48 protein-coding genes and 1 other RNA gene (2 of these 49 cut by a window edge) are annotated in these 57671 nt (G+C 33.8%); 30 read left to right on the top strand and 19 right to left on the bottom strand.

The genetic code is table 11. The features are described 5' to 3' along the window. The 7 genes from ACQH1W_RS03450 to ACQH1W_RS03420 all read left to right on the top strand — a co-directional run. Positions 1 to 384, top strand: partial view of a glycosyltransferase gene (locus tag ACQH1W_RS03450; protein WP_425361187.1) — the 3' end only. 1998 nt of this gene lie to the left of the window's left edge; the window shows 384 of its 2382 coding nt (coding positions 1999-2382); its start codon lies off the left edge, out of view; it ends in the stop codon at positions 382 to 384. Between the two features lie 356 nt (positions 385 to 740). Beyond that, positions 741 to 1652, top strand: coding sequence for an Rpn family recombination-promoting nuclease/putative transposase (locus tag ACQH1W_RS03445; RefSeq protein WP_375333020.1), 912 nt, complete (start codon positions 741 to 743; stop codon positions 1650 to 1652). 125 nt (positions 1653 to 1777) lie between these two features. Further along, positions 1778 to 3751 carry a UvrD-helicase domain-containing protein gene (locus ACQH1W_RS03440; protein WP_342278449.1) on the top strand — a complete coding sequence of 658 codons (1974 nt, stop codon included), beginning with the start codon at positions 1778 to 1780 and terminating at the stop codon, positions 3749 to 3751. Positions 3752 to 3882: 131 nt separating this feature from the next. Then, the gene (gene aspS, locus ACQH1W_RS03435; RefSeq protein WP_375333021.1) at positions 3883 to 5697 is read left to right on the top strand and encodes an aspartate--tRNA ligase; all 1815 of its coding nucleotides are present in this window, start codon (positions 3883 to 3885) and stop codon (positions 5695 to 5697) included. A gap of 235 nt (positions 5698 to 5932) precedes the next feature. After that, positions 5933 to 7207 carry an MFS transporter gene (locus tag ACQH1W_RS03430; protein WP_375333207.1) on the top strand — a complete coding sequence of 425 codons (1275 nt, stop codon included), beginning with the start codon at positions 5933 to 5935 and terminating at the stop codon, positions 7205 to 7207. Between the two features lie 381 nt (positions 7208 to 7588). Beyond that, the gene (gene ccmE / locus ACQH1W_RS03425) at positions 7589 to 7981 is read left to right on the top strand and encodes a cytochrome c maturation protein CcmE (protein ID WP_425361186.1); all 393 of its coding nucleotides are present in this window, start codon (positions 7589 to 7591) and stop codon (positions 7979 to 7981) included. Between the two features lie 198 nt (positions 7982 to 8179). Next, entirely contained in the window at positions 8180 to 9601 is a 1422-nt protein-coding gene (locus ACQH1W_RS03420) for an FAD-binding oxidoreductase (RefSeq protein WP_425361185.1), read from the top strand. Between the two features lie 10 nt (positions 9602 to 9611). Here the strand turns inward: ACQH1W_RS03420 and uvrC are convergent, their stop codons facing one another. From uvrC to ACQH1W_RS03390, 6 genes are all read right to left on the bottom strand, one after another. Continuing rightward, entirely contained in the window at positions 9612 to 11585 is a 1974-nt protein-coding gene (uvrC, locus tag ACQH1W_RS03415; protein ID WP_375333025.1) for an excinuclease ABC subunit UvrC, read from the bottom strand. Positions 11586 to 11656: 71 nt separating this feature from the next. After that, positions 11657 to 13066, bottom strand: a complete 1410-nt coding sequence (locus tag ACQH1W_RS03410; RefSeq protein WP_375333208.1) for a sodium:solute symporter family protein — start codon at positions 13064 to 13066, stop codon at positions 11657 to 11659. A gap of 59 nt (positions 13067 to 13125) precedes the next feature. Next, positions 13126 to 13560 (bottom strand): type II toxin-antitoxin system RelE family toxin, encoded by a 435-nt coding sequence (locus ACQH1W_RS03405; RefSeq protein WP_341762286.1) that lies wholly within the window; start codon positions 13558 to 13560, stop codon positions 13126 to 13128. Next, positions 13523 to 13744: a DUF6290 family protein gene (locus ACQH1W_RS03400; RefSeq protein ID WP_342278454.1), complete on the bottom strand. Its 222-nt coding sequence runs from the start codon at positions 13742 to 13744 to the stop codon at positions 13523 to 13525. Before ACQH1W_RS03400 ends, ACQH1W_RS03405 begins: the two co-directional genes overlap by 38 nt. A 69-nt stretch (positions 13745 to 13813) precedes the next feature. Further along, complete coding sequence (tsaE, locus tag ACQH1W_RS03395) at positions 13814 to 14245, bottom strand: tRNA (adenosine(37)-N6)-threonylcarbamoyltransferase complex ATPase subunit type 1 TsaE (RefSeq protein ID WP_342278455.1); 432 nt, start codon at positions 14243 to 14245, stop codon at positions 13814 to 13816. Positions 14246 to 14279: 34 nt separating this feature from the next. Next, complete coding sequence (locus tag ACQH1W_RS03390) at positions 14280 to 14966, bottom strand: hypothetical protein (RefSeq protein ID WP_341762283.1); 687 nt, start codon at positions 14964 to 14966, stop codon at positions 14280 to 14282. A gap of 372 nt (positions 14967 to 15338) precedes the next feature. On the opposite strand from ACQH1W_RS03390, the gene ACQH1W_RS03385 reads away from it, so the two are divergent. The 10 genes from ACQH1W_RS03385 to ACQH1W_RS03340 all read left to right on the top strand — a co-directional run bounded on the left by ACQH1W_RS03385 (position 15339) and on the right by ACQH1W_RS03340 (position 23606). Then, positions 15339 to 16505 (top strand): phage portal protein, encoded by a 1167-nt coding sequence (locus ACQH1W_RS03385; protein ID WP_341762282.1) that lies wholly within the window; start codon positions 15339 to 15341, stop codon positions 16503 to 16505. Continuing rightward, complete coding sequence (locus ACQH1W_RS03380) at positions 16502 to 16765, top strand: hypothetical protein (protein ID WP_342278458.1); 264 nt, start codon at positions 16502 to 16504, stop codon at positions 16763 to 16765. Before ACQH1W_RS03385 ends, ACQH1W_RS03380 begins: the two co-directional genes overlap by 4 nt. Next, positions 16762 to 18165 carry a phage terminase large subunit gene (gene terL / locus ACQH1W_RS03375; RefSeq protein WP_375333026.1) on the top strand — a complete coding sequence of 468 codons (1404 nt, stop codon included), beginning with the start codon at positions 16762 to 16764 and terminating at the stop codon, positions 18163 to 18165. Before ACQH1W_RS03380 ends, terL begins: the two co-directional genes overlap by 4 nt. A gap of 369 nt (positions 18166 to 18534) precedes the next feature. Further along, positions 18535 to 20070, top strand: a complete 1536-nt coding sequence (locus ACQH1W_RS03370; RefSeq protein WP_425361184.1) for a phage major capsid protein — start codon at positions 18535 to 18537, stop codon at positions 20068 to 20070. Between the two features lie 178 nt (positions 20071 to 20248). Continuing rightward, a complete protein-coding gene (locus ACQH1W_RS03365; RefSeq protein ID WP_375333028.1) occupies positions 20249 to 20788 on the top strand; it encodes a head-tail connector protein in 540 nt (179 codons plus the stop codon). A gap of 6 nt (positions 20789 to 20794) precedes the next feature. Then, positions 20795 to 21133 (top strand): phage head closure protein, encoded by a 339-nt coding sequence (locus tag ACQH1W_RS03360; RefSeq protein WP_342278464.1) that lies wholly within the window; start codon positions 20795 to 20797, stop codon positions 21131 to 21133. Beyond that, positions 21123 to 21530 carry a tail completion protein gp17 gene (gene gp17 / locus ACQH1W_RS03355; RefSeq protein WP_375333029.1) on the top strand — a complete coding sequence of 136 codons (408 nt, stop codon included), beginning with the start codon at positions 21123 to 21125 and terminating at the stop codon, positions 21528 to 21530. The genes ACQH1W_RS03360 and gp17 overlap by 11 nt, the downstream gene beginning before the upstream one ends. Continuing rightward, the gene (locus tag ACQH1W_RS03350) at positions 21530 to 21913 is read left to right on the top strand and encodes a hypothetical protein (RefSeq protein ID WP_375333030.1); all 384 of its coding nucleotides are present in this window, start codon (positions 21530 to 21532) and stop codon (positions 21911 to 21913) included. Before gp17 ends, ACQH1W_RS03350 begins: the two co-directional genes overlap by 1 nt. Positions 21914 to 22215: 302 nt before the next feature. Beyond that, entirely contained in the window at positions 22216 to 22806 is a 591-nt protein-coding gene (locus ACQH1W_RS03345; protein ID WP_375333031.1) for a phage distal tail protein, Rcc01695 family, read from the top strand. Continuing rightward, on the top strand, positions 22803 to 23606 hold the full coding sequence (locus ACQH1W_RS03340; RefSeq protein WP_375333032.1) for a DUF2163 domain-containing protein: 804 nt from the start codon (positions 22803 to 22805) through the stop codon (positions 23604 to 23606). The genes ACQH1W_RS03345 and ACQH1W_RS03340 overlap by 4 nt, the downstream gene beginning before the upstream one ends. Before the next feature lie 272 nt (positions 23607 to 23878). On the opposite strand, the gene ACQH1W_RS03335 is transcribed toward ACQH1W_RS03340, so the two are convergent. Continuing rightward, positions 23879 to 24688, bottom strand: coding sequence for an enoyl-ACP reductase FabI (locus ACQH1W_RS03335; protein WP_341762271.1), 810 nt, complete (start codon positions 24686 to 24688; stop codon positions 23879 to 23881). A gap of 85 nt (positions 24689 to 24773) precedes the next feature. Between ACQH1W_RS03335 and lnt the strand changes: the two genes are divergently transcribed. Next, positions 24774 to 26282 (top strand): apolipoprotein N-acyltransferase, encoded by a 1509-nt coding sequence (gene lnt, locus ACQH1W_RS03330; protein ID WP_425361183.1) that lies wholly within the window; start codon positions 24774 to 24776, stop codon positions 26280 to 26282. A 60-nt stretch (positions 26283 to 26342) separates the two neighbouring features. Beyond that, entirely contained in the window at positions 26343 to 26807 is a 465-nt protein-coding gene (locus ACQH1W_RS03325) for a helix-turn-helix domain-containing protein (protein ID WP_375333034.1), read from the top strand. A 92-nt stretch (positions 26808 to 26899) separates the two neighbouring features. Here ACQH1W_RS03325 and ACQH1W_RS03320 read toward each other — a convergent pair whose 3' ends face one another. The 4 genes from ACQH1W_RS03320 to clpB form a co-directional block, all read right to left on the bottom strand. After that, entirely contained in the window at positions 26900 to 28141 is a 1242-nt protein-coding gene (locus ACQH1W_RS03320; RefSeq protein ID WP_425361182.1) for an FAD-dependent oxidoreductase, read from the bottom strand. A 123-nt stretch (positions 28142 to 28264) separates the two neighbouring features. After that, on the bottom strand, positions 28265 to 29047 hold the full coding sequence (locus tag ACQH1W_RS03315) for a TatD family hydrolase (protein ID WP_375333209.1): 783 nt from the start codon (positions 29045 to 29047) through the stop codon (positions 28265 to 28267). Beyond that, entirely contained in the window at positions 29047 to 30087 is a 1041-nt protein-coding gene (locus ACQH1W_RS03310) for a mitochondrial fission ELM1 family protein (RefSeq protein ID WP_375333036.1), read from the bottom strand. Before ACQH1W_RS03310 ends, ACQH1W_RS03315 begins: the two co-directional genes overlap by 1 nt. Positions 30088 to 30118: 31 nt before the next feature. Beyond that, complete coding sequence (clpB, locus tag ACQH1W_RS03305) at positions 30119 to 32692, bottom strand: ATP-dependent chaperone ClpB (protein ID WP_375333037.1); 2574 nt, start codon at positions 32690 to 32692, stop codon at positions 30119 to 30121. A gap of 584 nt (positions 32693 to 33276) precedes the next feature. On the opposite strand from clpB, the gene ACQH1W_RS03300 reads away from it, so the two are divergent. Together ACQH1W_RS03300 and glyA are read left to right on the top strand one after the other, a co-directional pair. Beyond that, positions 33277 to 33816, top strand: a complete 540-nt coding sequence (locus ACQH1W_RS03300) for an invasion associated locus B family protein (RefSeq protein ID WP_341762265.1) — start codon at positions 33277 to 33279, stop codon at positions 33814 to 33816. Between the two features lie 221 nt (positions 33817 to 34037). Then, positions 34038 to 35300 carry a serine hydroxymethyltransferase gene (gene glyA, locus ACQH1W_RS03295; RefSeq protein ID WP_425361181.1) on the top strand — a complete coding sequence of 421 codons (1263 nt, stop codon included), beginning with the start codon at positions 34038 to 34040 and terminating at the stop codon, positions 35298 to 35300. A 132-nt stretch (positions 35301 to 35432) separates the two neighbouring features. On the opposite strand, the gene tkt is transcribed toward glyA, so the two are convergent. Then, positions 35433 to 37457, bottom strand: coding sequence for a transketolase (gene tkt, locus ACQH1W_RS03290; protein ID WP_375333038.1), 2025 nt, complete (start codon positions 37455 to 37457; stop codon positions 35433 to 35435). Positions 37458 to 37562: 105 nt separating this feature from the next. On the opposite strand from tkt, the gene ACQH1W_RS03285 reads away from it, so the two are divergent. Both ACQH1W_RS03285 and ACQH1W_RS03280 read left to right on the top strand, forming a co-directional pair. After that, on the top strand, positions 37563 to 38423 hold the full coding sequence (locus ACQH1W_RS03285; protein ID WP_375333039.1) for a DUF1189 family protein: 861 nt from the start codon (positions 37563 to 37565) through the stop codon (positions 38421 to 38423). A gap of 231 nt (positions 38424 to 38654) precedes the next feature. Further along, a complete protein-coding gene (locus ACQH1W_RS03280) occupies positions 38655 to 38924 on the top strand; it encodes an AbrB/MazE/SpoVT family DNA-binding domain-containing protein (RefSeq protein ID WP_425361180.1) in 270 nt (89 codons plus the stop codon). Positions 38925 to 38966: 42 nt separating this feature from the next. Here the strand turns inward: ACQH1W_RS03280 and queA are convergent, their stop codons facing one another. Continuing rightward, the gene (gene queA, locus ACQH1W_RS03275; RefSeq protein WP_425361179.1) at positions 38967 to 40001 is read right to left on the bottom strand and encodes a tRNA preQ1(34) S-adenosylmethionine ribosyltransferase-isomerase QueA; all 1035 of its coding nucleotides are present in this window, start codon (positions 39999 to 40001) and stop codon (positions 38967 to 38969) included. 690 nt (positions 40002 to 40691) lie between these two features. Next, complete coding sequence (locus ACQH1W_RS03270; protein ID WP_425361178.1) at positions 40692 to 41603, bottom strand: hypothetical protein; 912 nt, start codon at positions 41601 to 41603, stop codon at positions 40692 to 40694. A gap of 35 nt (positions 41604 to 41638) precedes the next feature. Here ACQH1W_RS03270 and ACQH1W_RS03265 point away from each other — a divergent pair, with 35 nt between their 5' ends. Continuing rightward, the gene (locus tag ACQH1W_RS03265; protein ID WP_425361177.1) at positions 41639 to 42691 is read left to right on the top strand and encodes an autotransporter outer membrane beta-barrel domain-containing protein; all 1053 of its coding nucleotides are present in this window, start codon (positions 41639 to 41641) and stop codon (positions 42689 to 42691) included. A gap of 35 nt (positions 42692 to 42726) precedes the next feature. On the opposite strand, the gene gyrA is transcribed toward ACQH1W_RS03265, so the two are convergent. The 3 genes from gyrA to rnpB form a co-directional block, all read right to left on the bottom strand. Beyond that, the gene (gene gyrA, locus ACQH1W_RS03260; protein ID WP_425361197.1) at positions 42727 to 45366 is read right to left on the bottom strand and encodes a DNA topoisomerase (ATP-hydrolyzing) subunit A; all 2640 of its coding nucleotides are present in this window, start codon (positions 45364 to 45366) and stop codon (positions 42727 to 42729) included. Between the two features lie 358 nt (positions 45367 to 45724). Beyond that, positions 45725 to 46987, bottom strand: a complete 1263-nt coding sequence (locus tag ACQH1W_RS03255) for a hypothetical protein (RefSeq protein WP_425361176.1) — start codon at positions 46985 to 46987, stop codon at positions 45725 to 45727. Positions 46988 to 47119: 132 nt separating this feature from the next. Continuing rightward, positions 47120 to 47521, bottom strand: an RNA gene (gene rnpB, locus ACQH1W_RS03250) — RNase P RNA component class A. Positions 47522 to 47640: 119 nt separating this feature from the next. On the opposite strand from rnpB, the gene ACQH1W_RS03245 reads away from it, so the two are divergent. The 3 genes from ACQH1W_RS03245 (at position 47641) to dnaJ (ending at position 51749) form a co-directional block, all read left to right on the top strand. After that, positions 47641 to 48264, top strand: coding sequence for a hypothetical protein (locus ACQH1W_RS03245; RefSeq protein WP_375333046.1), 624 nt, complete (start codon positions 47641 to 47643; stop codon positions 48262 to 48264). Positions 48265 to 48362: 98 nt separating this feature from the next. Beyond that, positions 48363 to 50249 (top strand): molecular chaperone DnaK, encoded by a 1887-nt coding sequence (gene dnaK / locus ACQH1W_RS03240; RefSeq protein WP_375333047.1) that lies wholly within the window; start codon positions 48363 to 48365, stop codon positions 50247 to 50249. A gap of 372 nt (positions 50250 to 50621) precedes the next feature. Further along, entirely contained in the window at positions 50622 to 51749 is a 1128-nt protein-coding gene (dnaJ, locus tag ACQH1W_RS03235) for a molecular chaperone DnaJ (RefSeq protein ID WP_375333048.1), read from the top strand. Between the two features lie 43 nt (positions 51750 to 51792). Here the strand turns inward: dnaJ and ACQH1W_RS03230 are convergent, their stop codons facing one another. Together ACQH1W_RS03230 and nusB are read right to left on the bottom strand one after the other, a co-directional pair. Further along, entirely contained in the window at positions 51793 to 52485 is a 693-nt protein-coding gene (locus ACQH1W_RS03230; RefSeq protein ID WP_425361175.1) for an RlmE family RNA methyltransferase, read from the bottom strand. Continuing rightward, a complete protein-coding gene (nusB, locus tag ACQH1W_RS03225) occupies positions 52475 to 52972 on the bottom strand; it encodes a transcription antitermination factor NusB (protein WP_375333050.1) in 498 nt (165 codons plus the stop codon). The genes ACQH1W_RS03230 and nusB overlap by 11 nt, the downstream gene beginning before the upstream one ends. A 289-nt stretch (positions 52973 to 53261) precedes the next feature. Between nusB and rseP the strand changes: the two genes are divergently transcribed. From rseP to ACQH1W_RS03210, 3 genes are all read left to right on the top strand, one after another. Further along, a complete protein-coding gene (gene rseP / locus ACQH1W_RS03220; RefSeq protein WP_425361174.1) occupies positions 53262 to 54329 on the top strand; it encodes an RIP metalloprotease RseP in 1068 nt (355 codons plus the stop codon). Between the two features lie 193 nt (positions 54330 to 54522). After that, positions 54523 to 56835, top strand: coding sequence for an outer membrane protein assembly factor BamA (gene bamA, locus ACQH1W_RS03215; protein WP_425361173.1), 2313 nt, complete (start codon positions 54523 to 54525; stop codon positions 56833 to 56835). Positions 56836 to 57059: 224 nt separating this feature from the next. Continuing rightward, positions 57060 to 57671, top strand: the 5' portion of a protein-coding gene (locus tag ACQH1W_RS03210) for an outer membrane protein assembly factor BamD (protein WP_375333052.1). The gene runs 168 nt beyond the window's last position; 612 of the gene's 780 nt are visible here — the first part of the coding sequence; its start codon is at positions 57060 to 57062; the stop codon falls past the right edge of the window.

The following is a 57671-nucleotide window of genomic DNA, read 5'->3' as shown; positions in this document are numbered from 1 at the left end:
GAAGATGTAGAACTTAAAGTTTTTCCTGAGAATTTAACACATAAAGAATTAATAAAATTGATAGCAAATACTAATTTAACTTTATACATTACTAATTCGGAATGTTCCCCTATGATAGTTTTAGAAAGCCTAGGTTTAGGAGTGCCTTGCTTAGTTGGTCCTACAGCGGATGTTTATGATGATGAATTTTTACGTGATATGTTAACGGTTAACCGTGTTGACTGTCCGTTAACTATATTTAATGCCGTAGAAAAGGTTCAACAAAATATTGATATAATTTGTTCTAAGCTACCTGACTTCATTAAAAAATATAATGAAAAAGCTCTTGTTTTAAAAAACTCTTTGCTGACAGTTATAAAAGATAATCACAATACTACAGTGTAGATTTATAGATCTTACTATAGTCAATTGATGAGAATTTGGTGATGTCGTCTTCGATCGCTCGCCTATTATCTATAGGCTTCGCTCCATCGTTCCTAGCATCAAATTTTCCTGAATTTACTATACTTAACTTCAATCACACTGGTTAATTTAATAATGAAGCTAGTAGTACTATTGATTTTATGCTATATTATCTTTAATATTAATATACTCTTCTGCTCCTACGAAGTTTTTTGAAAATATCATGGATTCGCAACTATACTATATGTACGCTACGCCTTTTCACTATTCATTTTCAAATCCAATTCGTAGGATCATTTTAGTATAACTGAGTACTACTAATAACATAAATAATTATTATGAGTAACGATAAACCGTTAATTTCCTTTGACTATGCTATTAAGTACCTTCTGAAAGATAAAGGCGATTATGCTATAGTAGAAGGTTTTATCTCAGCTCTTCTTAAGACCAAGGGTTATAAGGACGTTAAAATAGTAGCCTTACTTGAGGCCGAGAGTAACAAAGAAGATAGTAAAAGCAAAAGAAGTCTAGCTGATGTAATTGTAGAAGACGAAGATCATCATAAATACATTATTGAAATCGAGCGTAATGTTAAAGATTCTTTTATTCATAAGGCCTGCTTTAACACCTCAAGACTCATCGTTGATAACCTTGCTCAAAGAGAAGATTATACCCAAATAATAAAGATATTTCATATATCCCTACTCTATTTTCCTATAGGAAATGGTAATGGAGTTATTTACCATGGTAAAACTATTATTCATGAGATAGAAACTAATGAAAGATTAAATGTGCATATTAAGAATATGGAGACTTTTGAGGTTTTTGATGCTACTGACATCCTACCAGAGTATTTTTATATATCAGTGCCTTTGTTTAATGATCGTTTAGAGAAAGAGATTGATGACTGGCTACATGTCATGAAATATGATAAAGTACCACCAAACTATCATTCGCCTTATATGAGCCAAGTAGCGGATAAGCTTAACATTCTCAAAATGACCAAAGAAGAGAGGGCAAACTACTCCTATTACCAAAAAAAACTTTATAACGATAGAGATGAATTGCAAGCTGCTGAAGCTAGAGGTGCAGCTAGAGGAGAAGCTAGAGGTGCAGCTAGAGAAAAAATTGTTATAGCTAAAAACTTACTTCAAGCTGGATTATCAATTGACGTCATTGCTGAGTCTACTGGTTTGAGTATAGAGGAAATCCAAAAATTAACTCTTGTAGCTAATGAACCTCAAGTTTAGCTTATGGAAATTTTAAAAAATTGAGAATTGGCATGATAAGTTTTTGATGTTTCCGGCATCATTATAAATAAAATATCAAACTATCTGACTATAACTCCACTAATCTACAATTGTAGTACTAGATCATGACCCAACAAAGTTTCCTAAACTCATTAAATCCTCAACAACTGCTAGCAGTGTCCCATGTACATGGTCCTATTCTTGTGCTTGCTGGAGCAGGGACTGGTAAAACTAAAGTGTTAACGACTAGAATAGCCAACATAATCCAGCAAGGGTTAACTCTACCTCAAAATATTCTAGCAGTTACTTTTACTAATAAAGCTGCTAGAGAAATGCAAGATCGAATCAACAAAATGATTGATTGTTATGGGCTAAATATAGGTACATTTCATTCTATAGCAGCAAGAATTTTGCGTCAGCAAGCAGAACATTTGAATTTTAGCTTGAATAGTAGGTTTACTATTATTAGCCCTGATGATCAGCTTAAATTGGTTAAAGATATAGTTAAGCAGAAAAATATAGATACCAAAAAATATGTTCCCAAACTTTTACATATTATTATTTCGTGTTGGAAAGATCAGGGGTTATTGCCGTATAAACTTTCTGAATCTGATATTAAGCTACCAATTCATAAAGTGGCTCAATTTGTCTATGACGAATATCAGCAAAATTTACTAGCATCTAATGTAGTAGATTTTGGGGATTTACTACTTTACAATAATGAATTGTTTATAAAAAACCCTATAATATTAAAGTATTATCAGGAACAATATAAATATATTCTGATTGATGAGTATCAAGATACTAACGCTGTGCAGTATCTTTGGGCGAGGATGTTGGCAAGTAGCTCAAAAAATATCTGCTGTGTTGGTGATGATGATCAATCTATATATAGTTGGCGGGGTGCAGAAGTTGGTAATATATTACGTTTTGAAAAGGATTTTCCAAATGCTACAATAATAAAATTAGAACAAAATTATAGATCTAGCTCAAAAATCTTATTAGCTGCATCAAGTGTAATTGACCATAATAAGAATCGTCACGGTAAAACATTATGGACTGATAAAAATGATGGAGAAAAAATTAAAATTATATCTTGTTGGAATGATAAAGAAGAAGCAAGATTCGTTGTATCTGAAATTAGCAAGTTAGTTACAGAGGGAAAGTATAATGCAGGATTAGTTGCGATATTAGTTAGAGCAGGTTTCCAAACTAGAGCATTTGAAGAAGTGTTTATTAGTAATGCATTACCATACAAAATTATTGGTGGTCTTAAGTTTTATGAACGAATGGAGATACGTGACTTACTTGCCTATATACGTATCACTTTAAATCATAGTGACAATCTTGCTCTTGAACGCATAATAAATGTTCCAAGGAGAGCTATTGGTAATACCACATTAAAACAAATAAAAGATTATGCGGTTGAACATAATATACCTATTATTGCTGCCATTCGTCAGATGTTACAAGCAGAAACTTTTAAAAATAAAGTCAAAGATAGTCTAAACAAATTTATTAGTAATATCGATAATTGGAGTTTTCGATATAAAAATGACCCGGCTGTTAATGTCACTAAATCTTTACTAGAAGAATCAGGTTATCTTGAGATGCTACAAGAAGAAAAAACAGATGAAGCAACTGGCAGAATTGAAAATATTAACGAAATGCTTAGAGCAATCGCAGAATTTGATAATATTCAAGATTTTATAGAACATTCTAGTTTGGTAATGGAAAATGAGGAATTAGAATCAAATTTTGGTGGTTCTGTTAGCATTATGACGCTCCATGCTGCTAAAGGTCTTGAATTTGATCTAGTTTTTCTACCAGGTTGGGAAGAGGGGGTGTTTCCACATCAGCGATCACTAAAAGAGGGTGAGAAAGGTCTAGAAGAAGAGAGGAGAATCGCCTATGTGGGTATTACTAGAGCTAAGAAAGACCTATATATTACTTATGCAGAAAGTCGTTTTATGTTTTATGAAATAATAAGATCCTCTCCTTCTAGGTTTCTTGGAGAAATACCAGATAATGTTTGTGTTAGAACTTCTTCAACTAAACAACTTAATTATTTAGGTACAAAACACAAAGTTTCTTTTTAATCTTTATAAAATTATTTCATAAATGGTATTAGTGTAGTTAATTTTTATGATATGCTGTCCTTTAGGTAAAAGATAATTGCTTGCTTAATAGAGATATTTTTATATAATCTTTTCATTTTAAGAGATATAGAATGCATAAATATAGGACGCATAATTGTAATGAATTGCGATTAAAGGATGCTGGACAAAGGGTAAAATTATCGGGCTGGGTACATAGAAGAAGGGATCACGGTAATTTAGTCTTTATTGATCTTAGGGATCATTTTGGTATAAGCCAGTTGGTGTTTACTGATCAAAATCCAAGTTTAATGGATGATGCTAGTCGGTTAAGGTATGAATCAGTTATAACTGTTGTAGGTAGAGTGGTAGCAAGGAGTGATGAAACAATAAACGACTCGTTAATGACTGGTAAAATTGAAATATTGGTAAGTGAGTTTATAGTTGAGTCTAATGCTGAAAGTTTACCATTGTTAGTCAATTCTGAGCAACTCGCTCCCGAAGAGACTAGACTAAAATATCGCTTCTTAGATCTTAGACGCGAGAAATTACATAATAACATTATGTTAAGATCGCAAGTTATTGCTCACGTGCGCCATCTGATGATGCAAAAAGGGTTTACGGAGTTTCAAACACCGATTCTAACGGCTAGTTCACCAGAAGGAGCTAGGGACTTTTTGGTGCCAAGTAGATTGCATCTTGGTAAATTTTATGCACTACCACAAGCCCCGCAGCAATTTAAACAATTGCTTATGGTGTCAGGATTTGATCGTTATTTTCAAATAGCCCCTTGTTTTAGAGATGAAGATGCTAGGGCTGATAGGTCACCAGGTGAGTTTTATCAGTTGGATGTGGAGATGTCTTTTGTTACGCAGGAAGAGGTATTTAATACCATTGAGCCGGTAATGTATGAGATATTCAGCAAATTTTCTGATAAAGAAGTATCAAATACACCTTTTATACAAATTCCATATGAACAAGCAATGTTAAAATATGGTTCTGATAAGCCGGATCTTAGGAATCCACTGATCATTGCAGATGTTACAGAATTATTTAGAGATTCTAACTTTGCTATTTTTAAAGAAAATATAAAAAATGGCTCTGTTGTTAGAGCCGTGCCAGCTCCTAAAGCTTCTGCTTTACCTAGAAGCTTCTTTGACAAAATGGCAGAGTTTGCGACTTACGAGGGGGCAAGTGGGCTTGGTTACATCCAGTTCCTAGAAGATGGGCAAGCTAAAGGACCTATTGTTAAATTTCTAACAGATGAGCAATTATTGAATTTAAAGTCTTTAGCGAATCTACAAAATGGTGATGCTGTCTTCTTCTCTAGTGATAAAGTTGATAAAGCATCTAAACTTGCCGGCAAGCTACGAACTAAATTAGGGGAAGAATTAGATATACTTAAAAAAGATTGTTTTGAGTTTTGTTGGATAACAGATTTCCCATTTTATGAATTAAATGAGCAAACCAAAAAAATAGATTTTAGCCATAACCCATTTTCTATGCCACAAGGTGGTATGGCAAGCTTAGAATCAGCCAAAACAGTAGATGATCTACTAGCCATTAAAGCTTATCAATATGATATTGTTTGTAATGGTATCGAGTTATCTAGTGGTGCAATTAGAAATCATAAACCGGAAATAATGTATAAAGCTTTTGAGATTGCTGGATACTCCCCGGAAGTTGTTGATAAAAAATTTGGTGGTATGATCAGGGCTTTTAAATTTGGAGCCCCTCCACATGGCGGGATAGCCCCTGGAATAGATAGGATGGTTATGTTATTAACTGATTCAACTAATGTTAGAGAGGTAATAGCTTTCCCACTAAATCAGCAAGCGGAAGATTTATTGATGAATGCTCCTGATTATATTGATGAAAAAGCTTTAAAAGAGCTTAATATTAACTTAGCACCTTCAGTCAGAAATAAATTGTTAACTGAAGGTTCTTAAACAGAGTACCCTAGATTTTTATGTCACTACTGTTAGGAGTCCTTCCGAGCGTCATTGCGAGGAGTCGCGAAAAAGCGGCGACGCGGCAATCTAGGATACACGAAGCGTTACTCTAAAAAAACAGCTTAGCTTTTTACCTGGATCGCCACGGCATCTAAAGAGCCTTGCTATGACGATTATAGAAAAATGTAGGGTACTATGGTTCTTAATCAGAGTACTAAATTATGAGCAGTATATAGTGAAAAAAAAAACAAGAAATAGAATTATCGGAGCATTTCTAGGTACAATAGTTGAATATTATGATTATGGTTTGTATGGTTTTTCTGCTGGTATTATGGCAGCAAAATTCTTTCCAAACACTGATTATCTAACTAATCTAATAAATGTTTTTGCTATTTATGCGATAGCATATTTATCAAAACCTATGGGATCAGTGATTTTTGGCCGTATCGGAGATTTGTATGGGCGTAAAACTGCATTAAGTATAACCATCATAGGTATTGGAATACCTACGATGGTTATAGGCTTCCTACCAGAATACTCATCTATTGGTGTGTGGGGTGCAATAATTTTGGCTTTGTGTCGCTTTATGCAAGGTTTTTTTATAGGTGGAGAATATGATGGAGCGGCTATTTATGTTATCGAACATTTAGGGGAGAAATACCGATATACAGCTTCAGCAATAACTCGTTGTACTGGGGTTGTAGGTTTATTACTAGGGAATGGGGCGACCAATTTTTTTAATGCCCATATTTTTCCAGATTGGAGTTGGCGTATTCCTTTTTTCTTTAGTTTACCTTTAGCTTTAATCGTTTTATATTTTCGCCGAACATTTGATGAAACACCGGAATTTAAAAAGAATCAAGACAGTAAAGCGAAGACGCAAAGCTTGGCTAGTTTAATTAAGAAGCAGTGGCGAGTTATTTTGATGGCAGTGTTCCTTGCTGGTGGATTTGGTGCAACTTACCAAATATCCGTTATGTTTATGAAACAATATTTGCCTATGGTTCTACCGCAAACTAGTTTCATTATTAGTACATTTTCAGTTTTAATAACCATATGTTTTGCCATTCCTATGCCTATTGCTGGCTTGTTAGCAGATCGGCTTAGTCAAATGTTAGTATTTAAGTTTAGCTTATTTGGTACTATTGTATCTAGTCTATTATTTATTATATCCGTTAACTATCAGATGGTTAATTTAGCTTTGGGTTCTTGTTTAATGTTAGCATGTTTTGTTGCTCCTTTCAATGCTCTTTCTCATGGTATCATGACAAAAGCTTTTGCTGTCAATGATCGTTATCGTGCAGTAAGTCTTGGTCATAATATTGGGTCAATGTTGATGTCTGGTACAGCTAATTCTGTTTGTTTAATATTAATGAGATACCTAAATTTTCAATTATTGCCAATCATATATCTTATGTTCTTTGCAATATTAGCATATTTTATGGCAAAATGTTTTGAGAAAGATTATAAAAACAAAATTAAGTTGCAAATTGATATCAATTTATAAAATTTATCTTCTATACTACTACAGTTGTGGTACTAGCATCAAAACAATGTCATCCCACAACTGTTAAAAGTTAGTAAATACAGCTTCTTTATACGTCATGAGCTACGGAGGCTGTAAAGCCGACGAAGCAATCCAATAATATCATTTATCTATATATTGTTTCCTAGATTGCTTCGCTTACGCTCGCTAATAGACGCTATGGTATAGGTATTTGTAAACTTTCAACAGTTGTGGGGGTTATGCGTAAGGAGGTGAGTTAAATATCTTATACCAAATTGAGATTATAATAATCATAAAATTAAAAGGATATAATGCAAGAGAGATGTCAGACTAAGAAATGTCAGGCTAATATTATTATAAAATTAAAGTTATATCTAAGTAATGCAAAAAAAGGTAAAAAATAGATTAAAGTTTATATTATTTTACCTTTTATGCAGTGCTGGGGGAATATATATGGTATTATACAACCTTGAAGATAGTATAGTATTTTTTTACCCTCCGTCAAAAATTAACGAGTCAAAACTTGGCAAAGAATTGAGAGTAGGGGGCTTAGTTAAAGTAGGTTCAATCAGAAAAATTACTGCTGATAAAGTGCATTTTGTCATTACAGATGACATTAAAGACCTAGAAATATCTTACCAAGGGGTTTTACCCGCTTTATTTCGTGAGAATCAAGGGATAGTAGCTGTAGGTAAATTATCAGGTAATATATTCATAGCTCGTGAGTTATTAACTAAGCATGATGAGAATTATTCTCCAGCCTTACCTACATAGTACCCTACATTTTTTATATAACCACTATTAATATGGCTTTCAACCGTCATTGCGAGGAGGCGATGGAATCGCCGACGTGGCAATCTTATAAAGTATTACTCCTCACTTCACGAGATCGCCACGGCACCTAACGGTGCCTCGCGATGACGGTTATACAAAAAATGTAGGGTACTATGAAAAATATGCTATGAGACAATAATGATTATTCGAATCATCTTACCAATCATCTTAATTTTAACATGTTTTTTTGTAGTTAAAGTACAAGCTTTACCTGTTACTCGTGATACAGGTAGCTTACATGATACTGAAATCTTTGGGTACGAAGTTATTCCCAGAGAGGATAGTATTGAGTATATAAAAAAAATAATTAACAAAGCACAGGATAAAAAGATTCATATTACTGTAAAAGGAACGCAGCATAGCCAAGGAGGACACAGCTATAGCCGGGGTGGTATAGTTCTAGACTTATCTAATCTTAATAATATAGAACTTTTAGGAAAGAACTTAGTGAGGATACAAGCTGGAGCAACATGGCAACAAGTGATTGAATTCCTAAATCCTCTAGGTTTATCTATTGCTGTTATGCAATCAGATTATGATTTTAGCGTAGGGGGTACAGTCTCAACTAATGTTCATGGTTGGCAAGCTAATAAACCGCCAATGGTTTCTACCATTCATGGTTTTCATATTTTAACTTCTGAAGGGAAGGTAATTTACTGTAATCGAAACAAGAATTATGATTTGTTTAAAGCTGCAATAGGTGGTTATGGAATGTTTGGAGTGATCATAGATGTTGATCTTAAAATAGTTCCAAATAGATTATATCGGTTGAAACAAGAAGTTTTTAATATAGGTGAATTTCCTAGCTATTTTCAGAGAGAGGTTAAAGATAATTCAAAAGCCAATATGTTCTTCGGTAGGTTTTCTATTAGCAAAAGATACTTTTTAAAGAGGCTTATTGTAAAGATATATGAAGATTATGATTTACCAATTACTAATTCTTCTCTTTCCGTTTTAAACGGAAGCGATGAATTTGTTAGCTTATTATTTGCCTCCACTTATAATAACCAATTTTTTAAGAAGATTCGTTGGTATATTGAGACAAGTAAAGCGGTTAACAAAGTTTTTAAAACAGCATCACGTAATCAATTATTATACCAGTCTACAAAAGTCTATACTACTAAAGATCCAAAAAAAATAGATCTGTTACAAGAATATTTTATTCCTATAAACCGTTTTAATGAATTCGTCAGTTTCTTGCAGACTCTTCAAAAGGATATTAGCCCTTATCTTATGAATCTTACCTTGAGACATATTGAGGGAGATTCTGAAACTTTGCTAAATTATGCAAAAGAAGATATGTTATGCTTTGTGATGTTATTACGCGGTCCTAAAACTGAGAAATTTGATCAAGATATAGGCAGAGTGGCAATTAAGATAACTAATAAAGCTTTACAGTTAAATGGCAGTTATTATCTTCCTTATAGACCTTATCAAACAAGGTTGCAGTTTATGCAATCTTACCCAAAATTTCATCGATTTAAAACAATAAAGAATAAATATGATCCAAAGATGATTTTTGTTAATGAATTTTATAAAAACTACATAGAAGAGTTATAATCAAATTAGGTTATTTGTTATGTAATGATGTAAAAATATGCTTTGCAAGAGTTTTGCTTATACCTTTTACCTTAGATAATTCCTCAATAGTAGCATCGCATATTGTTTTATATGAGCCAAAATAATGTAACAAGGCTTTTTTCCGGATAAGACCAACTGAATTTATGTCATCTAAACTAGAGACTTTAATAGCTTTAGAACGACGTAGCCTATGATTTTTTATAGCAAAATTATGTGCTTCATCACGCAGAATCTGTAAATATTTCATGACTGGCAGATTTTTATCGATTGTAAAAGCTTCTTTACCAGGCATATGAAATTGTTCGCATCCAGCATTTCTGTCAGGTCCTTTTGACATACAAACAAATGGAATTGCAAGACCGAATTCTGCCATTATTTTTTGTACTACTGATAGATGTCCTTTACCTCCATCAATAATCATTAAACTAACTATACTCTTCTGCTTTGAAGAATTGGTTTCGCAAAACTGCGGGGTATTCGCGTACTCACGTACTTCATGTACGCTCCGTTCGCTCACCCCTTGTTTTACGTTCCAATTCTCCAAATCATTTGAGTATATACTTTTTGGATGTTCTTTTTTTAATCTTGTAAATCTTCTTGTTAGGACTGTTCTTAGCATTTCGTAATCATCACCTCCTTTGGCATCTCCCTTGGCAACAGGTATATTAAATATCCTATATTCTTTTTTATCGAATCCGGATTTAGTTGCAACGATCATACTACCTACAGCAAATGTTCCCATAATGTGACTATTATCGTAAACTTCGATTCTATCGGGTAGTAGTGGTAGGTTGAATAATTGTTGTATTTGTTGGAAGATCATTTGATTTTTAGCAAATTGTTTTAAATGCTGATCAAGTGCTAGCTGGCCATTCAATTCAGCATTTTCTAATAATTTTACTTTATTACCACGGATAGGGTGTATTATAGACAATTTATTATTACCACTAAGTTGTTTAATAGCTTTAGTTACTAATTCTAGATCAATGATTGGATGATTTATAATTATCTCATCTGGAACTGGATTAGTTTGATAAAACTGATTGATAAATTGTGTTAGAATTTCAGCTTTATTGCTTTCATCCGTTTGAAACGGAAAATATGCTATATTTCCATAAGATTGACCAAACCTGTATACAAACAGTTGAATACAATAACAATTATTCTTTTCAACAATGGCTATAATGTCAGCATTTTTTATAGAACTACTAGATAAGGTTGATTTTAGTTGGATATAACTCAGTGCCTTTATCCGGTCTCGTATTTCGGCAGCAGCTTCAAAACGTAATTGTAGACTTAATTGTTCCATTTTGTCAGACAGAGTTTTTTGTAGTTCCTTAGTTTTGCCAGTTAAGAAATCTCTTACTTGGCTAACCAGTTCACTATAATCTGCTTTACTAATTTTGCCAACGCATGGGGCAGAGCATCTACCAATTTGGTATTGTAAACAAGGACGCTTGCGGTTTTTAAAATAATTATCACTACAAGAACGTAGTTTAAAAATTTTTTGTAATTCTTTTAGGGTAGTATCTACTTGCTCTGAAGAAACAAATGGACCAAAGAATTCACCACTAGATAAATTTTTTCCTCTATATTTAATTAATTGTGGGTAATCAGTATCCAAACGTAATTTGACATAGGGAAAAGATTTGTCATCTTTAAGTAATATGTTAAATTTTGGCTGAAACTTTTTGATTAATTGTGCTTCAAGTAATAAAGCTTCAATTTCGGAGTTAGTAACATTATATTCTAAATGATGTGTTAGAGATACCATGCGTATTGTTTTATTGTCAAGATCAGTTTTAATATAGTTAGTAAGGCGTTTTTTTAGATTCTTAGCTTTCCCCACATAGATAACTTGCTGATCAGCACCAAGCATTTTATAAACCCCAGGAAGATTAGGAGCATTCTCTAGATGAGATTTTATTAATTCACTACCTATAAGTTTAGATTTTTGTAACATAATTTACCAAACAACCAGAGTTCGACATAACATTAACTGTACGTACGACTTTACTCCTTATTTATCAAGGCTTATAGCTCAACTTTCAAATTACCCAGCTTTTTGGTAATTAATCCTATGCAGAAGACTAACAAACTGCACATAGTTCCAATAAATACCCCCTTTAGACGAGAATTATGAGTGAAAAAATATGACCAAATGAGAAAAGATGTGATCCCGCTTAATCCACATAAAACCATCATGCTTTGTGTTATAGTAATGTTGAAAAGAGCAAATACTAAAGGGACTAATATTAGTGGTCCCCAAAATCCAGTAATAAACATTACTAAATCAATTACATTATTAAATTTTAAGGCAACAATTATTGCAAAACTGCCGATTATGACATTAGTAATTCTAGCAATTAACAATAATTTCTTTTGATTTTGTATTTTAAAAATAGGATTTAATAAGTCCTTCACTAAGGCTATTGAGGTAACATTTAAATCAGAATCAGCGGTAGACATAACTGCTGCAAGTAAACCAACTATCACAAAGCCTTGTAACCCTGAGGGTACTATTTGATCAATTAGGTGTGGTAATGCAAGATTAGAAGAATAGTCGGGATAAAGATTATAGGCAATCAGACCATTTAAGGTGATAAATATTAAGAATATAGCATATATAACTGATTTTATATATATAGCGGTACTAGTCTTTTTTGCATTATTATTAATTAGAGCCCTCTGAATAAAATTAGGATATAAGTTCATTACACAAAAACTTAGCATGACAGTTATCGTATTAATAAATATCTCACTGGCAAAATTATTATTATAGATAAAATACACTTTTTCACTAGCTAGTTGTTGGATAAATTCACTGATGCCAACTTTATTGAGACCACATATGGCAATAACTGGAATAGCCATTATCATTGCAAAAAATTGTAATAAATTAGTAAACATAATCGATTGTAATCCTCCAATAGTTGTGTAGATGATAACAATTCCATAACTTAATATTACTCCTTCTAAATAATTAATCTTTAAAATATATTGAAAAATATAACCACTAACACTAATTTGGGCAGCAACAAAGCCTATAGATACCATAACAGACGCAGTGCCAGCAATAAAACGACCTGATATACTATAATATTTTACCATTATATCGCCGACACTTTCTGCTCCATAATGTTTAGTTATTTGGGGTACAAGATAAATAGCTATGAGTATATCGATTGGTAGAGTGAGTATTAGTCCGTAGCTATACGATAAATCACCGGAAAAGGCTTTTTCAGCAATACCAAAAGTAGCACCTCCACCAACAGATGAAGCAAAAATAGTTGCAACCAACAATAGTTTACTATTGCTAGTCTTGCCTTGAACGGTAGCATAATCTGTAAAACTTATAACTCTAGATCTGTAGTATGTACCAACAACAAGTATTGATAGCAAGTATACCAATACAATAATATTATCAAGGGTCATTCTAATTATTTTTATTGAAAGTGGCAGAGTATAATATAAAAAAACTTTTTTGTATTACTTAAACTACGCTAACTGCAATCATCTTTATATATATCTTTTCTATGTTTTATAGCGACTATGAAAATTGTTTTAATTTTCGGCTCAATTCTATAGACAATACGATAATCGCTAACCCGGAGGCGTCTATGACCTTTCAGGCTGTAACGTAAAGGTTTTCCAAAACCAATAGGGTCGATCATCAAACGCTCTTCAATAACTTTTTTAATAAGTGCCTTAGCTTTTGTAGAGAGAGAAGGAATGTGTTTGTTTATTACTTCTTCTAAATAACATATACTCGAATGATTTGGAGAATTGGATTTGAAAATGAAGGGCGAGCGAACGGAGTGTACATTTAGTACATGAGTACGCGAGTTCCTGATATTTTCAAAAAACAATTCTTCAAAGCAGAAGAGTATACTTGATATTTTACTTCCATGCATCATCATGGCTATAAGTTTTAACATCGTCCTTATCAAGTTTCTCCGCTACTTTAGATAAATAGAAGTCCTCTCGCATTTCTAAAGCTTCAAGAGCTAATTCACGCACTAAACTCGCAACAGACTTATGCTCCTGATGGGCTAAATGTGAAAGTAAGCCAGCAGTTGTTTCTTCAAAAGTTACATTGATTCTTGGGTTTTTTGTTGCCATGATGTATAGCTTTATTAATGTTTAGCATAAGTGCAATGTAACACTTTTACATCACTTTGTCAAGGGATGTCAGAAATAAGAAATACTACAAGATCGTTTGTTACCTTCGAGTATTTGTAAGTGAATTTTGGTTATAGGTCTAGGTAATATTTTTTCAATTAGCTCTGGCCATTCAATTAAACAAAGATTACCCTGAAAGGCTTCTTCTATACCTAGTTCATAAATTTCTTCTAAGTAGTTTAAACGATAAAGATCAAAATGATAAATCGTGAATTTTGATGTTGTATAAATTTGTAGCAAATTAAAAGTAGGACTGATGATATGAGTAGCAGAGCCACAAAAATATTTTATAATCTCTCGACATATAAATGTTTTTCCGCAACCTAAATCACCGGAAAAAGTTATAATTTCACTCGATTCTAAATTTTTAGCAATAGTTTGTGCAAACGATATAGAGTCTTGTTCATTGTTTAAAATAATAGACTCTTGTTGAAACTTCATTGGATCTTCAAATTTGGGGGTGAATCAATAGAAGCTAGGAAACTGGCTGTTTCTCTTCTTCTAGGCGATCAACCTTAGTTAAGAACCAATCTGTATTTTTAGAGATAAGGCTTCTAGAAAACGTCCATTCTTCTTGCATATATTTTATACTACTAGTTATTTTTTCACCTGTGAATAATACTTTTATGAAAATATTATTAGCGAATGTATAAGCTTCAGAAATTTTAGCATCTAGTACACTGCCATTGACAAATTCTCCATAGGTTTCAGAAAAAATATGAAATTCTTGTATATATCTTTTATCCACCAATGTAAGTAAATCTTCAATATCATCATCATTAGAGGCTTCAATGATCAGTTCCAAGGCTGCTTTTGCACTATGTAAAAATTTTCTTGCTTTAAATGATGGAAGTTTAGCCGATATAGCTTCAAGACCAGCTATTATAGCAGTGGAATTCTCTTCAACTATTAAGCCATCAAGCTCCATAGGGTTAATAGGAGGGGTTTTTACCATGCTATGAGGCAAATTATTCTTTAAAATATTGCCAGCAGCAGTGTTTGCTGTATAAGTAACGTCTTTGATTCCTGTTTCCCCGAAAAAGGAAGATTTGCGTTTAGCTGGATCATCCTCTGATGTAGAGCCAAGAGTAGCAATTAGCCTATTTATAATAAAAAAAGCGACTCCAGCAAAAATTAACAACTCTATTATTTGAGCAGACATTAATATAACTCTATTAGTTTGAATTCTTTATACTATTCAACAGTTGTGGCGTCATTGCGAGGAAGCCGCGAAAAAGCGGCGACGCGGCAATCCAAGATACGCGAAGCGTTACTCTAAAAAAACAGCTTCGCTGTTTATCTGGATCGCCACGGCGTCTGTCGACGCCTCGCGATGACGATTTTTTAACTTTCAACAGTTGTGATCCTAATTACACCAGTTTCAACAGATTCTGAAATAAATTCAGGATGACATTTCATGGTAATAGTATTCTATTGTAAAATTTAAAGATTTGGAAGTTATTTATGCACCAAAACACTTAGTGCAAATACAAAATATGTTATAAGTGATATTTATTATTTATTTTAGGTGAATATGATAACAAAATATTTTAAAAAAATCTTTAAAGCTAAGTCCTGTAAATCACATACATTTATTGATTTTACTGCTTTAGGGAATTCGGAATTTAGGGATGTAAAAGTTGGTATAGAGGCATATCGTAAAAATGTTATAGTTTATCGATGTGTGAATTTAATAGCACAGTCAGCAAGCCATGTGCCTTGGATAGTTAGTAAAAATAATCGAGGATCTTTTACAAGAATAGCAAATCATCCTGTTTATAATTTATTGAAAAGACCTAATCCAGAGAAAGCAGGGGCAGATTTTTTCGGTGAAGTGATAGCAAGTAAGCTGTTATATGGTAATGCCTATATTTTAGCTACATTAATGAATAATCGCCCCCGGGAGATTTACTTACTGCCTAGCAATGCAACTGAGTTAGTATTAGATAAGAACTATCCAGTAGCGTATAGATATATGAGTAGTAGTGGAGAGAAAATTTATCCTATCTCAGCAATTAATCGAATGAGTAAGGTGTTACATTTAAAAAATTATCATCCTACTAATTCGTGTTATGGATTATCTTGCCTTGATGCTGCTTCTTTACCAATTGATTTGCATTCACAAGCTACTAGTTGGAATAGCTCTTTACTAAGGAATGGAGCCCGTCCAAGCGGAGCGTTGATAGTCAAAGAGAGTAATGGTTATCTTAGTGACGAACAGTTTGATAGGCTACACGAGCAGCTTACGGAGAAATTTACCAGTAGTAATAATTCTGGTAAGCCTCTTCTTTTGGAAGGGGGGCTTGATTGGCAAGAAATGAGCATTAATCCAAAAGATATGGATTTTATTGAAGCAAAAAATTCGGCAGCTAGGGAAATAGCTTTAGCTTTTGGTATTCCTCCTCAATTGCTAGGTATTAATGGCGATAATACCTATAGTAATATGCAAGAAGCTAGATTAGCTCTTTGGGAAGAGACGTTAATTCCTTTACTTGATAAATTATCAGATGCCTTAAGTAACTGGTTGTCACACTGGTATCAAGAGGAAATTATTATCGATTTTGATCGTGATAGTATTTCAGCATTAACAGAAAAACGCGAAAATTTATGGGCTAAAATCTCGAATGCTAGTTTTATGACTTTGAACGAGAAAAGGTCTCTTGTCGGTCTTAAACCAATAGATGGTGGGGATAGATTATGACAAAAGACACAATTACTACGTTATATAGTTTTATTGCTAGAATTGTTTCCCTCCTTGAAGATGAACTAGATGAACTAGGATCAAAAAAATCCAAGGGTGAGATAATAATTAAGAAAAATATTACGGAAACGTTGAATAAATTAGTCAATTTAATTATTCAGCTAAATAAGCTCAGCAAAGATGAGGATTTAAATGAAAACACTATAGTGAAAGAAGAGGATGAAGCAATCATATCCGAGTTTTTGAGTAAATATCAATGACTTATCCAAAGAAGTTATTACATGCAATATTGAGACAAGACTTTAATAGTTTCATAAATAAAGTGTTTAATACAATTAATCCTGGGATAGAATATCAAGCCAATTGGCATATTGAGCTTATTGCCGAATATTTACAAGCAGTACAAAAGGGCGATATTAAAAGGTTAATAATCAATATGCCGCCTAGATCTCTAAAATCTGTGTGTATTGGAGTGGCATGGCCAGCTTGGATATTAGGACATGATCCAACAAAAAGGATCATGTCTGCCAGCTATTCTCAAGTGTTAAGTGTAAAACACTCTTTAGATTGTCGTTTTGTACTTACTTCCGACTGGTACAGCCAAGTTTTTCCGAAGACGGTTTTAAGTAAAAAACATAATCAAAAAAGTAAGTTTATGACAAAGGATAATGGTTTTAGATTTGCTACGTCAGTTGGAGGTTCAGCAACAGGCGAGGGGGGTGATATACTTATTATAGATGATCCTCATAACCCGAGTCAAATCAACTCACCAAAAATGCGAAAGCGAGTAGTTGAATGGTTTGAACAAACTTTTGTCACTAGACTTAACAATAAGAATACAGGAGCAATAGTATTAGTTATGCAGAGATTACACGAAGAAGATTTAAGTGGGCATTTGCTTCTTAATTCCAATTCTTGGCATCACTTAAAAATTCCAGCTATGGCTAAACGAGATCAAGTATATTCTATTAATAATTATAAATATCAATATGTTAAAGGCGATATCTTACATGGATTTCGAGATAATCCTGAATATCTTATAAAATTAGAACAGGAAATTGGTATACATAATTATGCTGCCCAATATTTGCAAGAACCAATAGCTAATAATTGCATATTATTGAATATGGAGGATATTAGCTTTTATGAGAGCTTGCCGGGAAACTTTGATTATTTCGTGCAAAGCTGGGATACTGCCATTAAAATTTCAGAAAATGCTGATTATAGTGTTTGTACCTCTTGGGGCATTTTAGATAAGAGATATTATCTTGTATCAATGTTCAGGCAAAAACTTACTTATCCAGAGTTAAAGAGTCAAGTAGAGAAATTAGCCAAGAAATATTGTCCTAGATATATATTAATTGAAGATAAAGCAAGTGGTCAGCAAGTTATACAAGATATAAGATTAGATGGGGTTGTTAACATAGTTGCCATAAAACCAAAACTTGATAAAATCACTAGATTTTCCTCAGTGTTAACTTTATTCCAATCTTCAGCCGTAGCTTTGCCAAAACAATCGGCTTTTAATACTACACTACTTAATGAATTGTTAAGTTTTCCACATTGCAAAAATGATGACATAGTTGATTCAGTTAGTCAATTTTTGAATTTTATAAAGAAACAATCTAACAAAGCAACAGTGAGGATACGGGGGTTTTAGTTGGTTACATTTATAAGTCATCCCCTGTTTGCTTTTTGTCATAGTACCCTAAATTTTTTGTATGACCACTATTAATATGCCTTCCAACCGTCATTGCGAGGAGGCGATGAAATCGCCGACGTGGCAATCTTGTGAAGTATTACTCCTCACTTCACGAGATCGCCACGGCACCTAACGGTGCCTCGCGATGACGATTATACAAAAAATGTAAGGTACTATGGAATTAATATACCCGTACCGCCAACAATTATTAGTAGTTTGTCTCTTTTACTAATCTCATTTTATTTTTTTATAAATTTTTTCATAAAACACTTAGTGCTAGAGATTTATAATATATATTACCATTAGTCGTTGCAATTATAAGGTAATATGTATACTCAAAACTTACAGCAGAATCAAGTGATTCAAAATTTAATCATAAAATCTAGTACAGACAATGGCGTAGTTATTTCAGGTTATGCTAGTGTTTATAATATTTCTGACCAGCATAATGACCTAATTGTTAAAGGAGCTTTTGCCTCAGCTAATCATTCGCATATCAAGTTTCTTTGGCAACATGATTGGCAAAAACCAATAGGTGTAATTAAGTCTTTGATAGAGGATGATTACGGCTTAAAAGTTGAAGCTGTAATTAATAATAAAATTGAAAAAGGCAAAGAGGCTATAGAACTTGTCCGTCAAGGGGCAGTTGATAGTCTTTCTGTTGGTTTTAATATAAAAATAGCAAACTACAACAGTTTAAACCAAAGAGTTATCACTGAAGCTGAGTTAATTGAAGTTAGTATAGTAACTTTTCCAGCCAATTATTGTGCTAAGATTTCGCATATCACAAAACAAATATATTCAAATGATACAATTTTAATGGAGAATAACATGGATACAGAATTAATGACCAAACAAAACAATAATGAGATGAAAATCAATGAGTTACAGGAGAAAATATATAATCTAGAAAATTTTTTGTCTCGTCCAGAAATAGGGGGGATGCAAGATATTGAGTATAAAACAGCTTTTAATAATTATATTCGTAAAGGTAGCCAAAGTGAATTAATCCAAAAATCTTTAAATAGTGGGGAGCAGGAAGGTGGGGTATTATTAGTACCAGCTTTATATAATAGTATAATCACTGAGATTAACGCTAGATCACCTATGAGGCAATTAGCATCAATTGAAATAATTTCTAGTAATGCCCTTGATATAGTAATTGAAGATGGCAATTTTGCTAGTGGTTGGGTTGGCGATCTAGAGGCAAGAGATGAAACAACTGCTCCTAAATTAAAGCAACAGAGAATTTTTGTACATGAGCTTTACGCTCAGCCAAAAGCCAGCCAAACTTTGATAGATGATTCAGCTATTAGGATAGAGAACTGGCTGATAGAACGTTTAAGAGATAGTTTTGTAAAAGCCGAAAATGATGCGTTTATTAATGGAGATGGTAAGACGAGACCGAAAGGTATTTTATCTGGATATCATGATAAAATAGAACATTTTGATATGGGTGAGCAAGTTACCGCAGAAAAATTACTGGATTTTATCAATTTGCTTGATGAAGAATATTTGGCAAATGCTAGTTTTTTAATGAACCGTACTACCTTGTCATTCATTCAAAAACTGCAAGATAATAATGGTCGTTTTATTTGGCAGCAGTCGCTCTCGGACTCTTTAAAGCAAACAATTTTTGGAGTGCCTGTGGTTTGTTGTTCTGAAATGCCCTCGATAAAGAAAGATAATATTGCAATTGCCATAGGTGATTTTAAATCAGCATATAAAATTATAGATCGTGGTGGTATTAATATCATGAGAGACCCTTATACCGATAAGCCATTTGTAAAATTTTATGCAGTCAAAAGAGTAGGGGGCGATGTAGTAAATCAGAGTGCTATTAAATTGGCGATGTTTGGCTGAATCAGAAATAAAAGGTCTATTAGCGAAGTGCTGCTGTAAGGCTTAAACCGTCTATTAGCGAGCGAACGTATGTGAGCATGGCAATCCATGAAGCTACGCTCTTAAGTTGACACCTATGCGCAATGACGTGTAGAGAAGGTGTATTTACTAACTTTCAACAGTTTTTACTAGGTATTATATGCATAAAGAAAATATATTTAAAGTTATTGAATTAATTCCTCAGACTATTTGGACTTTAGTAGAAGTTAAAAACTATATGAGGATAGAAGGTAATTATGATGATGATTTAATTAATAGTCTAATAAATGCGGCAATTATGGCCGCTGAGAATTTTACTAAACTTACGATAATAACAAGGAGGATAGAATTTGTTTGCAATATTAAAAATCAGCAAAATTTTCAGTTAAAATATCAACCGATAAAGGAGCTAATAAAAATTATTCTAACAAATAGTGATGGATCAGCGATTGAGTTGCAACCTAGGCAATATCACCTAGATATGGCTAGATCATTATTATATTTAAATAAAAAATTAGAAAATTGTCAGCTAATGGTTGAATATTTTGCTGGTTATGATAGAATTAGTATTCCAGCATCAATCAGACATGGCATATTAATGCATATAGCAGAAATGTATGACAGAGAAAGGCAAAATGCTACTTCTTTGTCAACGGAAGTTAAAAATTTATATTTAGCATATAGACAATTAAAAATATAGTTAAAAATGAAAAAATCAGTAGCACGTAGTTTGCAGCATCAGGTAAAAATTTTAGAAAATTTTTCTACAAGTGAAATAGAGCAAGAAAAATGGCAAGAGAAATTATCTGTTTATGCTGAAATAAAACCTATTTGTGATAATCGATTTATATCGATAGAACCTGTGAATTTTGGTCATATTATGACGGAAGGGTTTTATCTGTTTAAAATAAGATTTATCAAAGGCGTTACCACCAAGATGCGTATATCATTTAGAGATAGGCAATTTGAGATTAAGCGGATTATTAACGTGGCAGAACAAAGTAAATTCTTGAATATCGTAGGGCTAGAGATATATGTCTGTTAATTTTATTCATGATTTTCACATGACAATATATAAATTATTATCTAATGACCAAGATATTAGACTTAGCGTTGATCGAATTTACATATCGGTAGTCCAAGATGCAAAATATCCGTTCTTACTAATAAATATTTTGAAAGTTGAAAATATATCAAGATTAGATCAAAATATTTACCAGGTGGAATTTGAGATAAGTGCTTTTGCTAGGGATAAAAACCAAGGGCTGTTGACTTTACTTGCTGAAAAAATTACTAATAAATTAACAGCTAATGTATGTATTCTTCAAGATTATATGGTTGCTAGTATGAAAGCATGTAATATAAATTTTCAGCGTAGTTCTGACCTTATAACTACTAAGCTTACGATAGATTATAAAGCTTTATTGAAGGGGAATAGTTGATGAAAATAAACTATTCCATATTTATAGAGCTTGGAAAATTTAAAAAAACACAATTAACCAGTGTTGCTGATGAGTGGTTACATCTATTCAAATGTGCAACACAAGAGACAGAACCACCTAAAGATATTAAGAGCAGTAAGGTATTAGATGCTTACCATATGATTGAACGGTATAAGCTTACCCCAGCAGAATACGACTTATATATTAGGACTAAATTGCAGGAAGATGCAGAAGAAATTGCTCTAGAAGAAAATTTTAATAAAGGTAAAGCTGAAGAAAAAATAGCAATGGCAAAAAAAATGCTAGCTAATAATGAGTCGATAGAAAAAATAGTTAAATATACAGAACTATCAATAGAAGAAATAGAACAGCTAAAGAAATAAGCTTTGTATACTTAAACCTTTCTAAAGCTAAAAACATGATTTTAAAAAATTAAAATCATGTTTTTAGCAAAATATTAATTTAACAATCAGATGCAGAGCCGTCTCAAATTTGATTGTTTCGATATGACAAGCTTCATGGATTGCCACGCTCACGTACGTTCGCTCGCTAATAGACATATACGTCTATAAAACGTCTATTAGCGAGGAGACCGTAGGTCGACGAAGCAATCTATAATTTTACCGAATTTGGGATAAGAATTTGTCAATTCTTATCCCGAATTCGCGTATTTATAGGAGAAATTATGAATTTTCATGATATACGTATGCCAAAATTTATTGAAACTTTTGCTGTTGGCAGACCAGAATTTGCTACTTCTTGTGCTATGACATTATCGGGCAGGGAAGTGAGAAATTTAGATAGAGAATATGCTAAACAAAAATATTTGATTAAAAATTGTCGTCTGAGTAGTCTCGAATTTGAACAGTTTAGTTCTTTCTTTAGAGCAAGAAGGGGAGGGAATTTTGCCTTCCGCTTTAGAGATAATGTCGATTATCAAGTATCAAGGCAAATTATTGGCAAAGGTGATGGGGAATTAACCCAATTCCAACTGGTTAAACTATATGAAGACCCAATTTTGCCCTACGCTAGGATAATTAGTAAACCGGTATTTGCTAGTGGAGAATTCTATGTTAATGATATCAATACAGAGGTGCAAGTTGATTATAATACTGGAGTAGTAACCTTGCCAAAACCATTAGATAAAGATCAAATTTTGACAGGTAATTTTATTTTTGATGTAGCTGTGCGATTTGCTAGTGATAGTTTTGAGTATTTTTATTCTTCTGATGGGTCAATAGAATTATCTCCCATAGAATTATTGGAGGTTATATGACAGTAGCTTTAGCAGAAAATATTGATAATCCCATAGCTGAATTACAGGGGTTTACTTATTGTTTCCATATAAAACTACAAGATAGTCTTGATCTGTATCTTACCGAATCTGATAGATCTTTATCAATTGATGATGTAATATTTGTTCCGAATTCTGGAATGACTTTAAAGGAAGGAGGATTTAATGATTCTGCTCAGAATTACATTATCTTAGAAGGAGTTTTTGAGAATGAGGGAGTAAAGCAACATTATGATTTAGCCCAGGCTATGGTCAAGATATATGTTTGTTTTGCTAACTCTTGTAGGCATTTTGTTACTTATCGCTGCATCACTTATACTAAAAGAGATTTGGATTTTACTTTACGTTTAGAGCCAAATATAGATGTATATAATCAGTCGTTACTGCAATCTTTTAGTAAGAATTGTCGTGCTAATTTTGGTGATTTGAAATGCAAAATAGATAAAACAGTTTATAGTCAGATATATAATATTAAGGAAATGTTTGGTAGAATTATGGTTATCTCAAACCTTGATAAAGAAAATGGTTATTTCAATTACGGGGATGCTATTTTAGCTAATAGTCAAGCTGATGTTCAATTTTATAGTAAAATCCTTAGTCATTCTGAGAATTTAATTACATTGGATAAAACAATTCCCGATAGTATGAAGCATAATAAAACTGTTTTACTTACTGTAGGTTGTGATAAAAAATTTACAACTTGTTGCAATAAGTTCAACAATGCAGTAAATTTCAGAGGAGAGCCATTGATTCCTGATGATAACTTTATCAAAGTGATTTAGGAAACCGAATACACCATCTCTACACGTCTATTAGCGAGGAGAGCGTAAGGTCATAATTGTTAAAAGTTAAAAAACCGTCATAGCAAGGCTCGTTAGATGCCGTGGCGATCTAGGTAAACAGCGAAGCTGTTTTTTTAGAGTAACGCTTCCCGTATCTTGGATTGCCGCGTCGCCGCTTTCAGCGGCTTCTCGCAATGACGCTCGGAAGATTCCTTAACAGTAGTGAAATAAAAATGTAGAGTACTATGGTCTAAATATCAAATTCAGTATAGTTAATGGCAATTACTAGAACCTTTACCCATCCCTACTGTAGTGTTATAGCCACAATCTACATAATGTATTTCACCAGTAACTCCTTCTGCTAAGTTACTCAGCAAATATAATGTAGCCCCTGCAACATCACGCTGAGAAGTGTTTCTGCGTAACGGCGATGCAGCTTCATGGAGAGCTAACATAGTTTTGAAATCACTAATACCACTAGATGCTAGAGTTTTTATAGGACCAGCTGATATGGCATTTACTCGGATGTTATTTGATCCCATATCAGTTGCAAGATATTTTACACTAGATTCTAACGCAGCTTTAGCAGGTCCCATGACATTATAATTAGGAACTACTTTTTGTGAGCCATAATAAGTTAGGGTAAGGATACTACCACCGTCTTTCATCAAAGGTTCTGCACGTTTTGCCAAGGCAATTAGAGAATAACATGATATATTCATGGTATTAAGAAAGTTAGACAATGAGGTATCTATATATCTGCCTTTTAATTCATTCCTGTCAGAGAAACCTATAGAATGAACCAAAAAATCGAGTTTGCCCCACTTCTGCTCAATAATTTTAAACAAATTATCAAGTGATTCTTCATCTGTTACATCACATGGAACAACGAAATCACACTTAATTTCTTCAGCAAGTGGTATAACGCGTTTCTCAAGCACTTCTCCTTGATAGGTAAGGGCTAAGTTTGCACCATGTTCTTTGGCAATTTGAGCAATAGCCCAAGATATTGATAAATTATTAGCGACACCTGTAATTAATCCTTTCTTACCATCAAGCAAAGCAGTGACTTTAACTTGCATATATATTCCTTATTTTTATTAAAACCTTGCCCAAACAATAGCATGATGTATATTTTTGTAAACAATTTTTATCAAAGTAACATTAATGTTCTCATCCAAAATATTCACCCTGATTTCAGGTATGATTAGTGCTTTAGTTTTTGCTCCAATTTTCTTTATACCTGGATTATTTGCCTTGGCACTGCTATGTTATCAAGTACAAATTGCTAATAGCTGGAAAGAAGCTTCTATATTAGGTTTTATATTTGGCTATGGGCATTTTTTAGTCAGTATGTACTGGATTAGTATAGGGGTTACTGTTTATATTGATGAATTTTGGTGGGCAGTGCCACTGGCATTATTTGGCCTACCAATTATTTTGGCTTGTTTCATTGCTACAACCTGTGGTTTCGGATTCCTAGCCAAGAGTCATCATTTTTATCAGTTTATCTTTTGCCTTTATTGGGTATTTTTTGAATGGGTAAGATCATGGATATTTACCGGGTTACCATGGAATTTGCTTGGATATGCTTTTTCATTTTCTGATATTCTAATTCAGTCTTCTAGTATCATAGGAATATATGGGTTAAGTTTTATTGTAATATATATATCAACTAGTTTTTATCATATCTTTACTAAACAATATAATCTATTAAAAATATTATTAGCAAATTCATTGGTAATAATCGCTCTAATAACTTCCTACGGTTTATTAAAGCTACACAACAATCCTACCAGCTTCTCAAATATAAAAGTTCGACTAGTTCAGCCAAGTATTCCACAAATTGCTAAGTGGGACGTTGAAGAATTTTGGAAAAATTTTAATCTTCATATCGCATTGTCTAAAGAGCCGGGCAACGTAGACCTAATTATATGGTCGGAAGCTGCTATGGTAGTACCGCATGATTACCAACCAATCAAAATAAAAATATTAAAGATGCTAAAAATTAAAAAGGCAATTTTAATTACTGGTGGTATAACAAATAATGGTAAGAACGGGGAGGATTTTGAAATTTATACGAGTTTATACGCTTTAACAGAAGTGGGAAATAAATTATTTGAGTATCATAAATCTCATTTAGTACCATTTGGTGAGTATATGCCTCTCAAATGGCTATTACCATTTAAGAAATTAACCGCTGGGTTGTTAGATTATACCGCAGGAGATAGACAGCTCGTTAGTCTTGATAAACCTAATATAACCATAAAACCACTTATTTGCTATGAATCAATTTTTCCAAATTTTGTCCGAACGAGTAATAAACTCTCAGATGTGATCATTAATGTCACTAATGATGCATGGTATGGAAACTCCACTGGTTCATACCAACATTTACAGATTAGTCGTATGCGTAGTGTAGAAAACGGTCTTCCTATGCTTAGAACGGCTAATAATGGTATATCGGCTGTAATAGATCCCGTAGGCAGAATTATTCAACAACGTCACATCAATGAAGTAGGTTATATAGATAACTTACTTCCTAACAAGCTAAAATTTGAAACTTTATATTCACAATTTGGAGATATATGTGCCTTGTTAGCAATAATAACTACCCTTATTAGTTACATTTTAATAAAAAATATTATTAATATCAATAAAAAATTACTTGATTAAGCTAGAATATTATACTATCATTAGTTGCAATAGGTAGAGAAATATTAAATTATTATAACAATGAATAAATATAATGAATCAAAAGAAAGAATAAATATAATTGTAGGTATGCGTTTAAAAAAGCGTCGTATAATGCTCGGCATGAGCCAACAAGAATTGAGTGAAGCTATTAATCTTAGTGTAAAACAGATACAAAAATATGAAAATGCTACTACCCCCATAGCTGGCAGTATATTGTATTTTTTTGCAAAAATATTAAATGTATCTATTGAATATTTTCTTGATATGACTAAAACTACTGAGGTATCAGAGGATTACCTATTTGGTAAGCAAGACAACAATAGTCTTGTAAATAATATTATTGCTGAAGATAAAGCAGAGTATTTAGTACCTTTAAAATACGATACAGAAAAAGAAGTATCTTATCTTGTGGAAGGATTTACCGAGATTCAAAATCCACATATTAGGCAGAAAATAGTTGAACTGATTAAGTCAATAGTAGCATCTCAAGGTAATCAAATATAAACCGTAGTAATTAACTAGCTTTACAAGTTGGTCAACTATCGAATTTGGGATAAGAATTGACTAATTCTTATCCCGAATTCGCGTAGCTAGGGTTATTTTTTTGCTTTACTAGCATCAATATCATAAAAACTCCTTGCTCTTTCAACTATCAGATCAAACTGTTCTTCATTGGGAGTTTGTGGTGTAGCTCCTTCAATAAATGTTCCACCAATAACCCCTACATCATCAGCACTACTGCTAGGTAAATGCTTTGGATGCATGTAAAAATACCAATTTACTGCTTGCCCAGAACTAGTTTTACCATTACCTAAATTAACTGAAATTAAATATTTCACATCTTCAGGATCTTGGTTTTTTAACATAATTAAATGTCCTTGGCCAGGAGTCATTGCATTATCATTATCAAGCTCTTTAGCACCAAGACCGGTACAATCTACTATATATTTAGTTTTAATTTCTGCAAAATTTTGAATTTTCTTTTTAATAAAAGGTACTTTCTTATTTTTTAAATAAGTTGTCAAACTTATCATCATTTTTGGTACATTGATCAGAATTCCGTCATCGTAAGCTACCATAACTCTTGTTGTACCATTACCAAAATCAAGTACTACATCTTTGGCTGGTTGCATTACCCCGGCAGTTACATAAGGTTCTAGATCTGATTCTTCCCTAGTTGGAAAGTAAGCTGGCATTATAACAGCTCCATCTATAAAATTACTCTGTTGTTTTTTAGCAATAGCAGAATAAACTTTATAAGCATTAACAGCTATTTTATTCATCATGGGTCTTGCATTTGGTGGATAATCCATGAAAGAAGGCTTAAGCAATCCACCAGCATTATTAGAAGCCAGTCCATCAAATTGGTCAGCAATAATAGTGATGTTACTATACCCCTTTTCAATCAGATCATAAGCACTCCATAACCCCATAACACCAGCTCCGATAATAGTAATGGGAGTATCAGGTTTTAAATCAGTAGCATATTCTGATTTTTGCAATAATTCATTAACATAAGCAATAGCTCCTGGTGCTAATGTCCAACCGCTACCACTATGACCATAATTATGGGCAATAACTTTATCACCTAGCTTAGTAACAGTCATATTTGGTATACCATGCCTTGTAGGGCGATAACATATAATTCTTTGACCAAGATTAACAGCTTCTAGTTTTAGTGGGACAATTTTTCGTATTTCAGGTTGAGCTTGTGGTTGAGCGTACACCGTTGGTAACATAAATATTAGAACCATAGCAAAAGATTTAACAGAATTAACCAATATGTTCCAATATTGATATAGAGTAGGAGGTAGTAACTTCAATAAGGTGGTAAACATATTTAACTCATTAATTAAAGTTGATTATTAACTATTAGCAACATCATACGCATTAGTCTATTATGTAAATAAATCTGATCTAAAGATATATTATTTTTATTAGCAATATGTGATAATTTCCTTTCAAACAGTAGTTGAATATATAAGATGTGTTTTAGTAAATAAAGACATAAAATTTTTGGAAGTGGCACTTGCTACTATTTCTAGGTTTGTTTCCTTTATTTCAGCTATTTTTTCTGCTACATATTTAACAAAGGCTGGCTCATTTTGTTTTCCACGCATTGGAACAGGAGCTAGGTAAGGAGAATCTGTTTCAATTAATAATCTATCTAGTGGAATATAACGTACTATATCCTGTAAACTAGCTGCATTTTTAAAAGTTACAATTCCAGCAACCGATATATACATACCAAGATCAAGCATTTTTTTTGCCAAATGTTCTGAGGAGGTAAAGCAATGAATAAGACCGGTAAATGGTGCATTTTGCATTTCACTGCTTAAAATATCAATGGTGTCTTCTTCTGCTTCTCTTGTATGTACTATAATTGGTAACCCGGTACTTTGAGATGCTTGTATATGCTGTTCAAAAGACCCAATCTGTTTATTTTTGTCGGATGTTTGGTAATAATAATCAAGACCAGTTTCACCAATACCAATAATTTTGGGGTGATTACAATATTCCATAATAGTTTCGTACGAGACAATTTCCTTGACTTCATTGGGATGAACACCGCATGAGGCAAATATATTGCCGTATTTTACGGTTATTTCTAAAATAACTGGTAATTCCTCAAGGGTAGTACAGATAGTCTGCATGTACTGAACACCATTATCCTTAGCCCGAGCTATTATTGCCGATAAATCTTCTTTTAACATGTTAAGGTGACAATGAGAGTCAATTAATATCATGAGCGTATCCAATTTTTTGAGACTATTCTATTAGCAATTATATTAGCAATTTTTTCTACTTCATTAAGTGGGACATAATTATACTGTTCAAGCTGAGTTACAGATTCGTCTAATATTCTCGCTATTCCTAATTCTACCAATTTTTGTATAAACGATAGATGTTTAGGTAATTTAAAATTATTAGGGCAAAATATGTAAAGAGGCTTGCCAGTGGAGGCTGCCTCACTACACATTGAAATCGAATCAGCAGTGGAAATTATGTAATCTGCCTGTGATAACATACCAAAATAAGGGTTAGGTTTAGTGTTTTCCTCTGTTGGATCGTAAATAATAGCAGAGGAAGATACATTGTTTTTAATAATTTCTTTTGCTGAATTGGGGGTGCGTCTACTAAAACTAATAAACAAGCTATATTCTTTGCTTTTTTGTATAAGATTAGATAATATTGTTACAATTTGACAAGCATTATCATCGGTAAAAGTATAATTTTTACTATTACCACCGATAATTACTGAGATAAATTTCCCAAGTTTTGGATAATTTTTACGTAATTCAATGCCACCATCCTGTATTTTTGCTTGGACATTGTTCAGAGCCCCAGTAATTCTCAATATACTCAAATCACTTGAGTACATATTTAGTTCTTCCTTACTAACTTTATCATGGTGTGGTAAAATAATTAGATCAAATTGCTTGAGCGGTAGGTTAGGGTGCATAATTTGAACAATTTTTATTCTACCATTAGACTTATGTTTTAAATAACTTGCTAAAGAAGCAGTTCTTCTCCCGGCAGAAATTATTAAGTCTGGGAATCCTTGCCTGTCTGTAATAGTTTCCCACGATTGTAATAGTTCCTTTTTTACATGGATAGGGCTGAATCGGAGTAAGAAATTTGGTAAATTACCCCAAAAATTATATTCAATAGGTTTTAATTCATAACCAAGCTTGATATTTTCTGCTAGAGCTATGGCTTGATTAACGTTACCTACGCAGCTGTCAGCTAGTACCCAAATTTTAGGTTTAGTAGTATCTATCATATTTTTTTCTATCTATATTATTATTCCTAGCTCAAGCCTTATTAATAGCCAGTTGACCATTAGTTGATTTTATGTTTATCGTATCACCGCTCATGATACTACTCGAAAGAATCATTTTGGCAAAATGATTCTGTAGTTCTCGTTGAATAACTCTCTTTAATGGTCTAGCACCAAACATTGAGTCATAGCCCTTATCAGCAAGGTAATTTATAGCTGATTCATCAAATTGCAATATAATATTTTGTTGCAAAAGAATTTTTTTCAGATTATCCAGTTGTATTTTAACAATATCATGTATGTTGGCACGACTTAGTTTATGGAATAGAATAATCTCATCTAGCCTATTTAAGAATTCAGGTTTAAATACGGCTCGTACATATTCCATTACTTGTTCTTTGATTTTATGTTGATCATCTTCTTCTCGTTGATTAATAAGTATTTCAGCTCCAAGGTTAGAAGTAAGAACAATAATGGTATTTTTAAAATCAACGGTTATCCCTTGACTATCGGTCAGTCGTCCTTCATCTAAAATCTGCAGCATGATGTTAAAAATATCTGAATGAGCCTTTTCTACTTCATCAAATAAAATAACTTGATAAGGTCTCCTACGCACTGCTTCTGTTAAAGTTCCTCCCTGTTCATAACCAACATATCCTGGAGGGGCTCCAATCAAACGTGATATCGAATGCTTTTCCATATATTCAGACATATCAACTCTGAGAATAGCGTTACGATCATTAAATAAAAAAAGTGCTAAAGCTTTGGTTAGTTCAGTTTTCCCAACACCAGTTGGGCCTAAGAATAAAAATGACCCAAGTGGTCTATTAATATCTTGCAAACCAGCACGAGATCGACGTACGGCATCGCTGATTCCTCTTATAGCTTCATCTTGACCGATCACTGACTTGCGAAGTTTATCTTCCATAGCTAGTAGTTTTTCACGTTCGCTTGATAGCATTGTATCAATCGGTATACCAGTAATTCTAGAGATGATTATAGCTATATCGTTTTCCGATACGACTTCTTTTGATAGTTTGTTATCTCCTCCTTCTATTGCTTGTTGTAGTTTCTTAGTCAAATCAGGAATAATACCATATTTTAGCTCACTAGCCCGTGCAAGATCGCTACTTCTTTCTGCTCGTTCAAGTTCTGCTTTAGCTTTTTCTAGCTCCTCTTTTAATTTTTGCTCAATATGTATTTTTGATTTTTCAGCTTGCCAGCTAGCACTCATATCATAAGAAAGAGATTCAAGTTTTTCTAATTCATCTGTTAAGAGGATAATTTTCTTTTTTGAATGTTCATCATTTTCTTTTTTTAGAGCTGCTAGTTCAATCTTTATTTGAATAATACGGCGATCAAGTTCATCCAATTCTTCCGGTTTAGTAGATAATTCTATTTTTAACCGACTACATGCTTCATCAATCAGGTCAATGGCTTTATCTGGTAAGTAACGATCAGTAATATATCTATTAGATAAAGTGCTGGCAGCAACTATAGCACTATCAGCAATTCTTACAGCATGATGTAATTCGTATTTGTCTTTAATACCACGTAAAATTGATATAGTATCTTCTACTGTTGGCTGGCTAACGTAAATTGGCAAAAACCTTCTAGCAATCGCTTGATTTCTCTCGATATATTCACGGTACTCATCTAGGGTGGTAGCACCAATACAATAGAGTTCCCCTCTAGCAAGCATGGGTTTTAGTAAATTTGATGCATCCATAGCTCCATCTGTTTTGCCAGTTCCTACTAAAAGATGTAGTTCGTCAATAAATAAAATGATTTCCCCACTAGATTCTTTAATCTCGTTTAATACCGCTTTTAGTCGTTCTTCAAATTCTCCGCGATATTTAGCTCCAGCAATTAAAGCTCCCATATCAAGTTCAATGATACGGCAATTTGCTAGCGTTTCCGGAATGTCTTGGCTAAAGATTCTTTGAGCTAACCCCTCTATTATGGCTGTTTTACCAACTCCTGGCTCTCCTATCAGCACTGGATTACTCTTCATTCTTCTTGATAAAACTTGTACGGTTCTTCTAATTTCCTCATCTCTGCCAATTATTGGATCAAGTTTACCAAGTTCTGCCAGCTCAGTAACATCTCTACCATATTTCTTTAGGGCATCGTAAGTACTTTCAGAAGATTCGCTATCTGCTTTCTTACCTTTTCTTAACTGCAGAATTGCGGCGTTTATTTTTTTACTAGTTATTGAATTATCCAATAAGATTTTACCAGCAGGTGTTTGGTCATACGATAATGCTTCAAAAACTCGCTCAATAGTGATAAAACTATCAGCATTATCCTTAGCAATATCTAGGGCTTTATTAAGTAGTTTTAAGCTTTCCGATGATAAATAAATTTGTCCTCCTCCCTCAATTTGTACTTTTGGGATTTTGTTTAATTCTATAGTTACAGCTTTATTTAAATTGTCTAAGCTACTACCCAAAATATTAATGAGATTAGTAATAATGCCGCTATCATCATTTAACAAACTCGCCAGTATATGTAATGGCAATAGTTGCTGATGATCATTTTTTGCTGCTAAGCTTTGGGCATTAGAGATGACAGATTTTGTATGTGTAGTAAATTTATTCATGTCCATTTCAATAACCTTATAAATTGTAAATTAGATCAAACTTTACTAGAATATATCATACTATTTGACCCCACTAAGTATTTTATATTAATATTTTATATAATTAATGATTAATAATAATACAAGGGGCTATAACCATAACTGTTGAAAGTTAGTAAATACAGCTTCCTTATACGTCTATTAGCGAGAAGGTCGTAAGGCCGACGAAGCAATCCAGTAACATCATTTATCTATTAGATTGTTTCCTAGATTGCTTCGCTTACGCTCGCTAATAGACGCTGTGGTATAGATATTTGTAAACTTTCAATAGTTGTGGGGCTATAACTAACCCGAAAATGTTTGAATCATGGTTTGAGTCATGAAAACGATGCTAAACTAGCACTTATTTTAACAGATTGACAAATATATTAAATTCAGATATCCTCTAGTCCTTAAATTCGAGTAAGCGAAGAAATCTTAAGGACTAGGTTTTAAGGACTGAAAAAGAGAGATTAGGCGTCAAAATTACGACATCCTTGCTTTTACGAAAGGGCGGCAGCTCGAATCTGTCATTGCCCGCTAATAATATAAATAATTAAATAAGTAGAATTATGACAAACTGTATTAAAAAATCATTATTTGTTACAGCTGGTCTTGCTGTAATGGGTTTGGGACTATTTTTGGGTAATCCTAGTAGAGTTGATGCTGCGGTTAAAGAGGGACAAAAATTTTCAGATTGGGTAGTTAACTGCACCACAGATGCTGAAAAAAAACAGGTCTGTTTTTTAAGTCAAGCAATTAACTCTACTAATAAAGATGGTAAACAACAAGTGTTAGCTGTGTATCAAATAGGTTATTTGGGTAGTGGTAAGGCAAAAAGTTTAAAAATGATACAAATAGTTCCTACTGATGTTTCTGTTGCTCCAGGTACGTCAATTATTAGTTCCCAAAAATTAGTTGCTCCAGGTAAGTACGTTACTTGTACAAAAGATTCTTGTCAGGCTGTTGTTGAAATATCAGATAAAGATCTTAAAGATATTTTATCAAAAGATGCTAATCCTATCGTGGGGATAATGAATTCAGCTGGTCAACAAGTAAATCTTCCACTCTCTACGAAAGGTCTTGAAGAAGGCTTGAAAGCGTTGAAGTAAATTAAGTTATAGCTAAACCGAAAAAATTTTAGCCTAAAACCGTCTATTAGCGAGTAGACCGTAGGTCGACGAAGCAATCCATATGACAAGCTTCATGGATTGCCACGCTCACATACGTTCGCTCGCTAATAGACATATATGTCTATTAGTTTAAAATGCATTTTTTCTTATATTAAAGCCAATTCGGGATAAAAATTAGTTACTTCTTATAGGTTATCCCAATGAGTATTTGTCCTAATAAATTATCTGAAACAGATAATGAAATATACCAAATTATTAATGCTGAAGAAAAGCGTCAGCATGATTTTATCGAATTGATTGCTTCTGAAAATTTTGTAAGCCCGGCAGTATTAGAAGCACAAGGGTCAGTTCTTACCAATAAATATGCTGAAGGATATTTTGGAAAACGCTATTATAATGGTTGTGACGAGGTTGATAAAGCTGAGATTTTGGCGATAGAACGAGTAAAAAAACTATTTAATTGTAACTATGCTAACGTTCAGCCTCATTCCGGCTCTCAGGCTAATCAGGCAGTATTTTTAGCCCTATTAAAACCACATGACACCATACTTGGTATGTCGCTAGATACAGGGGGACATTTGACTCATGGTGCTTCCCCTAACTTGTCTGGCAAATGGTTTAACTCTGTATCTTATTCGGTGAATAAAGAAACTTTCTTAATTGATTATTCACAAATAGAGCAAATGGCCGTGCAGCATAAGCCTAAATTGATTATAGCCGGCTATTCTGCTTACTCACGTCAATTAGATTTTAGCAAATTTAGGGAAATTGCTGATAGAGTAGGGGCATATTTGCTAGCAGACATTGCTCATATTGCCGGACTTGTTGCTACAGAGGAACATCCAAGCCCCTTACCTTATGCTCATGCTGTTACCTCTACTACTCATAAAACTCTGCGTGGTTCACGTGGTGGTATTATTCTTTCAAACGATGAGGAATTGGGCAAAAAGATAAATTCTGCTTTATTTCCTGGCATGCAAGGTGGACCGTTAATGCATATTGTTGCAGCAAAAGCAGTAGCGTTTTTGGAAAACTTACAACCAGATTATCATCTTTATATAAAACAGGTTATGAGTAATGCAAAAGCTCTTGCTAACAGTTTAATGGCAAGAGGCTATGATATTTTAACTAATGGCACTGATAATCATATAGTATTAGTGGACCTACGAAAATATGGTATAACTGGTAAGATGGCCGCAGATTCACTTGAAAGAGCCGGCATAACCTGTAATAAAAATGCTATACCATTTGATACAACTTCACCGTTCATTACTTCTGGTATTAGGCTTGGTACTCCAGCATGCACCACTAGAGGTTTCAAAGAAAAGGAGTTTATAGAAGTTGGCGAGATGATTTGCAACGTATTAGATGGGTTGAAAGCTACGCAAGATAATAGTGATTGTGAGCAAGAAACTCGCAAGCAAGTTAAAAAATTAGTAGATAATTTCCCGATTTATGTTTAAACATATTGTTTCCTAGATTGCTTCGCTTACGCTCGCAATGACGCTGTGGTATAGGTATTTGTAAACTTTCAACAGTTGTGGGATGACACCCTAAACTATTAAACCGATGCCTTACATCAAACTCAGGTTAGGTTAGCTATAACTCCCTTTCATTTCCTTAATTTTTGCAATAATCTTTTCTAGGATATTTGAAGGAGTAAGGCCAAAATATGAGTATAGCTCTTCAGAACAACTAGATAGACCAAATTGGTCGACTCCAAAAAACAGTCCGTTTTCTCCGATGATTCGATGCCAGCCGAAGCTACTTGCAGCTTCTATAGCCACTTTTAAGTTACCCCTAGATAAAATATTTTGGATATAGCTAGGTTTTTGTTTAAAAAATAGCTCAAAACATAATATTGATATGACCTCAGCTTTAAAACCATGGTTAGTTAGCAGCTCTTGTACTTTTAGAGCAATTGATAATTCAGAACCTGTGGCAAAGATAGCAACATCTACTTTTTCTTGATTATTCCCTAACAATATATACCCACCTTTAGAGCATAAATTTTGTAAACTGATGGGGCTAACTATTTGATTTTCCCTATGTTGAACTTTAGTAACTTGAGGGACAGCTTGTCTTGTTAAAGCAAGAACAGAAGGACCTTGTTTATTAGATAGTGCAATTCGCCAAGACTCGGCTGTTTCTATATAGTCTGCAGGACGTAGTACCATCATATTTGGTAAGCTTCGGAGGCCTGCTAGATGTTCAACTGGTTGGTGAGTAGGCCCGTCTTCTCCTACACCGATTGAATCATGAGTCATTATATAGATTACTTGTTGCTGCATAATAGCAGAAAGTCGCATACTTGGCTTCATATAATCAGAAAAGGCTAGAAAAGTAGCACCTACAGGCAAAAATCCTGATAATGACAGTCCGTTCATGATAGAACCCATAGCATTCTCACGAACACCATAATGGATGTAGTTACCACTAAAATCATCTTTACTGATTACTTTACTATGATTATTTTTGATATTATTGGATAATGATAAATCAGCTGATCCAAAAATAATTTTATCAGATAGTTTGCTTAATTCTTCTACAATTCTACCGGATGAACTACGGGTTGCTTCATCTTTTACCGGGATAGGGATATTATCAAGAAAAGAACAATCGATATTAGGTCTAGCAAAATATGCTTTTTGTTCTTGACTTATATCAACAAAGTTGTCCTGCCAATTATTATAACTTACTTGATTTCTTAGCCAAGCGATGCCCCATAGGTCTTTTAATTCTTTTGGCAGACCAAACTCTTCATCCTTAAAACCTAAATTTTCTTTTAGCAATTTAACTTCGTCTTTGCCAAGGGGCGAACCATGGGCTGCATTTGAATTTACTTTGTTAATAGAACCTTTGGCAATTAAAGTACGACAGGCAATGAAGTAGGGTTTATCAGAATTTTTTGCCCTAGTTAAGCTGGCATTAATTTGCTCAAAATCATGTCCATCAATAGATTCGGTAATCCAACCCATGGCAGTAAATTTAAGCAAATGGTCTTCAGATACGGTAAGGTTGGTAGAGCCATCGATGGAAATTTTATTATCATCAAATAAAACTATTAGGTTATTAAGGCATAAATGCCCAGCTAAAGAAGCAGCCTCGTAGCTTATACCTTCCATTAGGCATCCATCTCCAATTATACAGTAAATTTTATGGTCACTAAGATCTTTGCCCAATTTTTGTTGATATTTTTTTTGACCAATAGCCATACCCACTGAAGTAGCAAATCCCTGACCTAAAGGACCTGTAGTAGCCTCAATAGCTTCATATGCCCCATATTCTGGATGCCCAGGAGTTTTTGAATGTAATTTGCGAAATTGTTTTAAATCTTCTAAGTGAAAATTTTTATAATTTGTTAAATAATAAAAACTATAAAGTAACATAGAACCATGGCCAGCTGATAGAACTAGGCGATCACGGTCAAACCAAGTTGGATCATTAGGATTGAATTTAAGAAAATCAAACACTAAAACTGTCATCACATCTGCCATGCCAAGTACCATACCCGGATGCCCTGACTTAGCATGCTCTATGCTATCACTTGCTAAAATTCTAATACAGTCACTTAATTTGCAATATTCTTCTGAATATTTTGGTATTTTATTAAACTTCATTATGATAAATATCGCTTTTATGTTAAAAGATATATACTTTTCTAGTTTCAAGAATTGGAATATATTGATAAAAATTTTTTATGAATCTACATCAAAATAGATATTATGACAACAAAACTATTATCCGTTTTCTCGTGGTTTACTACTTTATTTCATCAATTACGGTTATCAATCAGTTCAATAAATTTTTACCAAGATGTTTATAGATCATATACAGGGTATGGAATTAAGTACATATTTACTGTATCTTTTATATCATCATTGATTTTTTGTCTTTTTATATTTAATTATTTGTTGGCTTTGACGGATTATTTTACTGAAAACCGCTCTACAAAAAGCACCACAACTATTGAATATATATTAAAACAGTTACCAGAAATCTATTATGATGGTAGTAAAATTTCAGTTGATCAAGATGAACCTATATATTTACTTGATGAAAATGGTAATAAAATTGCTGTTATAGACTCAAAGAATCAACTACCTTATAGCGAGAAAATTAAAGTTCCTCTCCTCTTTAGTAGCAATAATATAACCCTTACTACGATTGAAATAACTGATAAAAAAAAGAGTGCATTTAGTATTGGATATTCTAAATTATTTACTTCTGATCGAAAAATTTTAACTGAAGAAGTCATTAAAAAGCATTTCTCCGAGATACTTACACAAGCACCGAAGGTATTTATTTACATTTTAATGCCAATAATGATAGTCTATCGTTTTATAATGATTTTATTCGAAAAAATCTTTATTATCATATTAGTATATCTGTTAACTAATTATTTTGGGCCTAAATCCTCTTGGCAAACATGCACTAGGATAGTATTATTTTCAAGTGGAGTGACTATTTTATTACAACCTATTATTGTTATATTTTTACCAGCATTGAGTAGCATGCTATTTTTTATACAAATGTTTGCCTATTTTTTACTCTTTTTGGGGATGTTGCAAATACGAAGTAAATAGGGCTAGGTGATGCACACAAAATTCTTCAACGTCATTGCGAGGAGGCATGAGCCGACGAAGCAATCCACAAAAAATATAATAAGTAATTTGGATTGCCGCGTCGCCACTAAAGTGGCTCCTCGCAATGACGTTTGTTGAACTTTTGACAGTTGTGCCTTGCAATGGACGAAAAAGAATTTTTAACTTTGTATTGTATATACTTGTTTATACAGTAACAATATTAATGATATTATGCAAACTCAAATCCAAAAATGGGGAAATAGCTTGGGAATTAGAATTCCTAAACATCTAGCTGATAAGTTACATTTTCAACAAGGTACATTTGTTAATTTAGAAACAGCTGATAACTATTTGATTATCAGTACAGAAACATCAGAATTAGATATATTATTGGATAATATTACAGATTCTAACTGTCATCATGAAATATTAAATGATGACATGGTGATAGTAAATTGCTTATTCTTCAAACTGTTCTATAATATATATTATGGAAAATAAAACTTTAGGTTTAATCTGAATAATTATTAATTCTTATCTTTCTTATAGCTTTTTATAAAGAAGCATTGCATCACCATAACTAAAAAACCGCATTTTTTTATCTATAGCATATTTGTAGATATCAGTTATTTCCTGATAACCCGCGAAGGCACAAACTAACATGAATAATGTGGATTTTGGCAAATGGAAATTGGTAACTAACATATCAACAATTTGAAATTTAAATCCTGGTCTAATAAAAATGGTTGTTTCAAATTCTCCGTCTTGTATTTGTCCATGTCCATCAATGCTACTGCTTTCTAACGCCCGTAAGGACGTCGTTCCTACGGCTATTATCCGTCGGCTTTCTTTTTTTGCCTTATTAATGATATCTGCAGTTTTTTTATCTATATGATAATATTCTGAATGCATTTTATGTTGATCAATATCCTCAGTTTTAACTGGTAGGAACGTCCCTGCCCCAACATGCAAAGTAATAAAAGCAGTTTCAATATTTTTTGCTTTAATTAATGCAAGTAATTCATCAGAAAAATGTAGCCCTGCAGTTGGAGAGGCTACTGCTCCAAGTTTTTTACTATAGACTGTTTGATATCTATTATTATCTTCTAGTAAATTTTCCTGCCTCTTTATATAAGGAGGTAGCGGGATTTCACCGTATTTTTCTAAAAATTCAAAAACTGAGAGATTATCTAGAAAAAATTCGACCTCAACCTGCCCCATTACAAGTTTTTTACTTATAATAATCTTATTACAACCAAAATCAAATTGATCTCCTTCATTAAGTCTTTTTGAAGGCTTGGCAAAACCATGCCAACAATTATTATTTATTGGCTTATTTAGGTATAAATCGATCTTTTTTCCATCTTTATTCAATAGCAATTTGGCTTTAATAACTTTACTATCATTAAACACCATTAAATCACCAGGGCATAGATAGTCAATTATATCATAAAACTTGCTCTGCACTAAGTCTTTATTTGGTGCTACTGCCAACAAATTAGACTCATCTCGTTTTTTTTCTGGTTTCTGAGCTATTAATTCAGTCGGTAAGGTAAAATCAAAATCAGATAATTTCATTGTACCTCTCATATAAATTTGGGGGCGATTATGTTTTAATATAATCTGCTCGTCAATGATTATTTCACAAATCCCTTGTGTTACTGTAATATTAGCTAGACAATTATAGGTTTCTTTTCTACTATTCTATACCAATTATTGTATTTTAACCTATTAAAACAGGTTCTATGTGCTTATCTAAGGTTAAAATACTTATAGCAAAGATGCTATTTGTAATATCTGCATTGGGAACTGTAATTATTCCACCAATTACGGTATATGGAACTGGTGATTCATCTAGGCATAAGGCTGTAGAACTTTTTAATACTCCATTGGTTATTAATGAAAAACGAACATTTGAACAGTTTAAAAAACAGTTGGGTGTTAACCGACCCAACTCTTACCTAACTAAGGTGGCTAATTTTTTTAACCGTAAAAAAACACAAGGGCAAAATGAATTCCCACTAGAAGAGCTGAATGTTGAATTTATTTCCTCTGAATTTTATGATGATATAGCCCCTGATGAACCTTATGTGGATATAGAAAAAACAAAAAAAAATCAGGAGGATACAACCGATGGACAACAACCAATAGTGCCAGTAGCTAATATACCACAACAAGCAGGATTAGAAGGAGTTGGAGCAGGACATAATCCTGCCCCACTTCTATTTCCTAATAATGTACAACAACAAAGAGAAGATGGAGACGAAGTTAGAAGACCACCAATACACGTATATGTACCACAAGATCATCAAGAACAACAAGATCATTTGCAAGTAGATATAGAAGAACATGCACCGCCAGCAAGGAGAGATGGAGCTGTTGTAGCACCACCAGCAGGAAGAGAAGTAGCACCGCCAGCAGGAGGAGCAGCAGCCCCGCCAGCAGGAAGAGAAGTAGCACCGCCAGCAGGAGGAGCAGCAGCACCACCAGCAGGAGGAGCAGCAGCGCCGCCAGCAGGAGGAGCAGCAGCACCGCCAGCAGGAAGAGCAGCAGCACCGCCAGCAGGAGGAGAAGTAGTACCGCCAGCAGGAGGAGCAGCAGCACCACCAGCAGGAAGAGAAGTAGCACCACCAGCAGGAGGAGCAGCAGCGCCGCCAGCAGGAGGAGCAGTAGCACCACCAGCAGGAGGAGCAGTAGCACCGCCAGCAGGAGGAGCAGTAGCACCGCCAGCAGGAGGAGCAGCAGCCCCGCCAGCAGCAAGAGAAGTAGCACCGCCAGCAGGAAGAGAAGCAGCACCACCAGCAGGAGGAGCAGCAGCGCTGCCAGCAGGAAGAGCAGCAGCACCGCCAGCAGGAGGAGAAGTAGTACCGCCAGCAGGAGGAGCAGCAGCACCACCAGCAGGAAGAGAAGTAGCACCACCAGCAGGAGGAGCAGCAGCGCCGCCAGCAGGAGGAGCAGTAGCACCACCAGCAGGAGGAGCAGTAGCACCGCCAGCAGGAGGAGCAGCAGCCCCGCCAGCAGGAGGAGCAGCAGCCCCGCCAGCAGGAAGAGAAGTAGCACCGCCAGCAGGAGGAGCAGCAGCGCCGCCAGCAGGAAGAGCAGCAGCACCACCAGCAGGAAGAGAAGTAGCACCACCAGCAGGAAGAGAAGTAGCACCACCAGCAGGAGGAGCAGTAGCACCGCCAGCAGGACCTACATCGCCAGCAGAAGCTATAGTGCCACAAGAAAAAGTTGCACAGATAGCAAGGGTAACAGTGGCATTAGCGGAAGAATTATTACAAAAACAAAAAGAAACAGTGAGAAATATTGCCTTAGCACTGAATGAAATAATTATCTTGTCTCATGAATTCGCAAACTCATCTATTGATTTAAGATTAAGCGATTTAAAACATCTAAACAATCTTTCTCCACCCGCTGCTGATGATGAAGATGATATTGTTCCTAAAAATGTGTGGGTTAGTGGTACGATAGGTATAACCAAATATAATAGGAAATGCTTGTTAAGTAGCTATACTGGCAGAACTAGTGCTGCAACTATTGGAGGCGATTTAGAGTTACCTAATGGCAGCATTATTGGAGGAGCTTATAACTATGTTCTCTCTAATTTTAAATACAAGAATCGTACTGAGAAATTTACTGCCCACACCCACGTAATATTTATGTATGGTCAAACTAACTTGTCTGAGAAACTAATATTACAAGGATTCCTTTCCCTTGCTTCGGGTAATGTTTCTGCAAAATTACCAGTACAAAACCAGCTAGCTAAAGCTAAATTTGCTAATAGCTCATATAGTAGCAAGCTAGTAGTTGCTTACAAATCAAAGGTTGGTAAAGCTTTAATTATCCCCCATATTGGGCTTAAATATGGGGGGCAGGATATTGCTGGATATGAGGCAAGCTTTGAAAGACAAAGTCTATCGGTAGCTGCTACTAACAGCCGAAGATCTTCGGGGCTTATAGGATTTGAAGTAATTATGCCAATGAAGATTAGTGATACTACCCAAGTGATTCCTAGATTGCATATGGAAGTCGAAAAGTTTTTGCATAATAAGCAGCAGAAGCTTCATATGCAGGTCATGTCATATCCATCTAGCAGCAGAGAGGAAATATTGCTGCTTGAAAAACCTACTAAATACAACTACAAAATTGGCGGAACTATCACTATAAAACGTGGAGCAACAGAAATCATGGCAGTATATAACTATTTAGCATCTAATAATAAATATTCAAGCCATCAAGGTTCACTTAAATTAAAATTATCGTTTTAGGCTCAACTATTAAACCAAACTCAGATTATATATTATCATTCGAGTATATCCACATCCACCTCTTCCTCAGGGCTATCAGCAATCAATGCGGTAGAAACTACTTTTTCTCCTTGTTCGGTTTTGAATAATATTACACCACTAGTATTACGACCAGTTATACGTACAGATTCAAGTTTACACCTAATTAGTTTGCCATTATTAGTAATTAACATCAACTCATCAGACATATCAACCGGCATTACTCCAACAACTAATCCAGTTTTGTCAGACACATCCATATTAACAATACCGCTACCACCACGGTTAGTAATCCTATATTCGTATGCGGAACTTCTTTTTCCGAAACCATTTTCACTAACAGTAAGAATAAATTCTTCTGAAATAGCCATTTCTAAAATCTGCTCTTTACTTAAATGCACACCAAATTCTTCCGGGGTAAATTCCTTGCCACCTGCTATTAACAACCTATTCTCTATAGGAATTGATAGATAGGCTTCTCTTTCATCCATTGTACATGCTATGCCTTTTAATATTGTCATAGAAATAACGTAGTCACTAGCAGCAATCCTCATACCTCTTACACCATCAGAAGTACGGCTTTTAAATACCCTAACTGAACTAGCTGGGAATCTTACAGCTTTACCAGCTTTGGTTGCCAATAAAACATGGTCTTCATCCTTACAAACTTTAACATCTATTAAATGGTCATTATCATCAAGCCTAATAGCAATTTTACCATTTGATTGAATACGTTTAAAGTCTGATAAATCATTCCTTCTAATGTTACCTTGGCTTGTAGCAAAAATAATATTCAAACTATCCCACTCATCCTGATTTTCAGGCAAGGGCATAATATTATTTATATGTTCTCCTTCTTTTAAAGGTAAAATGTTGACTATTGGTCTTCCTTTACTTTGAGGATTACCAAGTGGCAGTTTATATAATTTTAAGCTGTATACCTGCCCGGTATTTGAGAAAAACAACATCGGTGTGTGAGTACTGCCAACAAATATTTGAGTGGTAATATCTTCGTCCCTCATTGACAGCCCTGACCTCCCCTTTCCTCCTCGTTTCTGTGCTCTATAGGTAGCAAGAGGTACACGTTTAATATAACCGCCCAATGTCACGGTCACAACCATTTCTTCTCTTTGGATAAGATCCTCAATATCTTGATCAAAGTCACCTAATTCAATGCTAGTAAGCCGGGGGGTAGCGAATTCATCTTTGATTCTAATTAACTCATTTTTTAGGATATCTAGAAGTTTCTCACGTGATGCTAGAATGTCAGTATAACCGCTAATCTCCGTAGCTAGTTCTGCAAGATCATTTTCTAATTTATTTTTCTCCATAGCAGTTAAACGTTGCAATCGCATTTCAAGAATTGCTTTTGTTTGTGTTTCAGTAAAATAACATTTACCATCATCTGCTATCATTGCCCTATCATCAACAAGTTTTACTAGGTCTATTATAGATGACGCATCCCAAGTTCTTTGCATTAGTTGCTCTTTAGCACTTGCCGGATCATTTGAAGATTTAATTATTCTAATAACCTCATCAATATTACTAACAGCAATCATTAGTCCCAATAAAATATGCGCCTTATCACGAGCCTTATTTAACAAATATATCGTCCTGCGAGTTATTACTATTTCTCTAAAATTGACAAAAGCAGCTATCACTTCTTTTAAGTTCATAACTTCTGGTAGCCCATCTCTTAGAGCTAACATAATCACACCAAAACTAGTTTGTAGCTGGGTATAGGAATATATTTGATTCAGCACCACTTCTGTTACAGCATCTTTCTTTATTTCAATTACTACTCGAATACCATCCTTATTTGATTCATCTCTAAGATCACTGATACCTTCAATACGTTTTTCCTTGACTAGTTCGGCAATTTTTTCAACCAATTTAGCTTTATTAACCATATATGGTATTTCTGTAATAATAATAGCCTGTCTATTATTAGCAATCTCTTCAATTTCGCTGCGTCCTCTAGTTAGAATACTTCCCCTACCCGTTAAATAAGCTGACCTAATACCGCTTGTACCAAGTACTATACCAGCAGTAGGAAAGTCAGGTCCTTTAACTACTGACATAAGTTCTAATATCTCTACATCGTTATTATCAACATATAGGCAGCAAGCATCAATTATTTCTCCAAGATTATGAGGAGGAATATTGGTAGCCATGCCAACAGCAATACCATTAGTTCCGTTTACCAAGAGATTGGGAAACATTGATGGTAGTACCAATGGTTCTTTTTCAGAACCATCATAATTTGGCGTAAAATCAATGGTTTCTTTATCAATATCTTCCAGCAATGTATGAGCAACTTTAGCAAGTCTTGACTCTGTATACCTCATAGCAGCGGCAGCATCACCATCTCTTGAACCAAAATTACCCTGCCCATCAACGAGCAGTACTCTTAAAGAAAAGTCCTGTGCCAACCTTACTAATGAGTCATAAATTGCAGCATCACTATGCGGATGGTATTTACCCATCACATCACCGACAGTTCTTGCTGACTTACGATAAGGTTTGTTAAAGTAATTAGATGCTTCATACATTGCATAAAGGATTCTGCGATGCACTGGCTTTAGACCATCACGTACATCTGGAATGGCTCTACTGACGATTACACTCATCGCGTAATCTAAGTACGATCCCTTCATTTCATCTTCAATGTTAACAGATATTGAGTTTTGACGATCTAAATTAGTCACAGTTAGAACCTACATTTATTAATTAGAATAGTTTAAGTATATTACATATTCGGAAAAAAATCTATTGCTGAATGAGCGTAGACTAGCTGGAAAAGCTATTTTTTTCCAAGTGTAGCTATAACCCGAAGAACAGATTCCCCAGTTGAGGGAAAAAAAGGAATTAAATAGATAGGGACAAGTTTAAAAGCTCGAGACGTCATTGCGAGGAGTTGCGATGCAGCGACGAAGCAATCCATTTTTAATCACTTTTATGGATTGCTTCGTCGGCTCATGCTTCCTCGCAATGACGCCATTTTACTATGGTTAGCTATACATAACATCTTTTTTTAGATTGCCTGAATTTCAAATAAATCGGCAGGCTAAATAATGTTAAAATTCTTATAACATAATAATAACGATAATCGGATGCCATAGTAGCAAAAAATAGTACTATTGAAAAAACAATAGATATTGCTACGATATATGCCAAAATAACTTTCTCGGGACTATTAGATTGTCTCTTTATTAGAATAGATAAATATACAAATATTAATATAAAACTAATAAGATTTATTGTTAAAATCTTTGGATATAATTTTAAATATTTAATTGTCCAATTTTTTAAGTAATTCTTTTTAATATCCATACCATGTTTTTGAGCTTCGTTAAGTTCAATAAAGGCGTAATGATGGAATCCCCAGTTTTTCATTAACATAACAAAATTCATTGTACGATGTTTAAGAAAATCTAGTGGATAGTAAGTAATGGCTTGTTTATAAGCAGATTCCATTTCTTGTAACTTTACAGGATCTGCTGTAAAGGCATAAATCCTAGTATCAGCAAAAATTAATGGATCAACCCGTCTAGGAGTGTAATGAACTTTAAGCTTCTCAAAACTATATAAATCTTGGTCTTCTTTAACATATTTTGGCACTAAATCATCGTTATTGATAGCAACACTTACTCCAGCAATATCAAATAATTGACGTAATTGCTCTGAATGACTTTCAGTGGAAAAATGCTTAGTAAGTTTAGCATTACCATATATTATTAATAGCGAAATGATGCAGGTTAGTATTATTCTTATTAACAAGCTAGTTTTAAGATAAATTGACAATACAAACAAAATCAAAATTGGAGCTATAAATTGTGCTTGAAATTTAACACCAACAATATAAAAAACAATTAACAATAATCCAATAACTACCAACAAAGAAGCAGGTTTTCGGCGATAAGTATAAAAAATACAAGTAGCTACTACAAAGAAACTACCAAAGGCAAAAGCTACATCTTTCCAAATTGTTCCAGATTGGGATAATATATTAGGTAGAAATGGTATTAATAAGTAAAGCCATCTGTATTTATTTTGTTGATCAGCGTAAAGAAGTAATAATATTCCACCCCACAATAATGCTAAATTTAATAGTAGCATCGTCTGCGGACCTTGGTAAATATAGTGAAGTAAAGACCACACCATTGACATTAACGGTGGGTGATGAGAGAAATAGTTTTTATTAATACTCTGCCCATATTGGTCGAAACTGTCATATGACATACCACCAGGATAGGCAGAGGCAAAATGTAAAGACATTAAAAATAAACACAAAATGACAGGGTAATATTTACGCAAAAACTCTGTACAGCAATTCATGTTCACAATTTATTCTGATATTCCAGCCAGTTTTGGATTAAAATTTTTAATTTTAATCCAAAACTGAGGTTTCAAATATGATGGTCTATAAGCCGGATTTTGTATAAATAATATTTCTATTATCTACTGCAGTTATTTATCTAGGATAAATATTACCATTTATCTCAAGCGATCCACCCACATTACTTCTAGTCAGAGATGCCTAGGAACACGTAAGTTCTGTAATGCCTATTTGATCTTGCTCTTGGTGGGGTTTACCATGCGTAGCTTGTTACCAACCTACCGGTATGCTCTTACCACACCATTTCACCCTTACCAAAATTTGATAACAAAGTTTGGCGGTATATTTTCTGCGGCACTTTCCCTAAAAGATTACTCTTCCGCTGGACGTTAACCAGCACCATATCTCTGTAGAGTCCGGACTTTCCTCGTAAATTCTAGTATAGATATTTACGCAACTGCACGACCATCGAAGTGATTATGTTCTGAAATAATCTTTCCGTCAATGATTATTTAAAATTATTCTTCTAGGATGCTTAGTGCTAGTTAAAAACCTGTTATTATTGATATTTTCAAGATAATAAGTTAAATTTATGGTAGTGAGTATAAAATTTGCCGCTGAATTACGGGATAAATTATATGGATTAAATCTTTCTGACCCAAAATATCTACAATTTTACCAAGAAATGGTATTTACTTTTATTAAAGGTAATGAAAATGAAATATTACAAGTATATAAAGATATTAAGGGGTACAACACTATAGGGATAGGCTTTAACATGGATAATCCAAGAGCAAAAATTGTGTGGCAGACAATATTCCAAGGTTCTTTATCATTTGACAAAGTTTATAATGGCGATAAAGCTATTACAATACAACAATCTCGAATGATATATGATTGTAAGAGTGCTGTTAATCGCCTAGAGCTAAAAAATATTTATGGCAAGTCTTGGGATAAGTTAAAACCTAACGAGATGCTGATGATTGAGGATATGTATTGGAATGGTGGTAATAAGCTAGTAGGTAAATATACCAAGTTTTTTAAATATATGATCCTTTATACTGAAAGTTCTAGGTTAAAATATCTTATACAAGGATTAATCGAGGTAAGAGAAAATTCTAATAAAGAGAGAATTAGGGGTGTTCAAAATCGTAGAAATGTACAAAGTGAAATAGGTGACTCGTCCAAATGTTCTGCTCCAGTGATAAGGACATGATATAACTTTTTTTCACAGCTACCTCTTGTAAAATAAACGAGGAGACACTATATCAAAACTTATCAAATTGATTTATTAAATTGGGATTAGGAGTGTATATGGCGAAGATCATAGGTATAGATTTAGGAACAACAAATTCTTGCGTCGCAGTAATGGAAGGAAAAGAGCCAAGAGTCATAGCAAATGCTGAAGGAGTTAGGACTACTCCTTCAATGGTAGGATTTGGTAATGACGGTGAAAAATTAATTGGAGATTCAGCAAAACGTCAAGCTGTAACCAATCCACAAAATACTTTATACGGTATTAAAAGATTGATAGGTAGAGGTTTCTCTGATCCTATGGTAAAAAAAGACCAAGATCTTGTACCATACAAGATAGTAAAAGCTGCTAATAACGATGCTTGGGTTGAAGTTAAGGGCGAAAAATATTCTCCAAGCCAAATTAGTGCTTTTATTTTACAAAAAATGAAAGAAACAGCTGAGAATTATCTTGGTGAGAAGGTAACACAAGCAGTCATTACTGTACCAGCATATTTTAACGACGCACAGCGCCAAGCAACCAAAGATGCTGGCAAAATTGCTGGTTTGGAAGTATTAAGGATAATCAATGAACCAACAGCAGCCGCTTTAGCATATGGTTTCGATAAAGCTGAGAGCAAAATAATTGCAGTTTATGATCTTGGTGGTGGTACGTTCGATGTATCAATTTTAGAGATAGGTAACGGTGTATTTGAAGTTAAATCTACCAACGGTAATACTTTCCTTGGTGGTGAAGATTTTGATTCTAGAATTCTAGATTATTTAATTGATGAATTTAAGAAAGAAAGTGGTATAGATTTACGCAAAGATCCTTTAGCTTTGCAACGTCTGAAAGAAGCTGCTGAAAAAGCTAAAAAAGAATTATCATCTGTACCTCAAACTGATGTTAATTTGCCATATATTACGGCTGATAGCTCAGGTCCTAAGCATTTAAATATAAAATTTACTAGGGCGAAATTAGAATCCTTAGTGGCAACATTAATTGATGATACAATAGAACCATGTAAGAAAGCTTTAAAAGATGCTGGGCTAAAAGCTTCGGATATTCAAGAAGTAGTACTTGTTGGTGGTATGACTAGAATGCCAAAAGTTATTGAGAAAGTAAAGGATTTCTTTGGTCGTGAACCACATAGAGGAGTTAACCCCGATGAAGTCGTGGCTCTAGGTGCTGCTATTCAGGGAGGAGTGTTAAATAAAGAAGTTACTGATATATTATTGCTAGACGTTACCCCTTTATCTTTAGGTATTGAAACTCTTGGTGGGGTATTTACTAGGCTGATTGATCGTAATACTACTATTCCGACTAAAAAGAGTCAGGTATTCTCTACTGCTGATGATAACCAACATGCTGTAACGATTAGGGTATTTCAAGGTGAACGGGAAATGGCTTCTGATAATAAGATACTTGGCCAATTTAATCTTGATGGCATTCCGCCTGCACCACGAGGATTACCGCAAATTGAAGTAACTTTTGATATAGACGTTAATGGTATAGTGCATGTTTCTGCCAAGGATAAAGCTAGTGGTAAGGAACAAAAAGTAACTATTCAAGCTTCTGGAGGTCTTAGCGATACGGAAATTGAACAAATGGTAAAAGATGCAGAAAAAAACGCTGAGGATGATAAAAAGCGTCGTGAATTAATTGAGGCTAAAAATAGTGCTGATAGCTTAATTTATTCAACAGAAAAAACTCTAAAAGAACATGATAGTAAAATATCAGCTAGTGATAAACAAGAAGTAGAAAATAGCATAACAGAGTTAAAAGCAGCTTTAGAGTCTGATAATCTTGAGCAAATTAAAGCAAAAACTGATGCTCTTATGGCTAGTAGTATGAAAATAGGAGAAGCTATGTATAAATCTCAACCAGATGATCATAGTGAGGAAAAACCTGAAACGAATGATGACAAAGTAGTTGATGCTAACTACGAAGATGTCAGTAACAAGTAGGAATTTTTGGATGTCACCCCATAACTGTTGAAAGTTAAAAAATCGTCTATTAGCAAAGTGCTGTTGTAAGGCTTAAACCGTCTATTAGCGAGCGAACGTACGTGAGCGTGGCAATCCCACAACTGTTGAAAGTTAAAAAACCGTCATCGCGAGGCGTCGATAGACGCCGTGGCGATCTCATGAAGTAAGCTCTTCTTCACAAGATTGCCACGTCGTCGCTTACAGCGACTCCTCGCTAATAGACGGTTTAGGGCTTACAAAGCTCATCGCGATGACGATTTTTTAACTTTCAACAGTTGTGGACATCACCCCTCATGGTGAGGCTGCTAAAAAGGATAATTTAAACTAAATTAAAAATCAGATATTCTTATTATGTCGACAAAAGATTATTACCAAATACTTGGGGTTAGTAAAACTGCTACCCAAGAAGAGCTAAAAAAAGCTTATCATAAATTGGCGATGCAATATCATCCTGACCGTAATACACAGGATAAACAAGCAGAAAAAAAGTTCAAGGAAATAAGCAGTGCTTATGATATCCTAAAAGATGAACAAAAAAGAGCTGCCTATGATCGTTTTGGACATGATGCCTTTCAGAATTCAGGTGCAGCATCGTCAGCTGGAAGACATAACAATAGTGGACCTGATATAAATGATATATTTGGTGAGTTTTTTAATGATTTTATGGGAGGCGGGACAAGAAGACAACGACCATCAACTACCATTAGAGGCTCAGATCTAAAATATGATATCACAGTTACTTTGCAAGAAGCATTTCGTGGTATCGACAAAAATATTAGTTTTACCAGTGAAGTAAAATGCCAAACATGTAACGGCAACGGTTCAGAAAGTAATGCCGGAATGACCAAATGTGACGCTTGTGCAGGACAAGGGGTTACCAGAAGACAACAAGGCTTCTTTACATTAGAACAAACTTGTGCAAAATGCCAAGGTGCAGGACAAATAATTAAAAATCCATGCAAAAAATGTCATGGTCAGGGGCGTTACTCACAACATAGAAATTTATTAGTAAATATTCCAGCTGGTATTGAAGAAGGTACTAGAATAAGGCTTACTGGTGAAGGAGATGCCGGAGTGCGAGGAGGCAATAACGGGGATTTGTATATTTTTATTACTATTAAACCGCATGACCTCTATAAAGTTGATGGAATTAATTTGCATTGCAGACTCCCAATTAGCTTTATTAAAGCTGTTTTAGGTGGAGAAGTAGAAGTTCCAGATATAGAAGGTGGTAAGGTAAAATTACAAATACCCGCTGGCACACAAAATGGCGAACAACTTAGGTTAAAAGGCAAAGGTATGTCTAAGGTTAGATCAAGCATTAGAGGTGATATGTTTGCCCACATACATATTGAGATACCAAAGAATCTTACTAAAAAACAAAAAGAATTACTAGAATTGCTGGATAAAGAATTTACAAGCGACAAAGATGAGGATGATGCTAGTTTTTTTAATAAAATGAAAAACTTATGGTCATGAAATTTTATCCATTTTACTCGATAATCAAGTTTTTCCTTAACTGTCATTCAGATTTCTTATTTAAAGCAATTAAATAAACCTCTACTGACTCTTTACGACTAGAAGATGGTTTAAAATGCTTGACCTTATGAAAATTAAGTTTAACTCTGTTTAGCACATTATTCTCCGTACCACCTCGAAAAATTTTAGCAATAAAATGCCCCCCTGGTCTTAAAATTTTTAAGGCAAAGTCAAGGGCATGCTCACATAAGTCAAGAGTCCGAATATGGTCAGTTGTTGCATGCCCCGTCGTGTTAGCAGCCATATCACTCACTACCACATCAGCACTACCATCGAGCATCTTTATAATAATCTCTTTGGTATCTTCAGCATAAAAGTCTTTTTGTAAGCAATGTACACCAATAATTGGCTCAATGTCAAGCAAATCAACTGCAATTATCATGCTATTATTACCACTAGATTCATCAGATTTAATAATTTTGCTAGCTACTTGACTCCATCCACCTGGTGCAGCACCTAAATCGACTAATTTCATCCCTGGCTTTAACAGATTAAATTTTTCATGGATTTCCAGCAACTTATAAGCTGACCTAGACCTATAACCATCAAGCTTTGCTTTAGAAACATATGGATCATTTAATTGGCGCGTGAGCCACTTTTTTGACGAATTTTTACGCTTTTTTGCAGTTTTAACGGCAACAAATTTACCTCTAAACCCTAATATATTAGATGTCATGACACATGATCTCGCTAGATTTTTTAGCAATTCTATCCAATACAGAATTAACAAAACCAACCTCGTTCTCATTCAACATATCACTTGTAATGTCGGTGAATTCATTAATTACCACCTTACTTGGAACATTTGGAAGAAATTGTAATTCACAAATTGCCACACGCAAGAGAGCAAGAAGCAAAATAGGTAAGCTGGTAATTTGCCATTCCGATGTCAAATGCCTTGATATCATCTTATCAATTTGAGGTAAATTTAGAACTACAGACTTTACTAACAATTCAAAATAGCTTATACTTAGCTTTACTTTTATTGGTTTATTGAAATTGGTTGTTAAATCATTAGCTACTCGTTCATCTTGATAGAATTGGACAATTTGTTGCATGATCCGGTCTATGTTTTGATCAGGATTCTCCGGTTTATACTGATAAATTGCTTGTACTGCAGCAATACGTGCTATCGTTTTGGTACTAATCTTGGTTGAGGTCATAAAAATTTTTGATGTATTGGTAACATATTTAATCTATTACTCGATAATCAAGTTTTTTAGAATTATTTAAAAATACGTCTATTAGCGAGAAGCCGCGAAAAAGCGGCGACGCGGCAATCTAGGATACACGAAGCGTTACTCTACAAAAACAGCTTCGCTGTTTACCTGGATCGCCACGGCATCTAAAGATGCCTCGCGATGACGGTTAAGGAAAAACTTGATTATCGAGTATATTAGCTATAGCAAAAAAGCATAATTTAGTAAACCTATTTAAAAAATAATGAGTTGTATGTTATCAATATTCGGATTTATTCTAACAATCAGCTTATTAGTCTTTATTCATGAGTTTGGTCATTATTACATAGCTAAAATATTTGGAGTAAAGGTTGAGGAATTCTCGATAGGTTTTGGTAAGGAACTATTCTCTAAAATAGACAAAGATGGCGTAAAATGGAAAATTTGCACCCTACCCTTCGGTGGTTACGTTAAAATTTATGGATTTGACCCTGCAACACTTGAAGATGCACAGGATAATAGACCTCTAGCTTTTCTTAGCAAGCCTCTATGGGTTCAGTTCTTAATTATAGCTGCTGGACCTATAGCTAATTACTTGTTAGCCATTCTCATATTCACAACTATTTATTTTTCCCATGGTCAAGTAGAGATAGCTCCTGTAATTGGTGAAGTGGTGGCTAATTCCCCCGCTGAACTAGCTGGGCTTATGGAAAATGATAAAGTTATTATGATTGGCACTAATAAAATTGATAGTTTTGTCGATTTACAGAAAAATATATTCATGAGCGGGACTAAACCCATCAATCTTTTAGTTGAAAGACATGATGAGATTATTAATATTGTTATAACTCCAAAGGAGATTAGTCAAAAATTGGATAATCAACCTGAGATAAAAAAACCTTATATAGGAGTTATTGCTAAAAATGAACCTATTTTTATAAAAATGAATATTTTCCAAAGTATCTATCAAGGATCAAAAGATGTTATTTACATTTCCAACTTAATTTTAAGAAACTTTGGACAAATGTTAATGGGTACAAGATCTTTAAATGAGATTGGGGGACCAATTGCCATTGCTAAGGAGTCAGGGAAATCTTTAGAACAAGGGGTAGCAAATTTCGCACTATTTGTAGCCATGATATCAATTAATCTAGGTTTACTTAATTTGCTACCGATTCCAGTTCTTGATGGTGGACATTTATTATTTATAATATATCAAATAATATTTGGCAAACCACTTAGTGCATCTATAAAAAATGTTATACTAAGACTAGGTATGGGGATAATTATTTTTCTTATTGTAATTTCCTTGTCAAATGATATAAAAAACTTAGTATTTTAAATTTTAGTATACTGCTCGTAAATGAAAAATTGATAGACGATAGAATCAAAATCATGATAGTAGCAGGAGTCAAAGGGTCGAGGTGCTAGGCGTACATTTAGTACGTGGCTACCTACGATCCCTGAAGACGACAACGCAATTCTTGATTTTCATCGAGTATATGACTTATAAAACCAAACAAAAGAAGGTTCTTGTGAAAACAAACGTCAAATCAACTATTAAACTAGCTATTTTGGCAACAACTGTTTTATATAATACATCAGCTTTATCGGCTGAGTATATAAAAAAAATAACTATTCAAGGTAATAAAATAATCGAAAACTCGACTATTGAAAATTACTTAAAGCTTCAAGTAGGAGAAGAGTATACTTCATCCAAAGGAGATGAAGCAATTAAAAACCTTTACTCAACGTCTCTATTTGAAAATATAAGTATTACAGTCAATGGTGGCAATTTGATAGTTACTGTATCAGAAACTCCGTTTATTACTAAAGTAGTGTTTACAGGTAATTCTAAAATCAAAACATCTTCATTATCGAAAGAATTGCTTACTATGTCTGGTGAATCAATGAGTCCAGCTAAAATCCAACTAGATGTGGAAAAAATTAAAGAGATATACAAACGTTCAGGTCGTTTCTCTACAACCGTAACGCCAAAAATTGAAAGGCTTGAGAATGACAGAGTAAAAGTTACTTTTGATATTGCAGAAGGACCTAAAACAACTGTTAAAAAAATCTATTTCAGTGGAAATAATAATTACCGTAGTACAGAACTACAATCTGTTATCCTAACAAAGCAGTCAAGATGGTTTAACTTTTTAGAAACAAATGATACTTACGATCCAGACCGCTTAGAGTATGATAAAGAATTGTTAAAGGAATTCTATCAGTCAGTAGGATTTGCCGATTTTCGTGTTATTTCTGTTACAGCAGAACTCAATCCAACCAAAGAATATTTTACCATCACTTACTCTATTGAAGAAGGGGCAAAATATAATTTTGGCAACATTACTATTGACAATAAATTACCTAATATTGATATAAATGAAATTAAAAAATATATTAATGTTAAGTCAGGTGATACATTTAATATTAATAGTTTGAATAAAATAGCAAATAAAATCTCTTCACATTTTGCAAGTAAAGGTTATCCAGGAATTAATGTTTACCCTGATATAAGTAGTAAAAACCCTGATCATACTGTCGATATTAAATTCGTGATAGATAAGGCAGAAAAAGTATTTATTAATCAAATTAATATTACGAATAATCTAAAAACTGAAGATAAAGTTATTAGACGAGAATTTAAAATTTCTGAAGGAGATATATTTAACCGTTCTTATATAGAAAAAGGTCATCAGAATCTACGCAATTTGGATTATTTTGAAAAAGTACTTATTAGCGTTACACCAACAACACGAAAAGACAAATATGATATTAATATTGACGTTGAGGAAAAATCAACATCTTCAATTAGTTTTGATGCTGGCTATAACACAGCAGGAGGATCATTTGGACGTATATCATTTTTGGAACGTAATTTAATTGGTACTGGAAAAGTGTTAAATGCTGGAGTACAAGTAGGAAAAAAGAGTATTAGTTACTATGGTGGCATAACCGAACCTCATTTTCTTGATAAAGATGTATCGCTAGGTTTTAATGTTTTCAATAATTATAGCGGTCGTGGGACTTCATTTCTTTCACAAGGAGATCAAAATTATACGTTAAAATCTATAGGACTCAAACCTTCTCTTGGTTATGATATTGCGGAAGACTTAAGTCATGAAATTGACTATACTCTTAAGAGAGATGTATTAAGCTCTCCAGGCAATTCAAGTTCTATATTCTTAACTGAACAGATGGGAAAATTCATCACATCAGCCATCGGACATACTATCACTTATGATCAGCTTGATAGTAGGATTATTCCTAAAAATGGTTATGTTATTAGCGGCACTCAGGAATTTGCTGGTGTTGGGGGTAATAATAAATATTTAAAACATGAACTAGACGGTAAATATTTTAAATCTTTTATCAATAATAAATTCACTTTAAAACTTTCAAGTAGTGTCGGTGGTATTATGGGTGTAGGAGGTAAAACTGTAAGAATTTCTGATCGGTTTAATTTGGGTGATTATAGCCTTAGAGGATTTGCTGCTAGTGGAATAGGTTCTAGAGAAAAAACAACAAATGAAGGTCTTGGCGGAGAAAAATATTATACATTTTCAACAGAACTCAACTTTCCAACTGGTTTGCCAGAAGATTTTAATTTAACTGGAGCTGTTTTTATGGATGCTGGTAGTCTTTGGGGTGTAGGATTAAATTCTAAAAGTATTTATAAATCTGATAGTTTTTATAATGATAAGTCACTTCGTGCTTCTGTTGGGGTAGGTTTTATATGGGTCACTCGCTTTGCCCCTATCAGAATGGATTGGGCTTGGCCAATTAAAAAGAGACCTTATGATGAAAAGCAAATTTTTCATCTAAAGTTTTCTACCCATTTTTAATATTGTAACCTGAGTTCTAAAATTAATGAAAAAGCAGTTGAAATGTTGCCAAAAGCCCCAGCTTTGGTAGAAGTTAACTCAAAATTAGTAAGAATTGCAAAAAATTTTATACGACAACAACACAAGGTCAAAAACAATAATTTTCAAAATAATCTTGTATAATCCTCGGTGTTTCGTGTATAAATTAAGTTTTAAAATAAGTTCTAAAAATTTGTAAGCTCTATATGAAATTAGCAAAATTATTATTTTATACCATCACTACCTGCTTAGCTTTATCTAGCTGTAAAACTAAGAAGATAGATGAAGATTTAATTGTTCCAGCTCCTGAATTATACAATGATGGTCTTGTGTTATTGGAAAAACAAAAATATTTGAAAGCTGCCGAAGAATTTTCTAGAATTTTTTATCAAGACCCTGGTAATAAAATGACTCCTCAAGCTGAGTTAATGCAAGCCTATTCTTTATTTTTAGCATGTCAGTATGAGGAAGCGGTAGATGTACTTGATACTTTTATTAAGCTTCATCCAATGCATGAAGATATTGCATATGCGTATTACCTAAAGGCATTATCGTATTATATGCAAATCTCAAATGTACAGCTTGATCAATCAAGAACCTTTTTAGCTAAAGAAAGTTTTGAAGATGTTATAAAACTTTTTCCTAAAACAAAATATTCAATTGATGCATCTTTAAAAATTGATTTAGTAAATGATCATTTAGCCGGTAAGGAAATGGACGTAGGTCGTTATTATCTCAGTAGAAATAACCCGATAGCTGCTATCAATAGATTTCAGCTTATTGTGGATAATTACCAAACTACATCACATATACCAGAA

The sequence above is a fragment of the Candidatus Tisiphia endosymbiont of Stenodema calcarata genome, assembly GCF_964030695.1.
GTDB lineage: Bacteria > Pseudomonadota > Alphaproteobacteria > Rickettsiales > Rickettsiaceae > Tisiphia.
The sequence above is the reverse complement of the archived record's forward strand: the minus strand, read 5'-3'. Positions and strand labels throughout refer to the sequence as shown.

Bases quoted from the DNA above. Each gene is read 5' to 3' on its own strand.
- tkt (WP_375333038.1), bottom strand. From the start codon at position 37,457: ATGAAGTTTAATAAAATACCAAAATATTCAGAAGAATATTGCAAATTA.
- ACQH1W_RS03370 (WP_425361184.1), top strand. From the start codon at position 18,535: ATGTATACTCAAAACTTACAGCAGAATCAAGTGATTCAAAATTTAATC.
- ACQH1W_RS03285 (WP_375333039.1), top strand. From the start codon at position 37,563: ATGACAACAAAACTATTATCCGTTTTCTCGTGGTTTACTACTTTATTT.
- rseP (WP_425361174.1), top strand. From the start codon at position 53,262: ATGTTATCAATATTCGGATTTATTCTAACAATCAGCTTATTAGTCTTT.
- dnaJ (WP_375333048.1), top strand. From the start codon at position 50,622: ATGTCGACAAAAGATTATTACCAAATACTTGGGGTTAGTAAAACTGCT.
- ACQH1W_RS03390 (WP_341762283.1), bottom strand. From the start codon at position 14,966: ATGTCTGCTCAAATAATAGAGTTGTTAATTTTTGCTGGAGTCGCTTTT.
- ACQH1W_RS03320 (WP_425361182.1), bottom strand. From the start codon at position 28,141: ATGTTTACCACCTTATTGAAGTTACTACCTCCTACTCTATATCAATAT.
- ACQH1W_RS03325 (WP_375333034.1), top strand. From the start codon at position 26,343: ATGAATAAATATAATGAATCAAAAGAAAGAATAAATATAATTGTAGGT.
- ACQH1W_RS03335 (WP_341762271.1), bottom strand. From the start codon at position 24,688: ATGCAAGTTAAAGTCACTGCTTTGCTTGATGGTAAGAAAGGATTAATT.
- clpB (WP_375333037.1), bottom strand. From the start codon at position 32,692: ATGGACATGAATAAATTTACTACACATACAAAATCTGTCATCTCTAAT.
- ACQH1W_RS03345 (WP_375333031.1), top strand. From the start codon at position 22,216: ATGAATTTTCATGATATACGTATGCCAAAATTTATTGAAACTTTTGCT.
- gyrA (WP_425361197.1), bottom strand. From the start codon at position 45,366: ATGAAGGGATCGTACTTAGATTACGCGATGAGTGTAATCGTCAGTAGA.
- ACQH1W_RS03405 (WP_341762286.1), bottom strand. From the start codon at position 13,560: ATGTTAAAACTTATAGCCATGATGATGCATGGAAGTAAAATATCAAGT.
- gp17 (WP_375333029.1), top strand. From the start codon at position 21,123: ATGTCTGTTAATTTTATTCATGATTTTCACATGACAATATATAAATTA.
- ACQH1W_RS03420 (WP_425361185.1), top strand. From the start codon at position 8,180: ATGATTATTCGAATCATCTTACCAATCATCTTAATTTTAACATGTTTT.
- lnt (WP_425361183.1), top strand. From the start codon at position 24,774: ATGTTCTCATCCAAAATATTCACCCTGATTTCAGGTATGATTAGTGCT.
- uvrC (WP_375333025.1), bottom strand. From the start codon at position 11,585: ATGTTACAAAAATCTAAACTTATAGGTAGTGAATTAATAAAATCTCAT.
- ACQH1W_RS03350 (WP_375333030.1), top strand. From the start codon at position 21,530: ATGAAAATAAACTATTCCATATTTATAGAGCTTGGAAAATTTAAAAAA.
- ACQH1W_RS03230 (WP_425361175.1), bottom strand. From the start codon at position 52,485: ATGACATCTAATATATTAGGGTTTAGAGGTAAATTTGTTGCCGTTAAA.
- ACQH1W_RS03380 (WP_342278458.1), top strand. From the start codon at position 16,502: ATGACAAAAGACACAATTACTACGTTATATAGTTTTATTGCTAGAATT.
- ACQH1W_RS03280 (WP_425361180.1), top strand. From the start codon at position 38,655: ATGCAAACTCAAATCCAAAAATGGGGAAATAGCTTGGGAATTAGAATT.
- ACQH1W_RS03255 (WP_425361176.1), bottom strand. From the start codon at position 46,987: ATGTCTTTACATTTTGCCTCTGCCTATCCTGGTGGTATGTCATATGAC.
- terL (WP_375333026.1), top strand. From the start codon at position 16,762: ATGACTTATCCAAAGAAGTTATTACATGCAATATTGAGACAAGACTTT.
- glyA (WP_425361181.1), top strand. From the start codon at position 34,038: ATGAGTATTTGTCCTAATAAATTATCTGAAACAGATAATGAAATATAC.
- ccmE (WP_425361186.1), top strand. From the start codon at position 7,589: ATGCAAAAAAAGGTAAAAAATAGATTAAAGTTTATATTATTTTACCTT.
- queA (WP_425361179.1), bottom strand. From the start codon at position 40,001: ATGAAATTATCTGATTTTGATTTTACCTTACCGACTGAATTAATAGCT.
- ACQH1W_RS03300 (WP_341762265.1), top strand. From the start codon at position 33,277: ATGACAAACTGTATTAAAAAATCATTATTTGTTACAGCTGGTCTTGCT.
- ACQH1W_RS03445 (WP_375333020.1), top strand. From the start codon at position 741: ATGAGTAACGATAAACCGTTAATTTCCTTTGACTATGCTATTAAGTAC.
- tsaE (WP_342278455.1), bottom strand. From the start codon at position 14,245: ATGAAGTTTCAACAAGAGTCTATTATTTTAAACAATGAACAAGACTCT.
- aspS (WP_375333021.1), top strand. From the start codon at position 3,883: ATGCATAAATATAGGACGCATAATTGTAATGAATTGCGATTAAAGGAT.
- ACQH1W_RS03245 (WP_375333046.1), top strand. From the start codon at position 47,641: ATGGTAGTGAGTATAAAATTTGCCGCTGAATTACGGGATAAATTATAT.
- nusB (WP_375333050.1), bottom strand. From the start codon at position 52,972: ATGACCTCAACCAAGATTAGTACCAAAACGATAGCACGTATTGCTGCA.
- ACQH1W_RS03440 (WP_342278449.1), top strand. From the start codon at position 1,778: ATGACCCAACAAAGTTTCCTAAACTCATTAAATCCTCAACAACTGCTA.
- ACQH1W_RS03400 (WP_342278454.1), bottom strand. From the start codon at position 13,744: ATGGCAACAAAAAACCCAAGAATCAATGTAACTTTTGAAGAAACAACT.
- ACQH1W_RS03310 (WP_375333036.1), bottom strand. From the start codon at position 30,087: ATGATAGATACTACTAAACCTAAAATTTGGGTACTAGCTGACAGCTGC.
- ACQH1W_RS03340 (WP_375333032.1), top strand. From the start codon at position 22,803: ATGACAGTAGCTTTAGCAGAAAATATTGATAATCCCATAGCTGAATTA.
- ACQH1W_RS03385 (WP_341762282.1), top strand. From the start codon at position 15,339: ATGATAACAAAATATTTTAAAAAAATCTTTAAAGCTAAGTCCTGTAAA.
- ACQH1W_RS03360 (WP_342278464.1), top strand. From the start codon at position 20,795: ATGAAAAAATCAGTAGCACGTAGTTTGCAGCATCAGGTAAAAATTTTA.
- dnaK (WP_375333047.1), top strand. From the start codon at position 48,363: ATGGCGAAGATCATAGGTATAGATTTAGGAACAACAAATTCTTGCGTC.
- ACQH1W_RS03365 (WP_375333028.1), top strand. From the start codon at position 20,249: ATGCATAAAGAAAATATATTTAAAGTTATTGAATTAATTCCTCAGACT.